At 39.5% G+C, this 57,671-nt stretch carries 45 protein-coding genes and 9 pseudogenes (1 of these 54 running past the window's edge); 24 read left to right on the top strand and 30 right to left on the bottom strand.

Features of this window, described 5'->3' with window-relative positions:
* Positions 1–332 carry the end of an archaetidylserine decarboxylase gene (gene asd, locus ACU5DF_RS22555; RefSeq protein ID WP_446714304.1) on the top strand. It extends 532 nt beyond the left edge of the window, so only the last 332 of its 864 coding nucleotides appear in the window; its start codon lies off the left edge, out of view; its stop codon occupies positions 330–332.
* A 61-nt stretch (positions 333–393) separates the two neighbouring features.
* Here asd and epmA read toward each other — a convergent pair whose 3' ends face one another.
* Entirely contained in the window at positions 394–1,368 is a 975-nt protein-coding gene (gene epmA / locus ACU5DF_RS22550) for an elongation factor P--(R)-beta-lysine ligase (RefSeq protein ID WP_446713665.1), read from the bottom strand.
* Between the two features lie 407 nt (positions 1,369–1,775).
* On the opposite strand from epmA, the gene frdA reads away from it, so the two are divergent.
* Genes frdA through frdD form a run of 4 tightly spaced genes read left to right on the top strand, consistent with a single transcriptional unit; the run spans position 1,776 to position 5,090 of the window.
* The gene (gene frdA / locus ACU5DF_RS22545) at positions 1,776–3,587 is read left to right on the top strand and encodes a fumarate reductase (quinol) flavoprotein subunit (RefSeq protein WP_045101071.1); all 1,812 of its coding nucleotides are present in this window, start codon (positions 1,776–1,778) and stop codon (positions 3,585–3,587) included.
* Positions 3,587–4,330, top strand: a complete 744-nt coding sequence (locus tag ACU5DF_RS22540; RefSeq protein ID WP_045101070.1) for a succinate dehydrogenase/fumarate reductase iron-sulfur subunit — start codon at positions 3,587–3,589, stop codon at positions 4,328–4,330. Before frdA ends, ACU5DF_RS22540 begins: the two co-directional genes overlap by 1 nt.
* A 2-nt stretch (positions 4,331–4,332) precedes the next feature.
* On the top strand, positions 4,333–4,716 hold the full coding sequence (gene frdC, locus ACU5DF_RS22535) for a fumarate reductase subunit FrdC (RefSeq protein WP_446714303.1): 384 nt from the start codon (positions 4,333–4,335) through the stop codon (positions 4,714–4,716).
* 11 nt (positions 4,717–4,727) lie between these two features.
* Positions 4,728–5,090 (top strand): fumarate reductase subunit FrdD, encoded by a 363-nt coding sequence (gene frdD, locus ACU5DF_RS22530; protein ID WP_446714302.1) that lies wholly within the window; start codon positions 4,728–4,730, stop codon positions 5,088–5,090.
* Positions 5,091–5,222: 132 nt separating this feature from the next.
* On the opposite strand, the gene efp is transcribed toward frdD, so the two are convergent.
* A complete protein-coding gene (efp, locus tag ACU5DF_RS22525) occupies positions 5,223–5,789 on the bottom strand; it encodes an elongation factor P (protein WP_045101067.1) in 567 nt (188 codons plus the stop codon).
* A 32-nt stretch (positions 5,790–5,821) separates the two neighbouring features.
* Between efp and epmB the strand changes: the two are divergent.
* Positions 5,822–6,845 (top strand): annotated as a pseudogene (gene epmB, locus ACU5DF_RS22520) (EF-P beta-lysylation protein EpmB).
* 107 nt (positions 6,846–6,952) lie between these two features.
* Here the strand turns inward: epmB and pfkA are convergent.
* The 3 genes from pfkA to ACU5DF_RS22505 all read right to left on the bottom strand — a co-directional run bounded on the left by pfkA (position 6,953) and on the right by ACU5DF_RS22505 (position 9,690).
* Positions 6,953–7,915 carry a 6-phosphofructokinase gene (pfkA, locus tag ACU5DF_RS22515; protein ID WP_122033786.1) on the bottom strand — a complete coding sequence of 321 codons (963 nt, stop codon included), beginning with the start codon at positions 7,913–7,915 and terminating at the stop codon, positions 6,953–6,955.
* Positions 7,916–8,132: 217 nt separating this feature from the next.
* Positions 8,133–9,038: a CDF family cation-efflux transporter FieF gene (gene fieF / locus ACU5DF_RS22510; protein WP_446713667.1), complete on the bottom strand. Its 906-nt coding sequence runs from the start codon at positions 9,036–9,038 to the stop codon at positions 8,133–8,135.
* Between the two features lie 160 nt (positions 9,039–9,198).
* A complete protein-coding gene (locus tag ACU5DF_RS22505; protein WP_045101063.1) occupies positions 9,199–9,690 on the bottom strand; it encodes a CpxP family protein in 492 nt (163 codons plus the stop codon).
* A gap of 197 nt (positions 9,691–9,887) precedes the next feature.
* On the opposite strand from ACU5DF_RS22505, the gene ACU5DF_RS22500 reads away from it, so the two are divergent.
* From ACU5DF_RS22500 to ACU5DF_RS22490, 3 genes are all read left to right on the top strand, one after another.
* Positions 9,888–10,574, top strand: a complete 687-nt coding sequence (locus ACU5DF_RS22500) for a response regulator (RefSeq protein ID WP_446713668.1) — start codon at positions 9,888–9,890, stop codon at positions 10,572–10,574.
* 3 nt (positions 10,575–10,577) lie between these two features.
* Entirely contained in the window at positions 10,578–11,969 is a 1,392-nt protein-coding gene (gene cpxA / locus ACU5DF_RS22495) for an envelope stress sensor histidine kinase CpxA (protein ID WP_446713669.1), read from the top strand.
* A gap of 117 nt (positions 11,970–12,086) precedes the next feature.
* Positions 12,087–12,566: a tRNA (cytidine(34)-2'-O)-methyltransferase gene (locus ACU5DF_RS22490; RefSeq protein WP_045101060.1), complete on the top strand. Its 480-nt coding sequence runs from the start codon at positions 12,087–12,089 to the stop codon at positions 12,564–12,566.
* Between the two features lie 100 nt (positions 12,567–12,666).
* Here ACU5DF_RS22490 and cysE read toward each other — a convergent pair whose 3' ends face one another.
* The 4 genes from cysE to ACU5DF_RS22470 form a co-directional block, all read right to left on the bottom strand.
* Positions 12,667–13,488, bottom strand: a complete 822-nt coding sequence (cysE, locus tag ACU5DF_RS22485) for a serine O-acetyltransferase (protein ID WP_045101059.1) — start codon at positions 13,486–13,488, stop codon at positions 12,667–12,669.
* Positions 13,489–13,506: 18 nt separating this feature from the next.
* Positions 13,507–14,538, bottom strand: a complete 1,032-nt coding sequence (gene gpsA / locus ACU5DF_RS22480; protein WP_446713670.1) for an NAD(P)H-dependent glycerol-3-phosphate dehydrogenase — start codon at positions 14,536–14,538, stop codon at positions 13,507–13,509.
* 163 nt (positions 14,539–14,701) lie between these two features.
* Positions 14,702–15,181 (bottom strand): protein-export chaperone SecB, encoded by a 480-nt coding sequence (gene secB / locus ACU5DF_RS22475; RefSeq protein ID WP_446713671.1) that lies wholly within the window; start codon positions 15,179–15,181, stop codon positions 14,702–14,704.
* Positions 15,182–15,310: 129 nt separating this feature from the next.
* Positions 15,311–15,763, bottom strand: coding sequence for a rhodanese-like domain-containing protein (locus ACU5DF_RS22470; RefSeq protein ID WP_446713672.1), 453 nt, complete (start codon positions 15,761–15,763; stop codon positions 15,311–15,313).
* Positions 15,764–15,984: 221 nt separating this feature from the next.
* Between ACU5DF_RS22470 and ACU5DF_RS22465 the strand changes: the two are divergent.
* Positions 15,985–17,130: pseudogene (locus ACU5DF_RS22465) on the top strand (murein hydrolase activator EnvC family protein).
* Positions 17,131–17,230: 100 nt separating this feature from the next.
* Here the strand turns inward: ACU5DF_RS22465 and ACU5DF_RS22460 are convergent.
* Positions 17,231–17,764, bottom strand: coding sequence for an FxsA family protein (locus tag ACU5DF_RS22460; protein ID WP_446713674.1), 534 nt, complete (start codon positions 17,762–17,764; stop codon positions 17,231–17,233).
* A 433-nt stretch (positions 17,765–18,197) separates the two neighbouring features.
* Between ACU5DF_RS22460 and aspA the strand changes: the two genes are divergently transcribed.
* The gene (gene aspA / locus ACU5DF_RS22455) at positions 18,198–19,646 is read left to right on the top strand and encodes an aspartate ammonia-lyase (RefSeq protein WP_045101053.1); all 1,449 of its coding nucleotides are present in this window, start codon (positions 18,198–18,200) and stop codon (positions 19,644–19,646) included.
* A 364-nt stretch (positions 19,647–20,010) separates the two neighbouring features.
* A complete protein-coding gene (locus ACU5DF_RS22450) occupies positions 20,011–21,312 on the top strand; it encodes an anaerobic C4-dicarboxylate transporter (RefSeq protein WP_446714301.1) in 1,302 nt (433 codons plus the stop codon).
* A gap of 66 nt (positions 21,313–21,378) precedes the next feature.
* Here ACU5DF_RS22450 and ACU5DF_RS22445 read toward each other — a convergent pair whose 3' ends face one another.
* Positions 21,379–21,804 carry a universal stress protein gene (locus tag ACU5DF_RS22445; RefSeq protein ID WP_446713675.1) on the bottom strand — a complete coding sequence of 142 codons (426 nt, stop codon included), beginning with the start codon at positions 21,802–21,804 and terminating at the stop codon, positions 21,379–21,381.
* Positions 21,805–22,017: 213 nt separating this feature from the next.
* On the opposite strand from ACU5DF_RS22445, the gene ACU5DF_RS22440 reads away from it, so the two are divergent.
* Both ACU5DF_RS22440 and nagB read left to right on the top strand, forming a co-directional pair.
* Positions 22,018–23,871, top strand: a complete 1,854-nt coding sequence (locus tag ACU5DF_RS22440; protein ID WP_446714300.1) for a protein-disulfide reductase DsbD — start codon at positions 22,018–22,020, stop codon at positions 23,869–23,871.
* A gap of 105 nt (positions 23,872–23,976) precedes the next feature.
* A pseudogene (gene nagB, locus ACU5DF_RS22435) lies at positions 23,977–24,778 on the top strand (glucosamine-6-phosphate deaminase).
* Between the two features lie 214 nt (positions 24,779–24,992).
* On the opposite strand, the pseudogene ACU5DF_RS22430 reads toward nagB, so the two are convergent.
* The 9 genes and pseudogenes from ACU5DF_RS22430 to ACU5DF_RS22390 all read right to left on the bottom strand — a co-directional run.
* Positions 24,993–25,085: pseudogene (locus tag ACU5DF_RS22430) on the bottom strand (IS6 family transposase); the annotation flags it as partial.
* Between the two features lie 112 nt (positions 25,086–25,197).
* Positions 25,198–26,181, bottom strand: a complete 984-nt coding sequence (locus ACU5DF_RS22425) for a hypothetical protein (RefSeq protein WP_446713677.1) — start codon at positions 26,179–26,181, stop codon at positions 25,198–25,200.
* A gap of 328 nt (positions 26,182–26,509) precedes the next feature.
* Positions 26,510–27,239, bottom strand: a pseudogene (locus ACU5DF_RS22420) (ISAs1 family transposase); the annotation flags it as partial.
* A 151-nt stretch (positions 27,240–27,390) separates the two neighbouring features.
* Positions 27,391–28,701, bottom strand: coding sequence for a group II intron reverse transcriptase/maturase (gene ltrA, locus ACU5DF_RS22415; RefSeq protein ID WP_446713678.1), 1,311 nt, complete (start codon positions 28,699–28,701; stop codon positions 27,391–27,393).
* Positions 28,702–29,218: 517 nt separating this feature from the next.
* Positions 29,219–29,647, bottom strand: a pseudogene (locus tag ACU5DF_RS22410) (IS6 family transposase); the annotation flags it as partial.
* Between the two features lie 180 nt (positions 29,648–29,827).
* Complete coding sequence (gene arsJ / locus ACU5DF_RS22405) at positions 29,828–31,039, bottom strand: organoarsenical effux MFS transporter ArsJ (RefSeq protein ID WP_446713679.1); 1,212 nt, start codon at positions 31,037–31,039, stop codon at positions 29,828–29,830.
* Between the two features lie 68 nt (positions 31,040–31,107).
* The gene (locus tag ACU5DF_RS22400) at positions 31,108–31,605 is read right to left on the bottom strand and encodes a cyclin-dependent kinase inhibitor 3 family protein (RefSeq protein WP_446713680.1); all 498 of its coding nucleotides are present in this window, start codon (positions 31,603–31,605) and stop codon (positions 31,108–31,110) included.
* Positions 31,606–31,634: 29 nt separating this feature from the next.
* Positions 31,635–32,636 carry an ArsJ-associated glyceraldehyde-3-phosphate dehydrogenase gene (locus ACU5DF_RS22395; protein WP_446713681.1) on the bottom strand — a complete coding sequence of 334 codons (1,002 nt, stop codon included), beginning with the start codon at positions 32,634–32,636 and terminating at the stop codon, positions 31,635–31,637.
* Between the two features lie 23 nt (positions 32,637–32,659).
* Positions 32,660–32,989, bottom strand: a complete 330-nt coding sequence (locus ACU5DF_RS22390) for a metalloregulator ArsR/SmtB family transcription factor (protein ID WP_446713682.1) — start codon at positions 32,987–32,989, stop codon at positions 32,660–32,662.
* Positions 32,990–33,255: 266 nt separating this feature from the next.
* On the opposite strand from ACU5DF_RS22390, the gene ACU5DF_RS22385 reads away from it, so the two are divergent.
* Positions 33,256–33,837 carry a GAF domain-containing protein gene (locus ACU5DF_RS22385; RefSeq protein WP_446714299.1) on the top strand — a complete coding sequence of 194 codons (582 nt, stop codon included), beginning with the start codon at positions 33,256–33,258 and terminating at the stop codon, positions 33,835–33,837.
* An 84-nt stretch (positions 33,838–33,921) separates the two neighbouring features.
* Here the strand turns inward: ACU5DF_RS22385 and glmS are convergent, their stop codons facing one another.
* A complete protein-coding gene (gene glmS, locus ACU5DF_RS22380) occupies positions 33,922–35,754 on the bottom strand; it encodes a glutamine--fructose-6-phosphate transaminase (isomerizing) (RefSeq protein WP_446713684.1) in 1,833 nt (610 codons plus the stop codon).
* Between the two features lie 120 nt (positions 35,755–35,874).
* Positions 35,875–36,639 (bottom strand): DeoR/GlpR family DNA-binding transcription regulator, encoded by a 765-nt coding sequence (locus ACU5DF_RS22375; RefSeq protein ID WP_045101040.1) that lies wholly within the window; start codon positions 36,637–36,639, stop codon positions 35,875–35,877.
* A 226-nt stretch (positions 36,640–36,865) separates the two neighbouring features.
* On the opposite strand from ACU5DF_RS22375, the gene ACU5DF_RS22370 reads away from it, so the two are divergent.
* From ACU5DF_RS22370 to ACU5DF_RS22355, 4 genes are all read left to right on the top strand, one after another.
* A complete protein-coding gene (locus ACU5DF_RS22370; RefSeq protein ID WP_045101039.1) occupies positions 36,866–37,495 on the top strand; it encodes a response regulator in 630 nt (209 codons plus the stop codon).
* 89 nt (positions 37,496–37,584) lie between these two features.
* Entirely contained in the window at positions 37,585–38,208 is a 624-nt protein-coding gene (locus ACU5DF_RS22365; protein ID WP_045101038.1) for a MarC family protein, read from the top strand.
* Positions 38,209–38,403: 195 nt separating this feature from the next.
* Positions 38,404–38,670 (top strand): DUF4212 domain-containing protein, encoded by a 267-nt coding sequence (locus tag ACU5DF_RS22360; protein ID WP_045101037.1) that lies wholly within the window; start codon positions 38,404–38,406, stop codon positions 38,668–38,670.
* 10 nt (positions 38,671–38,680) lie between these two features.
* Positions 38,681–40,384: a sodium:solute symporter family protein gene (locus tag ACU5DF_RS22355; protein WP_446713685.1), complete on the top strand. Its 1,704-nt coding sequence runs from the start codon at positions 38,681–38,683 to the stop codon at positions 40,382–40,384.
* 161 nt (positions 40,385–40,545) lie between these two features.
* On the opposite strand, the gene ACU5DF_RS22350 is transcribed toward ACU5DF_RS22355, so the two are convergent.
* Positions 40,546–44,382, bottom strand: a complete 3,837-nt coding sequence (locus ACU5DF_RS22350) for a DEAD/DEAH box helicase (RefSeq protein ID WP_446713686.1) — start codon at positions 44,380–44,382, stop codon at positions 40,546–40,548.
* A 203-nt stretch (positions 44,383–44,585) separates the two neighbouring features.
* On the opposite strand from ACU5DF_RS22350, the gene wecA reads away from it, so the two are divergent.
* Positions 44,586–45,638, top strand: a complete 1,053-nt coding sequence (gene wecA / locus ACU5DF_RS22345; RefSeq protein ID WP_446713687.1) for a UDP-N-acetylglucosamine--undecaprenyl-phosphate N-acetylglucosaminephosphotransferase — start codon at positions 44,586–44,588, stop codon at positions 45,636–45,638.
* Between the two features lie 66 nt (positions 45,639–45,704).
* Here the strand turns inward: wecA and ACU5DF_RS22340 are convergent.
* Positions 45,705–46,593, bottom strand: a pseudogene (locus ACU5DF_RS22340) (elongation factor 1-alpha C-terminal domain-related protein); the annotation flags it as partial.
* Between ACU5DF_RS22340 and ACU5DF_RS22335 the strand changes: the two are divergent.
* A pseudogene (locus tag ACU5DF_RS22335) lies at positions 46,582–46,698 on the top strand (uridine phosphorylase); the annotation flags it as partial. The pseudogenes ACU5DF_RS22340 and ACU5DF_RS22335 overlap by 12 nt on opposite strands.
* Positions 46,699–47,029: 331 nt before the next feature.
* Here ACU5DF_RS22335 and ACU5DF_RS22330 read toward each other — a convergent pair.
* Entirely contained in the window at positions 47,030–48,181 is a 1,152-nt protein-coding gene (locus tag ACU5DF_RS22330) for a DUF1887 family protein (protein ID WP_045102292.1), read from the bottom strand.
* Positions 48,182–48,424: 243 nt separating this feature from the next.
* Between ACU5DF_RS22330 and ACU5DF_RS22325 the strand changes: the two genes are divergently transcribed.
* Positions 48,425–48,898, top strand: coding sequence for a DUF2947 domain-containing protein (locus tag ACU5DF_RS22325; protein WP_045102291.1), 474 nt, complete (start codon positions 48,425–48,427; stop codon positions 48,896–48,898).
* Positions 48,899–48,972: 74 nt separating this feature from the next.
* Here the strand turns inward: ACU5DF_RS22325 and ACU5DF_RS22320 are convergent, their stop codons facing one another.
* From ACU5DF_RS22320 to ACU5DF_RS22305, 4 genes and pseudogenes are all read right to left on the bottom strand, one after another.
* Entirely contained in the window at positions 48,973–49,275 is a 303-nt protein-coding gene (locus ACU5DF_RS22320) for a hypothetical protein (protein ID WP_045102290.1), read from the bottom strand.
* Positions 49,276–49,404: 129 nt separating this feature from the next.
* Positions 49,405–52,222 (bottom strand): annotated as a pseudogene (locus tag ACU5DF_RS22315) (Hsp70 family protein).
* Between the two features lie 134 nt (positions 52,223–52,356).
* On the bottom strand, positions 52,357–54,177 hold the full coding sequence (locus tag ACU5DF_RS22310) for an Hsp70 family protein (RefSeq protein ID WP_446712782.1): 1,821 nt from the start codon (positions 54,175–54,177) through the stop codon (positions 52,357–52,359).
* Entirely contained in the window at positions 54,177–54,809 is a 633-nt protein-coding gene (locus ACU5DF_RS22305) for a DUF2760 domain-containing protein (RefSeq protein ID WP_045102287.1), read from the bottom strand. The genes ACU5DF_RS22310 and ACU5DF_RS22305 overlap by 1 nt, the downstream gene beginning before the upstream one ends.
* 247 nt (positions 54,810–55,056) lie before the next feature.
* Here ACU5DF_RS22305 and ACU5DF_RS22300 point away from each other — a divergent pair, with 247 nt between their 5' ends.
* Positions 55,057–56,574, top strand: a complete 1,518-nt coding sequence (locus ACU5DF_RS22300; protein WP_446712783.1) for a sensor domain-containing diguanylate cyclase — start codon at positions 55,057–55,059, stop codon at positions 56,572–56,574.
* Between the two features lie 91 nt (positions 56,575–56,665).
* Positions 56,666–57,196, top strand: a complete 531-nt coding sequence (locus tag ACU5DF_RS22295; protein WP_045102285.1) for a 3'-5' exonuclease — start codon at positions 56,666–56,668, stop codon at positions 57,194–57,196.
* 284 nt (positions 57,197–57,480) lie between these two features.
* Here ACU5DF_RS22295 and ACU5DF_RS22290 read toward each other — a convergent pair.
* The coding region (locus ACU5DF_RS22290) for a hypothetical protein (protein WP_446714298.1) at positions 57,481–57,671 on the bottom strand (191 nt) is incomplete at its 5' end.

Raw genomic sequence — 57,671 nt, 5'->3', positions numbered from 1 at the left:
TATTCGCTCGTAATGAACGTGTTGTCTGTATTTTTGATACTGAATTTGGCCCAATGGCTCAAGTTCTTGTTGGTGCAACTATCGTTGGTAGTATTGAAACTACATGGGCTGATACGGTGACTCCACCTACTGGCCCTGCGGTTAAAACGTGGCATTACCCACTTTCTGGCGATGATATGATTTGCTTTAAGAAAGGCGAAGAAATGGGTCGTTTTAAATTAGGCTCAACCGTTATTAACCTATTTGCACCAAACTCAGTGAAGTTTGATGCCTCAATGGAAAACGGAGCTCCAACTCGAATGGGTACTCCATTTGCTCATATCGCAAAATAATTAATTCCATTAAGAAATCATTAAATAGCGAACCTTGTGTTCGCTATTTTTTTAGTTATTGCTAAGCTCTATCAAAAGGAAAAGCCATAACTTGATCGATGTGCTTTTCTCCCATTGCCAACATGATCAAACGGTCAATACCGAGAGCAACGCCCGCACAATCAGGAAAACCAGCTTCTAATGCCGCAATCAAATGATAATCGATAGGCTGTTCAATTAAGCCCATTGACTTACGTTTCGCATTGTCTTCTTCAAAACGGGCAAGTTGTTCCTTGGCATTATCTAACTCATGAAAGCCGTTCGCTAGCTCAATACCTTTAAAGTACACCTCAAAACGCTCAGCTACTCGCGAGTCCGTCGGATTAATCTTAGCAAGAGCTGCTTGAGACGCTGGAAAATCATAAACAAAAGCAGGAACGTCTAAACCAATCTTCTCTTCTACACCCATACTGAATAACAATTGCAGTAATGTATCTCTATCTTCTTCGATGTCCGCTATATCTGATAGCCCCAACGGAGCTGCAACCGCTCTTAATTCATCCATAGAAGCCTCTAATGGACAAATACCAAGCACCTTAATAAACGCGTCTTGATATGTCATTCTCTCGGAATCACCACACTGTAGCACTAGTATCAGCAGTTCATTCATTTCATCCATCAATTGATGATGATCGAAGCTTGGTCGATACCATTCCAACATCGTAAATTCAGGGTTATGAAAACGCCCTGCTTCTTCATTACGAAATGCCTTATTAATTTGGTAAATCGCACCACTTCCAGCCGCCAATAATCGCTTCATATGAAACTCGGGACTGGTCATAAAATACAAATGAGCACCATCAGCATAACCCGGTCCAACAAAATCCGTTTGGAAAGTATGAAGATGCACGTCCGTCACAGTCGCATGACTCATCGCTGGTGTATCTACTTCCATCACTTTTCGCTCAGAAAAAAACAAACGAATCGAAGCAAGAATATCAGCGCGTTGCTGTAATTGTTCAATTGATGCGCTAGGCATCCAATATTGACTAGTCATAATTTTACACATTAGAAAAACTTATCCAAAATAATACCTGATAACCCATTTTAAGGTTACCTATTTTTTAACTTCAAAAATACCCTTAACCATCAAAGGGATACAGGTCCGATAAGAATCATTATCATATATAAAGCAACAACTTACATACAAATAGTAGAGAATATTAACAGCTTTAACTAGTTGATAGAGATCACACTATCCGCAATAAACTGCCCCATTAGTGGTACTTGCTCTACAAAACTTTATCCATATCAATTTTTATTACAAAAGCTCACATAGAATAGGTAACAGAATTTTTCAGTTACTATTTGCTCTTTTTTGTCATATGAGCAGGCTAGATTCTCATAATTAGTCACAATCAAGTGATTAGTTTAATTTTTTATCTTTTATCCCGGAGGATAACTGTGAAAACTATAACCACAGATATCGCAGTAATCGGCGCGGGCGGTGCAGGCCTACGTACAGCCATTGCAGCTGCAGAAGCTAACCCAGAGCTAGAAATTGCTCTGATTTCAAAAGTATACCCAATGCGTTCACATACAGTGGCTGCAGAAGGTGGTTCCGCTGCCGTGACCAAGGAAGAAGATACACTAGACAATCACTTCAACGATACTGTTGGCGGTGGTGATTGGCTGTGTGAACAGGATGTTGTTGAATACTTTGTAAAAAATGCATACCGCGAGATGACTCAACTAGAACAATGGGGTTGTCCTTGGAGCCGTAAAGAAAATGGCGAAGTGAATGTTCGCCGTTTTGGTGGTATGAAAGTTGAACGTACGTGGTTTGCTGCCGATAAAACGGGCTTCCACATGCTTCATACTCTATTCCAAACTTCAATGAAGTACCCTCAAATCAATCGTTACGACGAGTATTTTGTTGTTGATATTTTAGTTGAAGATGGTCAAGTTCAAGGTCTGATTGCTATTCATATGGCTGAAGGCGAACTTATCTGTATTAAAGCAAAATCAGTTGTACTTGCAACGGGTGGCGCAGGTCGTGTTTACCACTGTAATACCAATGGCGGTATCGTTACTGGTGATGGTATGGCAATGGCATTCCGTCACGGTGTACCTCTGCGTGATATGGAATTCGTACAATATCACCCAACAGGTTTACCAGGTACTGGCATCTTGATGACTGAAGGTTGTCGTGGTGAAGGCGGTATCATGGTAAATAAAAATGGTTACCGTTACCTACAAGATTACGGTATGGGTCCAGAAACTCCTATCGGTGAGCCAAAGAACAAATACATGGAACTAGGTCCTCGTGACAAAGTTTCTCAAGCGTTCTGGCATGAGCAGCAAAAAGGCAACACTATCAAGCACCCTCTTGGTGATGTAGTGCATTTGGATCTTCGTCACCTAGGTGAAGAGTACCTAAATGAGCGTCTACCGTTTATCTGTGAGCTATCAAAAGCCTACGTTAACGTTGACCCTGCAAAAGAGCCAATTCCAATTCGTCCTACTGTTCACTACACCATGGGTGGTATTGAAACGGATAAGAACAACGAAACAAACATCAAAGGTCTATTTGCTGTTGGTGAATGTTCTTCTGTTGGTCTTCACGGTGCAAACCGTCTAGGTTCAAACTCACTTGCTGAGTTAGTTGTATTTGGTCGCCTTGCAGGTGAAAAAGCCGCTGAACGTGCCGCTGAATTCACAGTTTGGAATGACAACGCTATCCAAACACAGATTGAAGAAGTTCAAGGTCGTATTGATGCACTACTAGCTCAAGAAGGCGATGAAAACTGGGCTGACATCCGTACTGAAATGGGTCACTCAATGGAAGCTGGCTGTGGTATTTACCGTAAAGAGCACGAGATGCAAGATACGGTTGATAAACTGGCTGAGCTGAAAAAGCGCTACAAAAACATCAGCATCAAAGACAAAGGTAAAGTGTTCAACACAGACCTATTGTACGCTATCGAAATTGGTTACGGTCTTGAAGTAGCTGAAACAATGGCTCATTCTGCAATTCTGCGTAAAGAGTCTCGTGGTGCACACCAACGTCTAGATGAAGGTTGTACTGAACGTGATGATGTGAACTTCCTAAAACACTCATTAGCGTACTACAACAAAGATGCAGCACCGACGATTAAATACAGCGATGTAACCATCACTAAATCTCAACCAAAAGCTCGCCTATATGGTGAAGCGGCAGAAAAAGCAGCAGCGGCAGAAGCTGAAGCGGCGAAAAACGCAGAGGAGAAAGCATAATGACAGCTGGCAATAGAGTCCAAAAAGTAAACATTATGCGTTACGACCCAATGGTAGATGAGAAACCTTATCTACAAGCATTTGACGTACCTTGTGATGATACAACCTCTGTACTTGATGCAATTGGTTACATCAAAGATAACCTAGACAAAAACCTATCTTACCGTTGGTCTTGTCGTATGGCGATCTGTGGTTCTTGTGGCATGATGGTAAACAACGTACCAAAGCTTGCATGTAAAGCATTCTTACGTGATTACCCAAATGGCTTAACACTGGAACCATTAGCGAACTTCCCTATCGAGAAAGATTTGATTGTTGATATGACGCCGTTCATCGAGCGTTTAGAAGCAATCAAACCTTACATTCTTGGTAACGATCGCACTCCAGAGCAAGGCCCTAACACCCAAACTCCAGAGCAAATGGCTAAATACAAACAGTTCGCTGGTTGTATCAACTGTGGCCTATGTTACGCAGCCTGTCCTCAATTCGGCTTAAACCCTGAATTTATCGGTCCTGCAGCACTGACTCTTGCACACCGTTACAACCTTGATAGCCGTGATAATGGTTCTGCTGAACGTATGAAGCTTATCAATGGCGACAATGGCGCATGGGGCTGTACGTTTGTTGGTTACTGTTCTGAAGTATGTCCAAAACACGTTGACCCTGCAGCAGCAGTTAACCAAGGTAAGATCGCATCGTCTCAAGACTTTGTTATCGCAATGCTTAAACCTCAGGAGGCATAAGGATGAGCAACCGTAAACCTTACGTTCGCGAAATGACACGTACTTGGTGGAAAGATCACCCTTTCTACCGTTTTTACATGGTTCGTGAAGCGACAATTTTACCGCTAATTTTCTTTACTACTTGCTTACTTGTTGGTTTAGGTAGTTTAGTAAAAGGTCCTTTAGCTTGGGCTTCTTGGCTAGATTTCATGGCAAACCCTATTGTGGTTGCTTTGAACATTGTTGCTTTAGCGGGTAGCTTATTCCATGCTCAAACTTTCTTTAGCATGATGCCGCAAGTAATGCCTATTCGTATCAGTGGTAAAACACTGGATAAAAAAGTAGTTGTACTTGCACAGTGGGCTGCTGTTGCAGCAATTACATTACTTGTACTGGTTATCGTTTAAGGAGAGTCATTGTGGTAAATCGTAATCCAAAGCGTTCTGACGAACCTGTATGGTGGGGCTTATTCGGTGCTGGTGGCACTTGGTTTGCAATGCTAACACCAGTAACGATCTTAGTTCTTGGTATCTTAGTTCCACTAGGTGTGATTGGTGCTGAATCAATGAATTACCTACGTGTTGCTGGCTTTGTTACTAGCATCATTGGTGCGTTATTTGTTATCGGTTCTATCTCTATGCCAATGTGGCATGCGATGCACCGCCTACATCACGGCATGCACGACCTAAAATTCCACATCGGAACAGCTGGTAAAATTGCTTGTTACACAACAGCAGCAATCTTTACTGCTCTTTCTGTTGTATTCATCTTTATGATCTAATCTAAAGCTGAAGCAATAAAAAAGGTTGGCTATGATGCCAACCTTTTTTATATCTACAATATAAATAACCTAATAAAAAAGGCCACCGAAGTGACCTTTTCTTTGACGTGTAAATATCAATAATAATTGATATTACTTAACACGACCTACGTATTCACCCGTACGAGTGTCTACTTTCACTACTTCACCGATAGCGATAAATAGTGGAACACGAACAACAGCGCCTGTTGCTAATGTTGCTGGTTTACCACCAGTACCTTGAGTATCACCTTTCAGACCTGGGTCTGTTTCAGTCACTTCAATCTCAACAAAGTTTGGCGGTGTCACTGTAATTGGATTATCATTCCAAAGAGTCACTGTACAAGTGTTGTTTTCTATTAACCATTTAGCCGTGTCACCAACCGATTTAACATCAGCAGCGATTTGCTCAAAGCTTACGCTGTTCATGAAATGGAAGAATTCGCCATCATTGTACAAGTAGTCAAGTTCTACATCGACAACATCAGCAAGCTCAAAGCTTTCACCTGATTTAAATGTTTTTTCTAGTGTTTTACCAGAAAGCAATTTGCGAAGTTTTACACGGTTGAATGCTTGGCCTTTACCAGGTTTAACATATTCATTGTCGATAATTGAGCATGGCTCGTTATCAAACATAAATTTCAAACCGCCTTTGAATTCATTGGTACTTACTGACGCCATGATTTCCTCTTAACATCGTTGAGTTATAAATAATGTCACACATAATAACCCGAAATGACGCTCCTGTTGAGCAAAACTGGCTCAAAGAGATCTCAAATGCGACCTCAGATCCTCATCAACTGCTTTCAACTCTAGGGATTGATAGCTCTCCGTGGGAGAAAGGATTAGAAGCGAAAAAGTTATTTGCGTTACGTGTGCCGACAAGTTTTGTCGATCGAATGGAGTTTGGCAACCCTTTTGATCCTTTATTACGTCAAGTATTGCCTTTAGATCAAGAATTCGAAGTACATGACGGATATTCGAACGATCCTCTCGATGAGCAAGACAACGAACAGCCTGGATTACTGCATAAATACAAAAACCGTGTTTTGCTAATATTGAAAGGAGGCTGCGCTGTAAATTGTCGTTATTGTTTCCGTCGTCACTTCCCCTATCAAGACAACAAAGGCAGTAAATCGGTTTGGCAAAAATCCATTGATTATATTGCTGAGCATCCAGAACTGAATGAAGTGATTCTTTCTGGGGGTGATCCATTAATGGCAAAAGATCACGAAATTGAATGGTTAATAAAACAAATTGAAGCCATTTCACATATTAAACGGCTACGTATTCATTCTCGTCTACCTGTCGTAATACCCAAGCGTATTACTAATACATTATGCAATTTATTTGCAAAGACAAGACTTCAGGTAATTTTGGTTACTCATATTAACCATGCAAATGAAATTAATTCTGAGCTAACAAATAAAATGATCCTGTTAAAACAGTCAAACGTCACTCTATTAAATCAAAGTGTATTACTTAAAGACGTCAATGATACAACAAAGGCTCTCACTGATTTAAGTGAGGCATTGTTCGATGCAGGTATTCTGCCTTATTACCCTTCATGTGTTAGATAAGGTGCAAGGGGCGGCTCATTTCTTTGTCTCTGATAAAGAAGCAAAGCGATTAATGGGAGAGTTAATTGAAAACGTTTCAGGCTATCTAGTGCCTACTTTAGCGCGAGAGGTGGGAGGAAGAAAAAGCAAAACCCCACTCGACCTCTATTTAGAATAAAGAAGTGATACCAATTTATAAATGAGTTAAAACACATCATTTTTCAAACATAAAAAAACCGAAGCCTAAACTTCGGTTTTCTTTTATAGCATTAACCTTATTCTAAATTAGAATAACTCTTCCGCTACTTTATAAAGTTCTAGCTTCTCAGGACGACGCATGTTTTCGATTGCATCGATGATATCGTGGTGAACAAGTTGTTCATTTTGGATACCAACACAACGACCACCATGGCCCTCAACAAGCAATTTAACACCGTAGTTACCCATACGAGAGGCTAAGATACGGTCAAATGCACCAGGTTGACCACCACGCTGAATGTGACCCAGAACTGTCGCACGAGTCTCACGACCTGTTTCAGCTTCGATCTCTTTTGCTAATGCGTTTGTATCTGTCATTAACTCAGTAATCGCGATAATTGCGTGTTTCTTACCTTTCGCAATACCATCTTGAATATTCTGAATCAGTGCTTCTTTGTTTAAGCCAGTCTCTGGAGTAATTACGTACTCACAGCCACCTGCAATTGCAGCCATTAATGTTAGATCACCACAGTGGCGGCCCATAACTTCTACAATTGAGATTCGTTGGTGAGAAGACGATGTATCACGTAAACGGTCAATTGCATCAATAACTGTGTTTAATGCCGTTAAGTAACCGATAGTGTAATCAGTACCTGCGATATCATTATCGATCGTACCTGGAAGACCGATACATGGGTAACCCATTTCAGTTAGCTTCTTAGCGCCCATGTAAGAACCGTCACCACCGATAACGATTAACGCATCGATGTCGTGTTTCTTAAGGTTTTCAATCGCTTTTTCACGAACAGCAACTTCTTTAAATTCAGGAAAACGAGCTGAACCTAAGAATGTGCCACCGCGGTTGATCATATCAGATACGCTATGGCGCTCTAACTTCTCGATACGATCTTCAACAAGACCTAAGTAGCCATCATGAATACCAAATACTTCTAGGCCTTCGGTTAATGCTGTACGAACAACACCACGAACTGCCGCATTCATACCTGGCGCATCGCCACCACTTGTTAAAACACCAATCTTCTTGACCATGGTTACCCTCTAATATGGTTGGGAATTTCAATTTCAATTTCTAATACAGCAAGCAGACTCCCTAATCTTCTCACCATTAATAATCTGTAATTTTTTTTCTTATGTAAGAGTATTACCATTTTACTGAAAAAGTTCGTTGATTCACATCAGAATCAATCACGACTATTTCATTTTTCTGTTACGAAAAAACAATAATTGCTAATAATACTACTAATTCTTACTGGTACTGAGTTTGCTCTCTGTCTGAGTCTAGCACAACTGAAAGCGGGTCTTGATGAATAATAATATCAGAATGTGGGAAAACTGTTAAAAGTTCATCTTCTACTTTGTCAGCAATTCGATGCGCTTCAACCAATGGCATTTGATCTGGCAGCTCTAAATGCAACTGAATAAATCGTGTAGGTCCAGCAAGACGAGTTCGTAAATCATGTATCCCTTGCACTCCATCTACTCGACAACAGGCTTCTCTAATCTGCTCTAACTCTTCTTTTGGTAGCTGCCTATCTAATAATAATTGAATTGCTTCGTAGGCCATCTTAAAGGCACTAATTAAAATATAAACGCCAATGACTAAAGCAAAAATAGCATCTGCTTGATGCCATCCATACCAGCTTAACGCAAGTGCTAACATAATAGCGGCATTCATAAATAGATCGGTTTTATAATGTAATGAGTCTGCGGCAATCGCTTGGCTTCCGGTTTGTTTAACCACCAATTGCTGAAACATAACAAGGCCAAAGGTGAGAACAATGGCAAACCCACTGACATAAACGCCCAGTTCAGGTGCAACTACATCTTGAGGACGAAAGAAACGTTCAACACCATTCAATAATAAGAAACAAGCCGATCCCGAAATAAACATCGCCTGAGCTAAAGCAGCTAAAGATTCAGCTTTACCATGCCCAAAACTGTGCTCTTCATCGGCAGGTTGCAAAGCATAACGAACAACCAATAAATTAGTAATCGACGCGCCCATATCAAGTAAAGAATCAACCAATGAAGCCAGTAAGCTTACCGAGCCGGTTACCCACCATGTTCCTAATTTGAATAACATTAAAATTGTCGCAACAATGGTTGCAAGCCATGCAGCAGTGGTAACTAAAGAGGCATATCGTTGAGTCATTTCTTTTCCATTCACCTAAAAATCAACTCTTAGTATAAAGCCTTAATCCAATGACCGTTATTCCATTTATTAATATATTTACAACAAAAAAATCATGAACAAAAAAACGGGCCTTTATTTTTCATAAAGACCCGCTTTAATTTATTAAACTTTTTGAAGATTATTTAGCGCAATCTGCAATGTATTTATCTTGGTTCGCTTTAAACTCTACTTTTTGCTCAGGCGTTAGGATATTCATCATTTCATGACGTTTTTTCATCATCTCAACACGACGATCAATTTGACGCTCTGACATTTTTTCAGCTAAATCACGCACTGCTTGCTCATCAAAGTTGTCAGCTAACATTAAGTTTTGCATTGCTTCATGATCCGCTTTCATTTCAGCAGTTGGTTGACGTTTTTGGCCTTTTTTAGCTTTATGCTCCGCTTTACGAGCATCACGCATTTCATCAAACTTATCTTCTTGAGCATCCGTTAAATCAAGAGCTTTGAATGCTTTTTTATTAGCCTTCATCATACACTTGCCGCCTTCCATGCCTTCACCACGCATGCCACCATGATGATCCTTACCACCCGCAGCAAATACCGATGCTGACGCTAAAGAAAGAGGAAGGATTACTGCGCCTAAAACCATTTTTTTCATCATGTTCATTGTGTTATCTCCGTTACAGAAAATTCATTTTTCATCAAGAGCAGCTCGTTGCTGCTTGGTATGCCATAAGAATAGCCCAACCAAAGTAAATGAGTGTATTTTGAGCGTAAAGCAACGTAAAGGTCATTTTCAAGGTTGGTATTCACCGAGGTATTTGGCGATACTGTAGTTATAGAATATTACGTAGGTAAAAAATAATGGCAAAGATTTTATTAGTTGATGATGATGTTGAACTAACGTCATTACTCAAAGACATTTTAAGTTTAGAAGGTTATAACGTTGTAGAAGCTAGCAATGGGCTTGAGGGTTTAGCAGCGGTAACCGATGATCTAGACCTTATCCTTCTTGATATCATGATGCCAAAAATGAATGGTATGGATATGCTACGAAAACTGCGTGAAACCAATGAAATCCCAGTCTTAATGCTGACAGCAAAAGGGGAAGAGATTGATCGAGTGATTGGTTTAGAACTTGGCGCAGATGATTATTTACCAAAACCATTCAGTGATAGAGAATTACTAGCTCGTATTCGTGCCATCTTACGCCGAACACAAACTAAAGCTAAAGAAAGTAATAGTAGCAATAGCATTAACTATCAGGGAATTGAAATATTTATCGGCAAACAAGAAGCCTATAGCCATGGTGAATTATTAGATTTAACTGGTACAGAATTTGGCCTACTGTCGCAATTTATTCAAAAACCAGGAGAGATCATTTCAAAAGAAGAGCTAAGTCTAGAAGTATTAGGTAAACGTCTTGCTCCTTTTGATCGTGCGATTGATATGCACGTATCTAACCTGCGTAAAAAATTACCTCCATTATCAGAAGGGAAACCACGTATCAAAACCTTACGTGGCCGCGGCTATTTATTTGTAGAGGAATAAGCCTTGTTTACCAAGAAAATAAAATTCCCTCTGGTTTCAAGCCTGTATGGTCGTATCTTTGCTATCTTTTGGTTCACCCTTTTATTGGTGCTTATTGGGGTCGTTATTGGCCCCAATTTTGATCCACGATCGCGTCATAACATTGCGACAGAACATCTAAATAAAATGACAGAAGTTGCTGCTTACATCACAGGAAAATACTCAGAGCGAGAAGGGTTAAAAACAACACTAAAAGAGATCAGCCATAAAGCTCATGATCATGATGAAAATCTAGCTCTCTTTTTTACAACCCCTACCGGTGAGATCCTAGATAAGCCTAGAGAATTGCGAGGACGAAAAAAAGCACTACTCAATTTTTTAACTCTGTCAGATGACCCAGAGCTGCCACAACAAAAACTTTATGGACGAACCATGATGGCTGGCCCTTTCGATATCATCATCGCTCAAGAAAAAGTCTATATGTATGTCGGAAGGTACTGGAAAAAACCACCACCATTTATTCTTCGTATTTTAGATAAACCAATACAACTTCTCTTAGTCACCATGTTGGTTAGTACCCCATTTTTACTTTGGCTTGCTTGGGCATTAAGTCAGCCAGCTAGACGACTACAAAAAGCAGCTGAACGGGTTGCTAGAGGCCAATTTGAAAAAGATGAAGCACTAGAGAAAGGACCAAGAGAGTTCAGAAAAACAGGCCAAAGCTTCAATCAAATGGTTGGGTCTCTAAACACCATGATTTCAGGACAACAAAGATTACTTTCCGATATTTCACATGAATTGCGTTCACCTCTGACACGCTTAAGAATGGCAACCGCACTGGCGACTCGTAAGCAAGGAGAAAGTGCCGAATTATCTCGTATTGATATGGAAGCAGATCGCCTTGAACAGATGATATCTGAGTTATTAGAACTATCACGGATCCAAGTGAACAGCCATCAAGAGCGAGAGAAAACTGACGCCTATTCACTATGGTTTGATATTTTAGAAGACGCCAAATTTGAGGCTGAACACATGAATAAGGTACTTACCTATTCAGGCTTAATTGAAACCCCTATTTTTGGTAATCCTAATCTACTAATGAGCGCCGTAGAAAATGTGATTCGAAATGCCATTAAATACGGCAATGACATTATTACGGTTAATCTAGAGCAGACGTCCAATCACTTTATTATTCATGTCGATGACAACGGCGAAGGTGTTCCTGAAGATGAATTAAAAGATATTTTCAAACCTTTCTATCGTGTTTCTACCGCTCGAGACAGAAGCAGTGGCGGAACGGGGTTGGGGCTTGCGATTACAGAAAGTGCGATACAGCAACACAGCGGAACCATCATTGCGAGCAAAAGTCCTCTTGGTGGATTACGTATGACAATTACTTTACCTATCGAACAATAATAACCTCTGACAACCTGGCTAATCTCAACCTAAGCCAGGTTGTTGTGAGTACGCCCTACCCCGACACCAATCAATTAGATATACTGCGTTTAATTTCCTTTTATTCAAGAGTTCATTATGTTTGAGATTGCGCTGTACGAGCCTGAAATTGCCCCAAACACAGGTAACATTATTCGACTGTCTGCTAATTGCGGTGCTAACCTGCATTTAATTGAACCATTAGGCTTTGATTTAGAAGAGAAAAAACTACGTCGCGCGGGTTTAGACTATCATGATCTAACTCATGTAAAGCGCCACAAGAACTATGCAGCTTTTCTTGAATATTTAGAAAATAACAGTGATTTAGAGCACCGTATTTTTGCTTGCACCACTAAAACCACAGGCCATCACACCACCCCAAGCTATCAAAAAGGGGATGTATTATTATTTGGTCCAGAAACTCGTGGGTTACCTGCTGATTTGATTGATGGCTTACCAATGGAGCAACGTGTTCGTATTCCTATGATGCCAGACAGCCGCAGTTTAAATCTGTCTAACTCCGTTGCTATTATTGTATTTGAAGCATGGCGTCAGATGGGGTTTGAAGGCGGGTTATAACTTCTCGTTTTTCATCGTCCAAATACAAAAATAGCCACTATAAAGTGGCTATTTTTATTAATAAAAAACAAGTAATAAAATGGATTAACTGGATCTAATATTAAATTCCATCACCAGAGATAAACGTCTGGGATTTTCCATTGAATTGCTGGTCCATATCGAAAGACGGTTTTTCTGTACTTGGTCTACCTACAATCTTAGCCGGAACACCTGCAACAGTTGTATGAGGAGGAACTGCTTGAAGCACAACAGAACAAGAGCCAATTTTCGCTCCCTCTCCCACTTCAATGTTACCTAAAATTTTTGCCCCTGCACCAATCATAACCCCTTCACGGATCTTAGGATGACGATCGCCACACTCTTTGCCAGTACCACCAAGAGTAACGTCTTGCAAAATAGAAACATCATTTTCCACAACCGCAGTCTCACCAATGACAATACCTGTAGCATGGTCAAACATGATCCCTTTACCAATTGTCGCAGCAGGGTGAACATCTACCTGACAAGCCACTGAAATCTCATTTTGCAAATAAGTAGCAAGCGCAACACGACCCTGTTTCCACAGCCAATTAGACACTCGGTAACCTTGCAGAGCATGGTAGCCTTTCAGGTACAATAATGGCATTGAATACATAGCCACCGCAGGATCTCGTGTTACCGTCGCACAAATATCACATGCCGCAGCATCGGTAATACTTGGATCTGAAGCAAATGCTTCTTCAACCACTTCACGCACAGCCATAGCAGGCATTGAAGCTGTTGCTAACTTGTTTGCTAGAATATAACTTAACGCTGCCGCTAAATTTTCATGTTTAATAATGGTGGCATGATAAAAGCTTGCAAGCATGGGTTCTTGCTCTGATTGCTCACGCGCTTCCTGAACAATTTTTTCCCAGACTTTATGTTTCTTACACTCATTCATTTTCATACCATCCTTGAATTACGATTCTGACTTTTTATCTCGCGCTAATAAATCTTGCGCTGCCATTCTTGCATCTTTTCCTTGATACAATACTTGATAAATTTGTTCAACTATAGGCATTTCTACACCCATACGCTCTGCAAGTAAAAAGACTTCTTTAGTATTTCTATAGCCTTCAACCACTTGACCAATTTCTTCTTGTGCACTATTAACATCGCCGCCCTGACCTAACGCCAAACCAAAACGACGGTTACGTGATTGGTTATCGGTACAAGTTAATACTAGATCACCTAAACCAGCCATGCCCATAAAGGTTTCAGCTTCTGCACCTAATGCAACACCTAGACGTGTCATTTCAGCCAAACCGCGTGTAATTAACGCCGTACGAGCATTAGCACCAAAGCCAATACCATCAGACATACCCGCGCCAATAGCGATAACATTTTTCACCGCACCACCAAGTTGCATGCCAGTAAAATCATTATTTGCATATACTCGGAACGTCTTTGAACAGTGAATCTTCTCTTGAAGATCTTTTACAAATTGCTGATCAGGTGACGCGACAGCAATTGCTGTTGGCATACCAGAAGCAAGTTCTTTAGCAAAAGTAGGTCCAGAAAGTACAGCCAATGAATGAGATTCACCCAAAGCTTCAACTGCCACTTCTTTTAATAAACGACCTGTTTCAGGCTCTAACCCTTTTGTCGCCCAACACACACGAGAATCTTCACGTAAAAATGCTTTTACATTACTTAGAACTAAACCAAATACATGGCTTGGAACTACTACCAACAAATCACGGCTTGCTTGTACTGCTTTTTCAAGATCAGTCGCCATGATCAGTGACGGTGGAAAAGGTACACCAGGTAAAAACTCTTCGTTCGCACGATCGGCCTCTAAGCGAGCCATGTGTTTTTCTTCATGTCCCCATAAAATCACTTTTGCGCCATTACGAGCAAGAGATATTGCCAGAGAAGTTCCATATGAACCCGCGCCAAGTACGGTCATTGATACATCAGAATAATCTGTTTGTGTTGTCATTATGGTCATCCAAATAAGTATTGAGAATACAAGGAGTGATAAAAGAAAAATGCACCTATTATCACGATATAAGATTCATATAAATATAGAACGTATATCAGATAAAAAGTGCATTTATTCTCTACAAGTTAATCAATAGCGCTAAGTTAATTAAAACTTAAGCTATCAATTATTAAGCTTCAGCTGGTGCTTCTGCGTTTTCTTGAGCTTGGTTTTGTAGGTAGTTCATAAACAATGCATCAAAGTTAACTGGTGCAAGGTTCAATTGTGGGAACGTACCTTTAACCACTAGGCTAGAGATTGTTTCACGAGCGTATGGGAAAAGAATGTTCGGGCAGAATGCGCCTAGGCAATGTGCTAGTTGAGCTTCTTCCATTTTACCAGCAGTAAAGATACCGCCTTGCTGAACTTCACAAAGGAAAGCGGTTTCTTCTTCGTTTTTAACAGTAACTGTTAAACGTAGAATAACTTCGTAAACGCCTTCACCTAATTCACGGCTTTGAGTATCAAGGTCCAGCTTAACATCTGGGTTCCACTCTTTTTGAAACATAGTTGGAGAGTTAGGCGCTTCAAAAGAAACATCTTTTAGAAAGATACGTTGAATTGCGAAGTTTTGTTGTTCTTGTTGTTCTTGTTGTGCAGCTTCAGCCATGAGAAAGTCCTTTAATGTATAATAAATATAGAAGCAGAATAACGATGTCTTATTACTCTGCATGTGTGATATCTAAAAAATGAGCCAGATATCACATCAAAATGAATCAGTTGCTTAGGAAATGGGCAATTACTTTTTGTTTTTTGCCGACTTCGCTTTTACTAACGGTAAGTTAGCTTCATTCCAAGAGATCAAACCGTTCTTAAGAAGTTTAACTTGCTCAAAGCCAGCTTTATGCAAATCGTTAGCAGCAGCTTGAGCCGTTTGACCTGTTTTACATACAACAATAATTGGGGTTGTTTTTGAGTTTTCAAGACCAGCTAAGTTACCTGCTTTAATATCGCTTGGTAAAATGTGACGAGCATCCGTAATGTGACCTGATTTGAACTCATCTTTAGAGCGAACATCTATAACGATCGCTTCTTCACGATTCATTAGGGTTGTTGCTTGTGCAGGATCAATCTCTTGATAGCCTGATGTTTTTTGCTTTACTACGTTTTGAATTAACGCAACAACAATACCAACCCAAACAACGGCTAAAATCATATTATTGGTTACAAAATCGATGATTGACGTTTCCATATTCTTTATCTCTAATGTGTAGATAAGCTGATGCATTCTAGCGATTCAGTTACCATTGGCTCTAAAATTAAGGCGAAAGTATACCCTAGGGTTTGTTTCGAGACTAGCAAGGATAAAAAAACTAACCAATCCAGCGAAAATGCTGTGATATTGGTTTTACAATTGAGAGCAAACACAAACTCTGCCTAGTCAGAAGGGACTCTATCTGAAATAATGCAGCGATGAACATATCTCGATTACATCTCTCTTTTTCTTATCGTCAATTCTGCCTGACAGCGGCAGTATGCTTGACGCTTTTTCTTCCTACACAAAGTCATGCTAATGACGCAGAACTTAAGGGAATGAAACAAGAAATATCTCGTCAAAGTTCAGTTTTAATAAAGCAAAAAAAAGCGCTTTCTAATCTGCAAACTGATCTAAGGCAACATGAAACTTCTATTGCTAATGCTTCAAAAAAAGCACGTACGGCAGAAAAAGAGCTTACAACATTAAAAAAATCGATTACCGCTTTAAAGCAACAGCAATCAGAGCTTAATCAACAAAAGATTGGGCAGACTGAAGTATTAAAAGAGCTATTAGTTAACTATTATCTGATCCATCACAATAGTCCGTTATCTAATGTCCTTAGTGGCGAAGAAGCTACTCAAATAGATCGCATGACACAATATGCACAACGCCTTTCAGAGACTCGTGTTGCTGCAATATCTCAATTAGAATTTACGAACATGCAGTTGAAAGAGAAAGAAGCAGCTCTTCTTAAGCAACAACAGCGTCAAAGCCAGGTGATAAGTCAATACAAGAAAGATAAACGTCACTTACAAACAGCGCAAAATAAACGTAAGAAAACAGTTTCAAGCATTAAAAAACGTATTTCAAATGAAAACAGCTATTTAAGTGAACTGCAACAAAACGAAAAACGTTGAAAAACAGCCATTTCAAAAGCTAAGATAAAAAATAATGTACCTATGGATGGGCTTAAACGTCAAAAAGGCCGCTTACCTTGGCCTGTGAATAATGCCAAAACCCTACACAGCTTTGGCACTAAACAAACAGGACAATTAACTTGGAAAGGCATGGTGCTTGCCAGTGACTATGGAACCCCAGTTAAAGCTGTTTATTCAGGTAAAATAGTATTTGCTGATTGGTTACGTGGCTATGGATTAATGGTCTTAATTGATCATGGTAAAGGTGATATGACCTTATATGGCTACAATCAAAGCTTAATGAAAAAAGAAGGGGACAAAGTACGCGCAGGTGAAACAATTGCAGTGGTTGGTGACAGTGGTGGTCAAGACAGATCTTCGCTATATTTCGAAATACGCCGTAACAGTAAAGCGCAAAATCCTCGTTCTTGGTTAAAACGTTAGGGCTTAATTAATCAGTAAATTCAGACAGTAAAAAAGCCGCGTTCTCAATTCATATAGAAGGAGAGCGCGGCTTTTTTAATTCAATTTATATATCGGGTGATTATTTTAGGGTTTTATTCGGATCGTCTTCTTTACGCTGAAACTCGCCTTCAAATACATCGCCTTGCTGGTCATTGTGGTTTGTCTGATCAAATGGGTTGCCTTGATTAAAAGGCCTGTTTTGGTCAAATCCACCACCGAAACCTGCATGGAATCCACCTTGTGATGCTCCCATGCCATTAACTTTTACACGACTCATTAATTGTTTTGCTAAATATGCTCTTGGTGCCGGTAATAATACAAGCATACCCAGAGCATCTGTCATAAAGCCTGGCGTTAATAATAGTACGCCAGAAACGGCTAACATTACGCCTTCTACGATTTGCTGTGCTGGTAATTCACCCTGTTGCAATTTTGATTGAACAGACATTAACGTTTGAATACCTTGGCTACGCACCAATGATGCACCAACAAATGCAGTGACCAATACCAATGCTATGGTGGGCCACATTCCTAACATTCCACCGACTTGCACAAACAGCGCAATTTCAATGATAGGAACAAAAATAAACATCACTAATAAAATAGGAAACACAACACACCTCAATTGGATTTAATACGATCTTTCGCTTTCTTGCTTCGTGTCAGTGTAGCAGGCATTAATCACAAGCCACATTTTCTCTCTCTATTATGTTAGATGCGGCACATCCGTCCATTTTTCAAGAAAGAACTCTGTAAAAGAGTGTAAACAGACACTCAAATTATTAACGCCATACGCAAGTTATATAACGTATAAAGTCAAGATATTAACAACTGGTGAGAGCGCTATCTCAATTTGATATAATTTGCAAAAATGAGCACCAAAAGGTGATCAAGTTAACATTTTTACCACTAAAGAGGTGTATGATGACCTCAAAACAAGGCATCAGGTACGATATTGATCACCTTCTGACGAACGGACTCTACTCGCAGATATGGTCACTTGGACAAAATCCAATAATTAAAATATAGAACCTTAAAGGCTTACTATGACTCAGATGCTTGATTTAGAAAAAACAAATACCGCTACTCGTATTGAAGAAGATTTGCTAGGTGAACGTCACGTTCCTTCTGAAGCTTACTACGGTATTCACACCCTTCGCGCTATGGAAAACTTCAACATTTCAAATGTAACTATTTCAGATGTTCCTGAGTTTGTTCGTGGCATGATCTACACTAAGAAAGCAGCCGCTTTAGCTAACAAAGAATTAGGTGCTATTCCTTCACAAGTTGGTGAGTACATCATCAAAGCATGTGATTTAATTCTTGAAACTGGCAAGTGTATGGATCAATTCCCATCAGACGTTTTCCAAGGCGGCGCTGGTACTTCAGTTAACATGAATGCTAACGAAGTAATTGCTAACGTTGCTCTTGAATTAATGGGCAAAGAAAAAGGCGAATACGACATCGTTAACCCTAACGATCACGTAAACCGCTCTCAATCAACTAACTGTGCTTACCCAACGGGCTTCCGTATTGCGGTATACAACAGCATCACTAAACTGATTGAAGCGATTGAATACCTGAAAGGTGCTTTCGATCTTAAAGATCAAGAATTCCGTAATGTTCTGAAGATGGGTCGTACTCAACTTCAAGATGCAGTTCCTATGACTGTTGGTCAAGAATTCCACGCATGGGGCGTTTTACTTCAGGAAGAAGTGAAAAACCTTAACTACACAGCGCAACTTCTTCTAGAAGTAAACATTGGTGCTACTGCAATCGGTACAGGCTTAAACGCTGCAACTGGTTACCAAGAAGCAGCCGTTCGCCACCTAGCAGCAGTAACTGGCCTAGAGTGTGTAGCAGCTGAAGATTTAATCGAAGCAACGTCTGACTGTGGCGCTTACGTAATGATCCACAGTTCACTAAAACGTACAGCAGTTAAACTGTCTAAGATCTGTAATGATTTACGTCTTCTTTCTTCTGGTCCTCGCGCCGGTCTAAATGAATTGAACCTTCCTGAGCTTCAAGCAGGTTCTTCAATCATGCCAGCAAAAGTAAACCCAGTAATCCCAGAAGTTGTAAACCAAGTATGTTTCAAAGTAATTGGTAACGACACAACAGTAACTTTCGCTGCTGAAGCGGGTCAACTGCAATTAAACGTAATGGAACCTGTAATTGGTCAAGCTCTATTCGAATCTATCGAAATCTTGAAAAATGCATGTGTGAACCTACGTGACAAATGTATCGACGGTATCACGGTAAACAAAGAAGTATGTGAAGCTCACGTATTTAACTCTATCGGTATCGTTACTTACCTAAACCCATTCATTGGCCACCACGAAGGTGACATTGTAGGTAAGATTTGTGCTGAAACAGGTAAAAACGTTCGTGAAGTTGTTCTAGAGCGCGGTCTTCTAACTGAAGAACAACTAGATGATATTTTCTCTGTTGAAAACCTAATGCACCCAGAATACAAAGCAAAGCGTTACGATTAATCGATAACATCTAAGAATGGCGAGCTCACTGAAGCTCGCTTTTTTTACCTCTTAATTACCTTACTGACAAAACACACAAAGTTATCATTCACCTTTTCATTTGGTCATCTTTGCCCTATTAGTAATGACAAATTTAGTAATGACAAATGTAGTAGTGGAAATTTGAATAATTATTTTAAAAAATCATACCAATAAAATTAATTAACTGGTCTATTTATTACGTAAAAACCACTTACAGCCAAAATAAGAATTATTATAAGCAATTGTTCTACAGTGCTAATTTTTCAATTTGACTATTAAGTGATTTCATCAGTAATAAGGAACAGGTAATGACTAGAATTGGTATTAAACTGGAGTAAACTTTATGATTGCTGTACAGCTTCTTGTCGTCTTACTGTTCATCTATTTAGGTGCACGTATTGGCGGTATTGGTATCGGATTTGCGGGTGGTGCGGGCGTTCTTGTCCTTACCATGATTTTAGGTCTTGATGCGGGTTCTATCCCTATCGACGTTATTTTGATCATCATGTCTGTGATCACGGCTATTGCAGCAATGCAAGTGGCTGGTGGTATGGATTGGTTAGTTGATCTAGCAGAAAAATTCTTACGTAAAAATCCAAAACACATTACTTTCTACGCACCTATCGTGACTTATTTCATGACAATGCTAGCAGGTACTGGTCACACTGCATTTTCTACACTTCCTGTTATTGCAGAAGTTGCTAAAGAACAAGGTGTTCGTCCATCTCGCCCACTTTCTATTGCCGTTGTTGCTTCTCAAATTGCAATCACAGCATCTCCTATTTCAGCGGCGGTTGTATTCTTCTCAGGTATTCTTGAGCCACTTGGTGTCGATTATTTAACACTATTAGCAGTATGTATCCCATCAACATTCCTAGCATGTATGGTTGGCGCATTCGTTGCTAACTTCCTAGGCTGTGAGCTAAAAGATGATCCTGTTTATCAAGAGCGTCTTGAGAAAGGCCTAATCAAAATGAATGGCGCAGGTAAGCGTGAAATTTTACCTACAGCGAAAGCATCTGTTTATATCTTCTGTGTTGCTATCGTCGCTGTTGTCGCTTATGCAACGATGATCAGTGGCAGTGTTGGCCTTATTGAAAACCCAACCATTGGTCGTAACGAAGCTATCATGGCACTAATGCTAACAGCCGCTGCTGCTATTGTTACTTTCACTAAGATTGATGCCTCTAAGATTGCTAATGCAGCAACCTTCAAATCAGGCATGAGTGCTTGTGTTTGTGTTCTTGGTGTTGCATGGCTTGGTGATACGTTTGTCTCTTCTCACATTGGTGAAATCAAAGAGTTTTCTGCAGAGATCCTTGCACAATACCCGTGGATGCTAGCTGTTGTTTTATTCTTTGCATCAATGCTGCTTTATTCTCAAGGTGCAACAACAACAGCACTAATGCCAGCAGCTCTTGCGATTGGTGTTGCTCCAATCACTGCTGTTGCTTCGTTTGCCGCAGTAAGTGCACTGTTTGTTCTTCCTACTTACCCTACGCTTCTTGCGGCGGTAGAAATGGATGACACAGGCTCAACACGTATTGGTAATTTAGTATTTAACCACCCATTCTTTATTCCTGGTGTTGCAACAATTTCAACTTCTGTTGCTCTAGGTTTTGTATTTGGCGGTATTATTCTTTAATTACGAAAATACATGAATACCCTTCAATGGCAGCTAATTTAGCTGCCATTTTTTATATCAGGCTTTTTATGATGTAAGCGGAACCACCAAAATATCAATCGGAGAGTGCTGAATTAACGGACGAGAATAAGAAATAATATTACTTAAAAAATCATGATGATGACCGCATACAATTAACTCAATTCCATTTTCAGCAACGACCATACTAACCTTGTTACTCAAATCGCCTGTCCCTACCCAAAAACTCTCAATAGGGAAGTCAGTGTACTGCTGAAATTCAGTCAACCATGTATTTGACGGTTCATTTAATGGTTTTCGTTCAGGCTCCGATTTTATGTCGACTAGTTCAGGATAAATTTCACCATGCGTTCCATCTACATGAATAAAAGAGACTTTTGCATTAATCAATTCAGCAATAGAGACAGCTCTATCAATCAATATATAGCTCTCTTTTGAAAGATCCAATGCGACAAGAATATGTTTGTACTTCATCACTATGTCCTTTTTATTTATAAATAAAATAAGCATAGTTTTAGTCATGAAAAAATAGTGTCGCAGAGATCTCGAAATGGTCATAAATCAAAAAAACTTCCTAATTGAATGAAAGAGAAATGAGCAGATCATTAAGGCAATTGATACTATACTTGCCGAACTCTTGACCATTTCGATAGTCATACTCGTATCTATTTTTATAAAGACTTTCACATGACGAATTTACTCCGATTTCGAACAGCCCTTTTATCACTCTTTATTCTGTTCACCACTTTTGCACCACAAGCATTGGCGGCATTTGATTTAACTAAATTACAGAACCCACAAAGCTCTTCCTTTGTCACCGTGGATGAAGCGTTTCCCTTTAATTTTATGCAACAGGGGGATCGTGTTTATTTAGATTGGCAAGTAAAGCCTGATTACTATTTATATCAACAGCGTATCTCTGTCTCTGCTAATGGGGCTGAAATTGCTGATTTAGTCATGGAGCAAGGCACACCTCATAACGATGAGTTTTTTGGTGACGTGAATATCTACACAAAACCATTAACCATTACGGTTCCATTAATATCTGTTAATGATAATTCAGAATTAACGGTTCGTTACCAAGGCTGTGCCAAAGCCGGATTCTGTTATCCACCAGAGATCCGTAAAGTTCCTTTATCAGCACTCACTGCTCCAAGTTCGTATCAAGATGAAGCTGCAAATACTCATCTCGTTGCCAAAAGTGATACCGCGCCAGTTAGCGTAGAAAAAAATACAGCATCAGCACCAGAGCAAAAAGCCGTATCTCAAACCCAACAACAAGAGCTAGCAGATAACCTAGGTGATGCGTGGTGGACGCCCTTCTTATTCTTAGCGTTAGGTATTGGCCTTGCCTTCACTCCTTGCGTGTTACCTATGTATCCAATTCTTACAGGCATTGTTCTAGGTGGTGGAAAACTCTCTCACGGTAAGGCGTTTAAACTCTCTTTTGTTTACGTACAAGGCATGGCGTTAACTTATACTCTGCTTGGGTTAGTGGTTGCTTCGGCAGGTATGCAATTTCAAGCCGCACTACAACATCCTTATGTGTTAATTGGTTTGAGCATCATGTTTGTTCTGCTCGCACTGTCTATGTTTGGTGCGTATACCATCCAGCTGCCAAGCAGTTTACAAACTAAATTAAATGACATCAGTAACCAACAAAAAGGCGGAAACCTAGGTGGTGTTTTTGCGATGGGGGCTATCTCAGGTTTAGTCTGCTCACCATGTACTACAGCACCATTGTCAGGCGCGCTGCTTTACGTAGCAAAAAGTGGTGACTTGCTAACAGGTGCTATTGCTTTATATGCCTTAGCGATTGGTATGGGGATCCCATTAATTTTAGCGGCAGTATTTGGTAATAAATTACTACCAAAAGCAGGCGTATGGATGACTCATGTAAAAACGCTATTTGGTTTCATTCTGCTCGCAGTTCCAGTGTTCTTACTAGAACGCATTCTGCCTCATAGCATCACACCATTTATTTGGTCTGCTCTTGGGGTTGCTGCATTTGGTTGGTTATACCATGTCAAAGCAACCATGCCTCAATCATGGAAAACCAGTGTTGCAGGGATCATCGCGATCTTAGGTATTGTTGGTTCAGCAATTCCTGTAATTGATGCTATTTCAGGGAAAACCAATACAGAAATAAGCGCTAATACTCAGACTATTTCATTTAAGAAGATAAGCACCATTAATGACTTAAATCGTGAACTTGAGGCAGCAAAATCACAAGGGAAACCTGTGATGCTCGATTTTTATGCCGATTGGTGTGTTGCGTGTAAAGAGTTTGAAAAGTACACCTTTCATAATGAATCAGTAGAGCCTTTATTGACTGAGTTTGTTTTACTGCAAGCTGATGTAACTAAAAACAGCCCAGAAGATATTGAATTACTTAAACAACTTAAAGTACTAGGTTTACCAACCATCGATTTTTGGAATGCTGAAGGAAACTATTTATCTGACGCACGCTTAACTGGATTCATGAAAGCAGAACCTTTTATCAACCATTTAAGTACAAACGTGATCAATGTTGAAGAATAATGTTTCTTTATTGAGCAAAATCATTGGTGATACGCGAAAACTTATTTTATAATGCGAATTAATGATTTTTGATTCTACGACTTACGTTTTTTTTGAGGTATACAAATGAGATTAATCCCGCTAAATCGCGCAGAACAAGTTGGCGCATGGTCAGCACAACACATTGTTAACCGTATTAATGCATTCAACCCAACAGCAGATCGTCCATTTGTTCTTGGTCTACCAACTGGCGGTACTCCACTAAACACGTATAAGAAACTTATCGAGCTTCATAAAGCTGGCGAAGTAAGCTTTAAAGAACGTAGTAACATTCAACATGGATGAATACATTGGCCTAGACGCTGATCACCCAGAATCTTACCGTACTTTCATGCATGAGAACTTCTTCAACCACATCGATATTCAAGCTGAAAACATCAACCTATTAGATGGTAATGCAGCAGATAACGAAGCAGAATGTCAACGTTACGAAGACAAAATCAAGTCTTACGGCCGCATCAACCTATTTATGGGTGGCGTGGGCAACGACGGTCACATCGCATTCAACGAACCTGCGTCTTCTCTAGCATCTCGTACTCGTATCAAAACACTAACTGAAGATACTCGTATTGCTAACTCTCGCTTCTTTGGTGGCGACATGGAACTTGTTCCTAAGTACTCACTAACTATCGGTGTTGGTACTCTGCTTGATTCTGAAGAGATCATGATCCTAATTACAGGCCACAACAAAGGTCTTGCACTGCAAGCAGCTGTTGAAGGTTCTGTAAACCACATGTGGACTGTATCTGCACTTCAACTTCACCCTAAATCAGTAATCGTGTGTGATGAGCCATCAACACAAGAGCTGAAAGTGAAGACAGTGAAATACTTCCAACAGCTTGAAGCTAAAAACATGGAAAACTTTTAATTTAAAGTGAGCATTCACTTAAATTTAGTTTAAAAAAAACCACCGATTAAACGGTAATGCCGTTCACTTAAGGTTATTTTGTTTGTTTTATGTACAAAATAAAATATCCCAGAAAGCAAAGAACCTAGCTATAGCTAGGTTCTTTAATTATCAAAAGCCTTTATCTATAAAGATTTCACGCTTAAGTAAATGGCATTACCACGCTCTAGCTATATTCTTCAATCTCACAATAACTGAGCTTATAAGCGAGGTAATATCGAACGGTTTCAAGAATGACTTCAGGAGGGAAATGACAGCCTTTAAATATAGGAGCGAGTACTTACTCGTTGGAAATAAGTTGAATTCTACCCGAAACGCTCAAATTTTGCGACAGAACAGGTTTAGGTCAGTCACGCACTCTTCTGACGTGAATTAAGCCGCTACTGTTCAGATAAGGAATCATTGAGATTCCTTACCTTCAAATTTAGTTTAATATCTTCCGGATTAATTTTCTTTGCTTTATTTAAAAGCTTATAACCCATCTCTATATCAGTGGATGAAATTAAGCTAGCAATTTCTTGTAGAACGAGTGGTGATTTACAGTCAGCTAGCATACGCGATAAGAATAAATAGAAAAATGACGTCCCAGTAAGCCCTTGATAGGCATGTAAATACTCTTTATTTAGTATGGTAATGTCAATTTCTTTAATGTGGTTTTCTAAATGGTGTATTTTATTAGTTCTAACGTGAGATAATATCTCTTGTAATTCACAGGTCTTAATGAATTGATTTAGTGATTCATAATATTCAGCTGGTGGAATATCTAATAAAGACAATGAATGTATTTCAAATCCTTTATGCCTATTTCTTTTTATAAATTCACCTTCAGGGTTTCCTCCGAATAATGTTGATATATATTCTCGTTCAGATCTCATCATTCTGTGGAGAATATAGTGCTCAAAACATTCTTTATGTGGCTGAGAAGAAATAATTTTATTTTTCTTTCTTGCTTTAAAGTTTCGCCCTCCAGCATCAATATGAACTTTGTGTTGTTCAGAACCAACACTAGGAACATGACAACCCATGATTACATCAGATCTATTAAAAAACTGTTTAGTTATCATTGACTTGACAAGCAAGCTGTAAACGAAGTTTACATTGTTAAATGGCGGACAATAAGCTTCTTGCTCTCCACCTTGACACAACCAATTGAACGAAATTATATCGTAATTGATTTTATCGTATTTGTTTAATAACGAATGAATGCTAGTAAAATCTTTAGAGAACCAAAATTCATCAACATCTAAATACATTAAATGTGATGCATTGTGTTCATTGAGTGCTTTTTGGGAGAGGTAAGAATAAGTAAGTTGTTGAATTATAGGGTTTTTATCTTTTGTTACTTTATCAATCCAGTCAACCACTTCAAAGGAAACATTTTGATATTGTTCCGTTATTTTAGTTAGAACTTTTAAAGAATCATCAGTAGTACTGATTAATCCCTATAATGATATTGTCAAAGCCCATATACAAATGATGGTGAATCCACTCATGTAAATAGCAAGCTTCATCTTTTGCTACAGCAATTAATGTTACTTGGTGGTCTTCTTTATTTATTTTTGTATTGTGCATTTAATTAGTACTTATAAATTAAAGTGTTATATGGAAATCGTGAAGTATATAGTGGAAAAATATACTATTTTGGAATTAGTGTATAGTCTTATTGGGTAATTTACGGGGGTTCTGTCACGGCTAGCGCATTTTAATCCCCGATTCTAGCAGGGTTGAGCGATAATCATCATCTAGTCCTGCCATTTTCTTTTTACGCGTCATACTCGCTGACTTAGTTTTATCTTGCTTGAATAGAGTCATCACTATTTTTCTTAGCATATTAAAAACTATGGGACCTTTCCCTTTTCGGATACGCGATTCATCTTCTCTAAATGTCATATCTAATGTCCAGTGCATACTCTCAACTTGCCAGTGTGAACGGACACTATGAAGAGCTTGCTTTGCACCAAGTACTAAAGAACTGATGTACCATCGAGTTTCTTTTGTTACCTTTCCAACGATATTTTGTTGCTAACCACTGCGTGTCGATTAATAATCGTTGGCTACATCGACTTTCTATACGACTATGATTGAAGTCATTATCGATAAATTCATCGTAATTATTTTTATTAAAACCTTCCCGTTGACACTTATGCCACCATGCTTCTAGCTCAGCTTGAAGCCCTGAATGGTTTCCTTTTAGTTCTAATACATAATCAGCATTTTGATGAATAACCTGCTTAGCAATTTCTTTTTGGCAACCCATCGCATCAAGCGTGATAATGGTATTCTCAATATCAAGCATACTGAGAAGTTCTGGTATCGCCGTTATTTCATTACTCTTGTCATCAACCTCAACTTGTCCTAAGACAAGTTGATCCTCGTAGCTCCATACACTCACAACATGTAATGCATTTTTTCGCTCTTTCGTTGCAACATCGTCCACATTTCCTTTCCATGTAAACTCGCCGTCGCTCCCTCCCATGATTTCCAACCAAGGGCCTTGCCGCGTTTTTTGTTTCAGCCAACGGTGGCTTTGCTCCACTAATCGAGTAGGAGGAGGCCTCGCGGCCTCCGTCCTCTCACACCACCGTACAAGCGTGGGTCGCATACGGCGGTTCCGAATACATTTTTAGTACCTTATACCCATCAAGTAATGAGTATAATCCCATCTCTCTCAGTTTTACGTTTGGAAGAGCATGATTCACTTGAGGTGTTCTTGAGAGTCTCCACCAACCTTTATCTGACATCGCTAATTTCCAAGCATTTCGCTCGCTTACACCTTCTTGGCGTAACCACATCGCTATGCTGTATCTTCGCTTTCTCTGTTTCAGGCGGTAGCTCCGAAGTCGGCGTCTTATCCAACTGTCTAGAGTTCCCATTACACTCGGTTTTAAAGCCAGTTTAAAGTAGTATTGCCATCCTCTAAGGTATTGAGTTAATTCTTTTATTATTGCCTTTAACTCTCTTCCTCGATTTCGTTTTGTTATCTCTCTGACCCGCTTTTTCATTCTTGCTTTCGCCTCTTTTGATAGACGGATCTGACCTGAATAACTAAAACTGTGACTTAGATAACTGCGCTCCGTTATTCTTGTCGCCGCACTTTTCTCTCGGTTGACCTTGAGTTTCAGCTTATGCTCTAAGAATACTGTGATCGAGTCTTTGACTCGTTCCGCCGCTTCCTGACTACTCACGTAGATTTGACAATCGTCTGCATATCGACAGAACTTATGCCCTCTACGTTCTAACTCTTTATCTAGCTCATCTAATACTATATTGGATAACAAAGGTGACAGAGGACCACCTTGTGGAGTTCCTCTTTGTCTGCGCTCTATTATCCCATTTCGCATCAGTCCACTTTGTAAATATGACCTAATTAACTTCAAGACTCGTTTATCTTCAATGTCTTGTGCTAAACGATGCATCAGTCTATCGTGATTAACGGTATCGAAATACTTTTCTAAATCTATATCTACAACGTATCCTCTTCCTTCTCTGATGTATTGACTCGCTGTCGCTAAGGCATTGTGAGCGCTACGCATTGGCCTAAAACCAAAACTACTCTTTGAGAATTTTGGATCATAAACTTCGGTTAACACTATCGTGATAGCCTGTTGGACTATTCGATCTAGAACCGTTGGTATTCCCAACTGTCTTACACCACCTTTAGCTTTCGGGATCTCAACACCCAAGACTGGTTGAGGTTGATAACTACCTTCTAATAAGGATTGACGCAGTTGTTGTCCACTATTACCTTGTTTCAGTTTATCAATGGTCGCTTCGATGTTGAGTCTATCAACTCCCGCACACCCTTTATTACTCTTCACTCGGCGTAATGCTGCGTTCAAATTAGTTGGAGCGCTAATGCGCTCTAGTAGTTGAGAGGTATTCACCAAGACTCGCCTTTCTTTCTACGCCAGATACGTTTGTTACGCTTTGTCACCGTCAGTGCTACTTGCGGTTTTACCAACTGGGACAGAGTGATGGATTTCATCGTTGCTGTTACTCCACGTATTTGAGTGTTTAGCGGCTGCTTCTTGATATATTCGGTTCAGGCCTTCCTTTAAACTGTACTGGTTTAAAGTACTATGCCGTCGGCTGACTTCTTAACTTCCGTCGAGTGACATCACTGCCGCTCTAGTCTCTTTGAGACAAAGGCTAAGATCTCCCGAGGTAAGACGCTGTTCTTTCCCATGGTCATGCCTGATTTACTGCGACACACTTCTCGTCGAAACATAGGGTTATTCTATCTATAGCTAGGTTACCCAAGTTGTCACAGCCTACTATCAGATTTCTGTTCGTCACCACCATGTTTTGCCATTTGCTTCCTTCAGATTTCACCTCACGGTGAACACCCTTGCATAGGCTAACGGTTCTCGTTCGACTGAGCCCGTAGAGGACTTTCACCTCCTAGAACAACGCCATGCTCGGCGCACTATTATTCAGATATTTGATGTCCAATATTTCTATTAGAGAGAGCATAAAGACACCACTCAGCCAGAGCTAAACATTCATCGAGTCAAGAGCCGCATAGTTGCTTTTACTCCCATCAATGACCACTTTTTCAGGCAACCCATTTTGGGAGATGGCTTTATTGAAAAAGGCTTTAGCCGCCGCTTCATCACGTTTAGGTGTTAGGTAATAATCGATAACATCACTAAGCTTATCAACAGCTCGATAATAGTAGACCCACTTACCTTTGACTTTGATATAGATTTCATCCATTCGCCATGAGCCTGATAGCGCTTTCTTTCTGCGTCTCAGGTTATGCTCTAATATTGGGGTGTATTTGATAACCCAACGGTTGATGGTGGCATGGTCAATATTAACCCCACGCTCTAGCTAATACCGTTCACTTAAGTTTGTTTTACATACAAAATAAAATATCCCAGAAAGCAAAGAACCCAGCTATAGCTAGGTTCTTTAATTATCAAAAACCTTATCTATAAGAATTTCAGGCTTAAGTGAATGGCATTACCAATTAAACAGTGGTTTTTTATATATGAAGTTTATTTGAGCTTAGGCTTTTATTCTCTTTGGCAACTTTATCGATATCAAAGTAGTTAGTACCAAGAAACCAAACGATACCCACAAGCATGCTGCAAACCCGACAATTTGAAATACCAATCCAGATAAAACAGTACCGATTAAACGCCCCATTGCGTTAGCCATATAATAAAAACCAACATCCATCGACACTCCATCGCCTTTGGCATAACTGACAATCAGGTACGAATGCAGCGAAGAATTAATCGCAAATACCGCACCAAAAATCAGCAAACCAATCACAATCGTATATTCAGCCTGCCACTCTATCTGAATGAGATAAGCGATAATTCCTGTCACGACAGTAAGTGCTATAACCCACACTAACGCCGATTTACCATCTGGCACATGACCTTTCGCTTTGCCTGTAATTTTCGGCGCGAAGACTTGCACAAATCCATAGGCAATAACCCATAACGCTAAGAAACCACCAACAAGAGAATGATCCCAACCAAACACACTGCCTAAATAAATCGGCAATGCCACCACAAACCAAACATCTCTTGCACCGAATAAAAATAAACGTGCAGCTGATAGCGTATTGATCTGCTCTGATTTTGAAAACAGCTGAGTAAATTTAGGTTTGGATTTAGCTTTGCCCATATCACCATCAAGCAAAAAAACACTACAAAGAAAAACAATAAAAAGAACCGTAGCCATTGCAGTAACCGCCAGCTGAAAACCAATGGTTGTTAGTAGCAAACCACCTAAAAAGAACCCTGCCCCTTTAAGTGCATTTTTAGACCCAGTAAGAATCGCAATCCACTTATAGAGCGCTCCCTCTTGATCGCTAGGAACTAAGGTTTTTATTGCACTTTTGGCACTCATTTTATTCAGATCTTTGGCGATCCCTGAAAAAGCTTGCGCTGCCATCACCCATGGGATCGTTAACCAAGAGCTCGGTAATGCCAACATTAACAACGCAAATACCTGCATTATTAAACCAACATTCATGGTTTTATTTAGCCCCAATCGAGCCCCTAACCACCCTCCGAGTAAATTCGTTACCACACCAAAAAATTCATAAAACAAAAAGAGAGAAGCTATCGCTAAGGTGCCGTAACCTAAATCATGAAAATAGAGTACAACCAGCATACGCAACGCACCATCAGTAATGGTGAAGTTCCAGTAATTGAAGGTCACCAACATGTACTGGCGTACACTATGGCTTAATTGAGAAAACATAAAATTCATCCGTTCAAATAAAAAAGCCCCAGAAGATAATCACTTTCTGAGGCCTTATCTACAATTGATTATTTACTAGCAAGCGCATCAATGTATTCAATTTGCACAGGTTTTGTGAAAGCACCTGGACGTAGCGCTTGAACCTGCTGCTTAATCACATCTAAATCCCAGCCTAAATCCAATAGTAAATGTCCTGCAAGTAACCCTGTACGACCAGAACCGCCCATACAATGCATTGCTACTTTGCCATTATTTTCTAACACTTGTTGCAGTTCAGGCGTTGCTGATTTCCATTGTGCTGCAAACTCATCACCCGGTGCACAATCGTCTTCAATTGGCAAATAAAACCATTTCATACCTAGACGTTGCACTTCTTCACCAAGAGAGCCTACGCCTTTTTCTGCTAACTCATCTTGGTTTAATGCGGTTACTACCGCTTCTACACCTTGTGCTTTTAATTGCTCTAGAGAAGCAACTAAATCAACACCTTTTGTTCCCGGACAAGGCGTTAAAATCAATGCGCTATTAGTTCCTGTTACTGGTAATTCCCAAATAGGATGTGTCATTTTAAATTCCTTAAATCACGCCAATAATATTAAGCCAAACCAACATTTCTAACTAATTCCGCAGTACGGGTTGCGTAACCCATTTCGTTATCATACCAAGCATAAATTTTTACCATTCGCTTACCAACAAGCATGGTAGATAAGGCATCAACAATAGTTGAACGTTGGTCACCTTTATAATCAATCGAGACTAATGGACGCTCTTCGTAACCTAAAATACCTTTTAGATCACCATAAGCCGCATCCTTTAGTAGCTGATTTACTTCTTCAACGGTGGTGTCTCTTTTTACTTCAAAAATAATGTCAGTAAGAGAGGCATTCGCCAAAGGAACACGTACCGCATGACCATCGATTTTATTTTTAAGCTCAGGAAAGATTTCTACAATCGCCTTAGCAGAACCCGTTGTTGTTGGGATCAAACTCATACCACAAGCACGAGCACGACGAAGATCTTTATGCGGCGCATCTAAAATGGTTTGCGTATTGGTCAAATCATGAATAGTGGTAAATGCCGCATTTTCGATACCTAACTCTTTATTGATAACTTTAACAATTGGAGCAAGGCAGTTAGTAGTACAAGACGCAGCCGTTACGATTTGATGCACAGCTGGATCAAAAATATCGTCATTCACACCAACAACAATATTCGCAACGCCCTCTTCTTTAACCGGAGCAGACACAACAACACGCTTAACGCCCTGCGCTAAATATTTATCTAAAAATGAACGAGAACGATGGACACCTGTCGCTTCAATTACGACATCACAACCAGACCAATCAACCGCATCAATTTCTTTTTCTTGCGTGGTTTTAAGCTTTTGGTCACCGATGATCATAGTACTGCCATCGGTAGTCACTTCATGGTTCCAACGCCCTTGAATTGAATCAAACTCAAGTAAATGCGCTAATGTATGGGCATCACCCGCTACATCATTAATCTGTACAAATTCCAGTTCAGGCCAATCGAATGCCGCTCTTAATGCCAAACGTCCAATACGGCCAAAACCGTTAATTCCTACTTTAATTGTCATCGTTTTCTTTTCCCTAAATGAAGTTAGCAACACGCTTTCATTGCGTTTAATTTATCGGTGTCTTTTTTGTATTGAGCCTGCAAACAATTGGATTGCTTCAAGCCCAAAATAATTTTGTTTAACCAACCTGGTAATTCGGTACTGATTTGGTAATACACCCACTGACCTTCACGCGTATCAACCAACACTCCTGATTGGCGCAGTAGTGCTAAATGACGAGAGATCTTCGGCTGGCTTTCATCTAATGCTTCTGTCAGTTGATTTACACATAAACGGCTTTCACGAGCGATAAGCAACAAACAGCGCATGCGCGTTTCATCTGAAAGCAATTTAAAAAATTGATGAGGTAACATAAAAAGCCTTAAATATGGATATATGCATTTCCATATATATTAAACTGAGAGATAGAAAGATCAAGACCAAAAGACAACCTGTCACAAAAGATTCATACTGAGTGATTTTTCTTATTTCACAAAACTAAATTCAAATAAAAACACTAATTTAATTTATACTCATAAGATAGTGAGATAAATAGTATGGAGAACGAAATGATGGAATTAAACAAATTTGCTTATCACAATTTAATGAGGCTCTTATTGACCTTAATAAATGGCAAGAATTGGTTGATCTCATTACTGACATTTTTGACGCTGATAGCAGCACTATCGTTAAATTTAATGATCAAACTTTCAGTGTTTTCGTCACCAGTTGCAATGAAAATAACTTCCTCTCATTAAATGATGAATGGTCTTACGAAAGCCAAAGTTTTTGCCGTGCTATTGTCGACAATAAACAGCAGTTATATATCCCAAACGCACTGGAGAGCGAACAATGGAAAAACTCGCCTCCTGTTGTAAAAGGTCCTGTTCGCTCTTACTGTGGTGTTCCTATTTTCTGGCCAGGTAATGACCTTGTATTTGGCACTATCTGTGCTATCGACACAGCCCCAACCAATTATAAATCTAGCCTCACCAAGCTTTTAACCCAGCTATCTAGGTTAATCACTGCTGATCTTCAAATGGCTTATGACATGGAAATACACCGACAAATGTCGATAACTAATTCAATGACTGGATTATTAAACCGACGAGGACTAGAGGTATTAGCCGAGCAGAAACTTCAAGAAGCGAAAAGAAAGCAGTGCTCAATTGGTAATGCCGTTCACTTAAGGGTGAACGGCATTACTCCTAAAGACCAATAATTAAATAAAAATGGCGATACCCATAATGAATATCGCCATTCTAATTCGGTTTATACCAATGTAATCAATTCAACTAAGTAAACTCTACTCAACCGTTACCGCTTTTGCCAAGTTACGCGGCTGATCGACATCTGTCCCTTTAATTAAAGCAACATGGTAGGCCAATAACTGCATTGGGATGGTGTAATAAATTGGGGCAGTAATATCACTCACATGCGGCATGGTGATAATCTTCATGCTTTCGTCCGCTTCAAAGCCTGCTTGTTCATCAGCAAACACATACAGTAAACCACCACGAGCACGTACTTCTTCTACATTTGATTTTAGTTTTTCTAATAGATCGTTGGTTGGTGCAACCACAACCACTGGCATATCGGCATCAATTAACGCTAAAGGACCGTGTTTTAGTTCACCTGCCGCATACGCTTCAGCATGAATATAAGAAATTTCTTTCAGCTTTAAAGAGGCCTCAACCGCGATTGGATAAAACTCACCACGACCTAAAAACAGCGTGTGTTGCTTGTCTGCAAAGTCAGGTGCTAAGGCTTCAATTTCTTTATCAAACGACAGTGCTTTTTCAATTTCATTTGGCAGTGCATGCAAGGCTTCAACAATCTCTTTTTCTTTCTCTTTTGAGATACGATTTTGTTGTTTACCTAGAGCTGTCACTAACATCAATAATGCTGCAAGTTGTGTGGTGAAGGCTTTCGTTGATGCCACACCTATCTCTGTTCCTGCACGAGTCATGAAGGCAAAATCAGACTCACGAACCAATGATGAACCCGCTACGTTACATACCGTCATTGCCCCCATGTAACCACGCTCTTTTGCAAGACGAAGGGCAGCTAACGTATCAGCCGTTTCACCAGATTGAGATAAGGTAATTAACAAGCTGTTTGGACGAGTAACAAATTTACGGTAACGGAACTCAGAAGCAATCTCGACATCACAGCTCACGCCTGCTAATGATTCAAACCAATAACGAGCCGTCATACCTGCATTATAAGAAGTACCACACGCAATGATTTGCACGTGTTCTACTTTGTTTAGGATCTCAACCGCATTAACACCAATACTTTCAGTGACAACAGAGTCGTTGGTAATACGGCCTTCCATTGTGTTGATTAGTGCTTTAGGTTGTTCGAACACTTCTTTCTGCATGAAGTGACGGTATTGCCCTTTGTCACCGGCATCATGTTCTGCGTTTGATTCTGTTACTTCACGCTCAACTTGCTCGCCACGCGCATCAAATACACGAACATCACGACGCGTAATTTCAGCCACATCCCCTTCTTCAAGGTACATAAAGCGACGAGTTACATTTAATAACGCCAGTTGATCTGATGCTAAAAAGTTTTCACCGACACCACGACCAATCACAATTGGGCTACCAGAACGAGCAACAACTAAACGCTCAGGATCACGACGATCCATTGCTACTGTGCCATACGCGCCATCAAGTTGAGTCGCTGTTTTTTGTACCGCTTCAATTAATGAATTAGAAGTACGTAATTCCCACTCGACTAAATGAGCGATAACTTCAGTATCGGTTTGAGATTCAAATACATAGCCACGTTCTTTTAATAGCGTACGTAGTGATTCGTGGTTTTCAATAATGCCATTGTGAACAATAGTAATATCGCCAGAGACATGAGGATGCGCATTAATTTCAGAAGGTTCACCATGGGTTGCCCAACGAGTATGGGCAATACCAGTACCACCGACTACGTGTGACTCTTCCACCGCATTCGCTAGTTCTTTTACTTTACCCAAACGACGTAAGCGTGTGTAGTTACCATCAGCATCAACCACGGCAACACCCGCTGAATCGTAGCCGCGATATTCTAAACGGCGTAACCCTTCCACTAAAATTTCAGCAACGTCTCTTTGTGCAACAGCACCTACGATTCCACACATGGCAGTACTCCATTATTATATTTTTAAATTCAGTTATACCAATCATTCTAATGCGATTGGTCTAGATAATGAGCTGGCAACAAAAAGCCCATTATTAATATTCTTTATTGAGGAATTAAATCACTGAGCTCTAATGACTCGTACGTTATGTGATTCAATTTTTTTCTGATGTTCTTCGCTTAAATCATTATTGGTGATCAGTACATCAATGCTATCCCATGGCAATTCAACGTTAGGGATTTTTCGGCCAATTTTTTCTGACTCCACCATTAAAATCACTTCACGAGCCACTTCAGACATCACGCGACTTAAACCCACTAATTCATTAAATGTGGTTGTTCCGCGTTCCAAATCAATCCCATCAGCACCAATGAACAGCTGATCAAAATCATAGGATCGTAATACGGATTCTGCCACTTGGCCTTGAAATGAGTCAGAATGACTGTCCCATGTTCCACCTGTCATTAATAACGTTGGCTCATTTTCAATCTCTTGCAATGCGTTGGCGACTGGCAATGAATTTGTCATCACTACTAAGCCATTTCGTTTCGATAATTGATTAATTAATGCCGCTGTTGTGCTGCCACTATCAATAATGATCCGGTTATGATCTTTAATCAGTTCAACCGCTGAAATGGCCAGAGGTAACTTTCGATTCGAAACTTCTTCACTGGTATCTTCTTGAATAATATTCGAAGGCATTAATACCGCCCCACCATATTTACGCATTAGTAAGCCATTCTTCTCTAACTCTGTTAGATCCTTACGAATAGTCACTTCTGAGATATCAAAGAGTTCGGAAAGCTCTTCAACAGTAATTTCACCCTTCTCTATTAATAAAGATAGGATCATATGACGGCGTTGTTTGGTGTTTCTCTTCGACATAAAAAACTCAATAAGTTTCGATTTGAAAGAAGTTTAGTTTCGTTTCGTTTAATTGTCTAGAGCTGGAAATTAATTCGTTTTAAATAATAAGATCTCGGGATCAGTTCTGTTTTATCGAAAACAAGAAGTGAGTTAGAGAGGCAGCGCAGACTTTAGCGTCTAAAAATTGCTCAGGAGGACGTAAGGTGTTAATTTTATTTTATAACTTATGAGGAATATTGTAGCCATGGACGACAACTACACCATTATTATCGCGGATGATCATCCCTTATTTCGCAATGCACTTTTTCAATCCATTCATATGGCACTTAGTGGCGCAAACCTACTCGAAGCCGACTCTCTTGATGCGTTACTTACTGTATTAGAAAAAGAGCCCGATCCAGATTTACTGCTATTGGATTTAAAAATGCCCGGCAGTAACGGCATGTCAGGATTAATTCATTTACGATCCCAATATCCTGATTTACCGATTGTGGTGGTCTCAGCCAGTGAAGAAGCTAGCATTGTCTCTCAAGTAAAAAGTCATGGCGCATTCGGCTTTATTCCTAAATCAAGCGACATGAAATCTCTTATTTCTGCCCTCAATCAAATTTTGGATGGTGACTCTTATTTCCCAGAAGGCTCAATTAAGAACTCAGCCGCGTGCGATGATCTCGCAACTAAAATAACCAGTCTTACTCCTCAGCAATATAAAGTGCTTGGTATGCTGTCTGATGGCTTGCTCAATAAACAAATCGCTTATGATTTAGAAGTATCAGAAGCCACGATAAAAGCACATATGACTGCAATATTTAGGAAACTAGGTGTTAAGAATCGTACTCAAGCGGTTATTTTGCTACAACAAACAGAAAGTTAACCTTGATATAACACTCTAGCCGTTAAAATAAGTTAGGTTACCTACTCATATTTTAATCCCTCTGCGTAACCTAACCTCTGGGAGAGCCCATGATAAGTATCCTCATTACTCAATTCGTTGTTCTTTGGGCAGTTATCGATCCTATCGGATCAGTGCCTGTCTATCTTTCACAAACCCAACATCTAACCGCTAAGCAACGTAAAGTAGTGGCTCTTAAAGCTGTTGCAATTGCGACTTCTGTACTGCTATTTTTTCTTATTATTGGCCAACTTCTCTTAGAAGCAATGCAAATTCCTCTACCTGCCTTTCAAGTTGCCGGTGGATTAGTACTATTAATTTTTGCGCTAACAATGATTTTTGGTGAAAGCAAGCCAGATCAAGAGCAGAAAATGAGTGAAGATATTAGCCACTCTGATCTGGCTGATTTAGCCGTTTATCCTTTAGCTATTCCATCAATAGCTTCGCCTGGCGCAATGATGGCCATCGTTATGCTAACGGATAACTCTCGCTATTCTTTTATAGATCAATCAATTACTGCCGCGGTAATGATTGTAGTTTTGGTCATTACCTTATGTTTATTACTTGGTGCAACCTTTATTCATAAAATCATTGGCAACGTTGGTGCTGCAATAATTAGTCGCGTAATGGGATTGATTTTAGCAGCGGTGGCAGTAAATAATCTTCTTATGGGTATTAAAGATTTCTACTTTTAATGATTTATAACGCCTTAGACCTTGGTATTAATTAACATAAACTCAACATAATAAATTTCCTACATACCTCACATAAAACGCTCATATTTTGGGCGTTTTTCTTTATCTGCTCGACTAAAGTTGCACTGTTTTCTTACTCACTCACTGCTAATCTCTTTTTGGTTACATTCTATTAACATCAAAAAGGAGCCGGCTATGGCGTTCGAAACAAAAGAACAAGCACAAGCCTATTGGAAGGAAAATCTAGGAATAATGGGAGGGCTACTCTTCGTCTGGTTCGCCGTCTCATTTGGCGCAGGCATTTTATTTGTAGATGCTCTGGATACGATTCAAATTGGTGGCTTTAAATTAGGCTTCTGGTTTGCACAACAAGGTTCAATTTATACCTTTGTTGCCCTGATCTTTATCTATGTGGCTCGCATGAACGCACTAGATAAAAAATACAACGTACAAGAAGACTAGAGGAATTAGCATGGATATCCAAACTTGGACGTTTATATTAGTAGGTATCACTTTCAGCCTTTATATCGGTATTGCGATATGGGCTCGCGCTGGATCAACCAGTGAATTCTATGTTGCAGGTGGTGGGGTTCACCCAATAGCCAACGGCATGGCAACCGCCGCTGACTGGATGTCGGCTGCGTCATTTATTTCAATGGCGGGTATCATTTCCTTTGTTGGTTATGATGGCGCTGTATATCTAATGGGTTGGACTGGCGGCTATGTATTATTAGCACTTTGTCTTGCCCCTTACCTGCGTAAATTTGGTAAGTTCACTGTGCCCGACTTTATCGGTGAGCGTTACTACTCACGCACTGCTCGTATGGTTGCTGTATTCTGTGCCATCTTTGTCTCTTTCACTTATGTGGCAGGGCAAATGCGTGGGGTTGGTGTTGTGTTCTCTCGATTCCTAGAAGTTGACATTAACATCGGCATCATCATTGGTATGGGGATCGTATTTTTCTATGCGGTATTAGGCGGCATGAAAGGCATCACTTATACGCAGGTAGCTCAATTCTGTGTTCTCATTTTCGCCTTCCTTGTTCCTGCTGTTTTCACCTCAATCATGATGACGGGTAATGTATTCCCTCAAGTTGGTATGGGCTCTACAGTTACCGGTTCAGAGGTATACCTACTGGATAAACTCGATGGCTTGACTACTGAGCTAGGGTTTACACCTTATACCGACGGCTCTAAGAGCATGGTTGACGTATTCTTTATCTGTGCTGCACTAATGGTAGGTACTGCGGGTCTTCCTCATGTAATTATTCGTTTTTTCACTGTACCTCGTGTTAAAGATGCACGTATCTCTGCAGGTTGGGCGTTACTGTTTATTTCATTCTTATACACAACAGCTCCTGCGGTTGCCGCGTTTGCTCGTGTAAATATGATTGAAACCATTAATGGAACCGATAACCAAGGTGTTGCAGCTGCGGATGCTCCGAGTTGGTATAAAAACTGGGAAGACACGGGTCTAGTTGGTTGGGAAGATAAAAATGGCGATGGTAAAATGTTCTACTCTGGTGATGAGCGTAATGAAATGGACATCAACCGAGATATTATCGTTCTAGCATCACCTGAACTAGCAAACTTACCAAACTGGGTTGTTGCCTTGTTGGCTGCCGGTGGCTTAGCTGCTGCATTATCAACGGCTGCAGGCTTATTACTGGTAATCTCGACTTCTATCTCTCATGATTTACTGAAAAAAGGCTTTAAGCCAAACATGACTGATAAACAAGAACTACTCGCTGCCCGCCTTGCAGCCATCGTAGCCATCATTGGGGCTGGTTATTTAGGGATAAATCCACCAGGCTTTGTTGCAGAGGTGGTTGCCTTCTCGTTCGGCTTGGCTGCGGCCTCTTTCTTCCCTGCTATTATCTTAGGTATTTTCTATAAGAAGATGAATAAGGAAGGCGCGATTGCAGGTATGGTCGCTGGGGTTACCTTTACTACGGCTTACATCGTTTACTTTAAGTTCATTAATCCTGCTGCAAGCACACCTGACAACTGGTGGTTTGGTATCAGCCCAGAAGGGATCGGTACGCTAGGTATGTGTGTGAACTTCATAGTGTCGATTGTAGTAAATAAAGTAACCGCAGAAGTACCAAAAGATGTTCAAGATCTAGTTGAGTCTATTCGTTATCCTAAAGGGGCAGGTGAAGCTCACGATCATTAATACTTAAAGCAGCATCAAGTTAACTATTCACTCGATTCAACCATCATCAAAATAAACCCTCCCCTTATTAAGGGGAGGGAACAGTATTATAGATCGCTTTACCTACAACGATCACCCCTGAACCCTTTAAGCGCAGCGCCTGAAACCTGTATTTCAAGCTCTTACCCCTCCAACAACCCTAACAGCTGCTGTGGGTCTAACGTCTTACTGCTCGAACTTGCCGACAACACTTGATCAGCCAGATCACGCTTATCATGATGCAAAGCGATGATCTTCTCTTCAATGGTATTATTAGTCACTAAACGATAAACCGTTACAGGCTTTTGTTGACCCATTCTATAGGCACGGTCACTGGCTTGATCTTCCACCGCAGGGTTCCACCAAGGATCAATGTGAATCACCGTATCAGCTTCCGTCAAGTTCAACCCTGTACCGCCGGCTTTTAAACTGATCAAAAACACTGAATTAGTGCCATCTTTAAACGCATCAATTGCCGCCTGACGCTTTTTAGTACTCAATTTTCCATCAAGATAACTGAACGAAATATTCGACTCTGTTAACTGCGCTGAAAAGCGTTGCAAAACTCCAACAAATTGACTGAACACCAATACCTTATGATCACCATCTAATGCTTCTTCTATCAAACTCTGTGCTTCAGCTAACTTGGTGCTTGTTTCCTCTTTCATCGAATCAAAAACCAAACTCGGATCACAACAGATCTGACGCAATTTGGTTAGTGCCGCAAACACCTCAACCACACCACGGCTTGATTCACTCTTTAAATTAGCTAAAGACTCTTTTCTTACCGCTTCATAAGCCGTACGTTCTTTATTTGATAACTCAACATGATGAACCACTTCTGTTTTTGCAGGTAACTCTGTTAATACTTCCGCTTTGGTACGACGCATAATAAATGGGCTCACCAAGGCTTTTAATCTCAACATATCTTGCTGTTGCTTCGCAGCTTGTGAGTATTTAGAACGGAACGATTTAAGATCACCAAGCAAACCAGGGTTTAAGAAAGAAAACAGGCTCCACAACTCAACTAAATGGTTTTCAACAGGCGTTCCCGATAAAGCAAAACGGTGCGCAGCTTGTAATCCAAACACCACTTTTGAACGCTTCGCTTGTGGGTTTTTAATCTGCTGAGCTTCATCAAGCACCGCACAATTCCACTCAATATCATTTAATGCTTCAGCTAAACGCGTCACTAAACCATAACTAAGAACCACCACATCACTTGGGCCAGCCGCTTTAATTGCCGCTAAACGATCATCACACGCTTCTAAATCAATCATCACTAAATTAGGTGTAAAACGTTCTGCTTCTTGTTGCCAATTGGTCAATACCGATTTAGGGCACACCACCAAACTTGGGCCTTGCTCACGGTAATGACTCAATAAGGTTAACCCTTGTAGCGTCTTACCTAAACCCATGTCATCAGCAAGACAAGCACCAAAACCATGTTGTGATAAATGCGCCGCCCACAGCACACTCTCTGTTTGATAATCTCGTAATGGCAGTAACAAATCAGCATCTAACTCTGGTTTTACCCGCCATTCATTAACTAATTGATCCCACGCGTCATCACTGTTGGCCGACATCGACTCGACCAATTTTTGCAACGGATACGCCATGCGTTGATCAACCAAATGATCGTCATTAACCAAGCTATCCAATAAACTCAATTGGCGACGTAACTGCTCAGAAATTAATACCGTTAATGACGAATTATCAGAACTCACGAAACCAGTACGGTGATGCGCTAATAATTGACGAAGATCCATCTCTAAATCGCCATCAATATTGACTCGACCATCAACCTCAAACCAATTCTGCTTTTGATTGATCGACATTGAAAAATTATCAACCCCAATCACCTTTACTTGCTGACTGTCCGCTTTCCAATGCAAAGCCGCACTTAAATCACCATCAATTTGAGTAATAAACTCTAATGCTGATTCACCTTTAATTTGCCAAGTAAACTCTTTGCTTTTTTCTAAACCTAGCTCTTTAACTAACAATTTGGCTTGACGCTTTTCACTAGCAAGATCACGTTGATACCAAATGCCATTAAAACCACTTTCCCACTCAGCTCCTTTACCAGGAGGCCAACTCACGCTGTTATCTTGCGAACCATATTCAATGGCGACATCCAACGACAGTCCATTCCAAGCTAGCCACAGTTGAGGCTCAGTAACACATTCACCTCGTTTGACCGTCCCTTGCTGTTCATCAGTATCAAACCAATGTACGTTATCACCCAAAACAGAAATTAACTCTGCCGTTTGAGTAGCAGGAAAATGCGGATCACGATCTCTTAACTCTTCCAAAAACTCGGTTAACTGCTCAGGCGCATCAATAAAGCGAAACACACTGCCATCAGATTTATACAACCAAGGCTGAGCACAAGTACGCTCGGAATAATAAGGGTATACCTCAAATGCCAACTCTTCACCGACTGAGTGCCACACTAATAGAGGCGTATCTCGATAAAAAGAGACTTGTTCACCATTATGATCATAAAGATTATCAGCATCACACAAGGCATGAGCAACCGGCTTAGTCACTTTTGAGCCACCACCCCATATCATACCGTCATAAGAGGCAGCAGAAAGAATTGCCGTATCACTTGGGCTCAACAGCTCTTTATGTTTATAACCAAACTTATCTAAAGCGACTTTTCGTCCCTGACTCCAACCACGCTTATTCTTAACCTGTATTTTGGCATCAACCTTCATTGCTAACGGCTCAAGTTGCCAAATTAACCGTTCTTTACTTGCAACTTGAGTATTTAATACACCATCAATACGCGTTAGCCACTGCTGCCAAGGAGAAGCGACATGAATTAATGGGGTTTCTTGATCAACCAATCTTGCTAACGCATTCTTGGCTACCTGCGCCAACGCAAAGTTCTCAGTAGACTCAAGTAATGTAGTCACCACTTGATTCTTAGCCAATGTCATTAAGCCAATCCATACATCGGTATTATCACGTAAACGATAAGCTATAATCGACTCAATCAACATTCGCCCCCATGCGATTTGGCCTTGTTTATTTCCTAACGTTTGCTTAGTTACTAAAGAAGCCAACCAACGATCAGGATTTTCAAAGTGTTGAATTAATACCTCATCACTCGCAGTAATAAAGTCAATCGATTGTTGCCAATAGGTCGCAGACAAGGGCGGCATATGATGAAGCGCCATCGTTAAATTCTCTTTTACTTTAGGTAATAAAGAAGGGTCGAGAACACTAACTAAAGCCAAGTCACATAAATGAGTAAAAGAGAGCTTTGATGATTCTAAAGGACGAAATTGGTTTCGATGAGTAAGGTAAGCACTATCAAAGTGAGGTGAATCAAATAGGTGATTACTTTTTATCTTGTTCGCAAAGCACCATTTATCAAATGAAAAATTCACATCAAATTGATTGAGATGCCAATCACCGAGTACCTCTAAAGCCACTTCAAACTCATCTTTATTGGGGCGTTCCATCATCAAGCAATACCAGTTACTCATCATGATTTGAGCAAACATGGTTTCCCACATATAGCCATTTAAATGCCAGCTACTTGAGTCTGAACACAAACTCAAAGATTGTTCGGTTAATTCTGAAAATAAAGTCAGTAACTTGCTTGAAGTAACAAACCAATCATGCCCTAGTAAGAAAGCAAATAGACCAGCATAAGGAGCCTTATCGGTGCCTGCATTAGCCCTCATCAAACTGTCTATACTCTCACTATCAACATGAGCGACAGCAATCAACCCTTTAGCAAATCCTTGAGGTGTGAAAACTATTTTACTCCCCTCTTTCTGCAATAATTTCTGTTCAATTAACTCATCTAAAGCCTGAACAACTTCATTTTCATCCAATGGCGATAGCTGCACAGCGGTTTTTTTTACGTTAGCTAGTGTATTTGATTCACAGCTCAAAACAGAAAAGATCACCATATGTTCAAATGATGTTTGTTGTGCAAAAAGTATTGGGGGAAGCGACATGGGTAAACTCACAAAATAGCCTAAGACCTTGGGAGAATAGCAGAAGGAGTGGCGCAAAAGAAAAGTAATTGACTATTTGTTTACATAATGAAATGGATTTACGCTCCTTCTAATAAACAATCAATGATATAATTATCCGCTTGCTTGAAGGGTCTTCATTGATACCTTTCTCCTTTTATTTAACGCTAACGCTGTAATTTATTATGCTATTAGATTTAAATTTTGTATTCATTTCCTCTTTAGCGTATCTCTTTATCTTACGCAAAGCTGCCCGTAAAATTGGCTTAGTTGATAAACCTAATGAGCGAAAACGGCATATAGGTCAAATTCCACTTATTGGAGGAATTTCCACCTGCTTGATAATCGTTCAATACTTGTATAATAATCCAACTTTATTGCCCCATTCTGAACTTTATATTTTTTGTATTTGTGCTCTCACTTTCATCGGTGCTATTGATGATAAATATGATATCAGCTTTAAATTTAGATTCTTAATCCAGACAATTATATCTATCTTAATGATGTACTTTACTGATACAAATCTAGAATCATTAGGTAATATGTTTGGTTTTGGAAATGTTACATTAGGACATTCTGGCTATATTATTACTGTTTTTGCCGTCATTGGCGCTATTAATGCCTTTAATATGGTAGATGGAATGGATGGCTTACTTGGGGGATTATCTAGTGTTACCTTTGGGAGTTTAGGTTTTATACTGGCATCTCATGGAGAGCAGTCATTAGCTTATTTTTGTCTTATCCTTTGTATCGCAACACTACCGTATATTTTATTTAACCTGGGGGCTTTTGGAAAAAAAAGAAAAGTGTTCATGGGGGATGCTGGCAGCATGTTAATCGGTTTTACCGTGATCTGGTTATTATTGTTATCAAGCCAAAATAACAGTCAACCACCATTACGTCCAGTAACTGCACTGTGGTTAATTGCAATCCCTTTAATGGATATGACGGCAGTAATGATTCGCCGTATAAAACAAAGAAAATCGCCTTTTAAACCTGATAAAGAACATTTACACCATATTTGCCAGCACCTAGGATTAAGCTCTTCAGCTTCATTATTTCTAATTTGTACTAGTGCTTTATTATGCGCAACGTTTGGTATTTGGGCTGAGTCTGTTGAAATATCAGAAAGCATAATGTTCTATTCATTCATCTTATTATTTGGTATTTACTATCTTTGTTTAGCTTATATTTGGCGACTAACTAGTTATATTAAGAAACTTATCGCTAAATTTTAAACACAAAAAAGCTCGCTGATATAGCGAGCTTTTTTTTGGTTCATAGTAATCTAAGTAGTGGTTTATTTAGATCTCACCACAACCCCATTCAGGAAAATGTTTACGAACATATGCATTCAATTCTTTTTCAGCAGAAGAATAAGTTCGAGAAACTAGATCCGAAGACGCTTCGCTTCGAAGAGCAGAAACCATGCCTGCACCAACAGTAACATTCGTGTGACGGTCAATAACAACAAACGCCCCTGTTTGAGGAAGGTTTTGGTATTCATCAATCGCTACTTTATCAGTTAAACTAATTGCAGCTAATGCGATTTCATTTAGCTCTAAAGAATCATACTTCTCGATGTGCTGCTCAAGTGTATTCACATCAATTTTATGTTCAAGTTGTGAAATTTTGCCCGCGCAAGATTTAGTTGCAAACTTAAAAGTATATTCTTTCTGTGTACGTAATGGGTTTTCATCCATCCACACAATATGAGCATCAAACTCACTCGTTGTCGATGGTTCATGGCCTTTATGCACTAGCATATCCACCGCGAGAAACATCAATTTCATCTTCAAGGGTAATAGTAATTGCTTGCCCTGGTTGAGCGGAATCCAACTCACCATCAAAAGTATAAATAGATTTCACTGTTGATGATTTACCAGAAGGAATGGCTGTCACTTCGTCGCCGACTTGAACAAGACCTGAGGCTAATGTACCGCAGAAACCACGGAAATCTAGATTTGGACGATTCACATATTGAACAGGGAAACGCATGTGCTCAAGATTTTTATCTTGATCAACTTTTACCGTTTCAAGCAGTTTCATTAGTGTTGCACCTGGATACCAATCCATCGCTTCACTTGGGTTCACTACGTTATCACCATTCAAGGCTGAAATAGGTACAAAACGAATATCATCAATATTAAAGCTTTTCGCCATTTCACGGTAATCAGCTTTATTGCGGGTGTAATTATCAACCGTACACAAAAAGAGACTCCAGATCACGCAACACTAAAAGAAACAGAAGCACGTTCAATTAAAGTTGTAATTGAAGCTGCTCGTAATCTTCTATAATAGAATAGTATAAACAGATATAAAAATGGCGCTGGTTCGTAATGAATCAGCGCCATTTTTGTTTAAATAAGTCTATAATACCAATTCCAGTAATTCTCTAGTCATTATTACTGGTTAAATCACATAATAGCTTCGTTAAAAATTATTTAAGTAGAATAACTACTTATCAGAATTTTTGCCTTGCTCTTAAGTGGTTTTCCTGCGTAATAAATAGACCATTTAATTAATGGCAATGGTATAAATAATGAACAATAAAAAGGCCAAATTAATGGCCTCTATCTCTTGTTAGATCAATTTCAGTATTTATCGATTATTGTAATTCGGGTGATGATTAATGACCACCAGCCGCTAAGAACCAATTTAAAAGATGCTTTTTAAGTTCACCTAACTCATCAGGACCAATAATCGCGAGCCCTAAATCTTGTGCTCGCATAATGTCATTATTACGTAAAGGGCGGAAGCTAACCAACATAGCTCGTGCTTGTAAACCACCGAGAAGATCACGTAATGACTCTAATTTATAAAGAGTATCATCGCCATCATCTCTCATACCTTTGGTCTTACATTCAATGATATGCAGCTTGTTGTTGACGATGCTGACCACATCAAGCTCGTTACGAACGTCTTTATCACCAATTTCGCGATGTACTTGAACATTCAATGAGTGATCTTGAAGCGTAGGTAAATATTGCTGAATATCAACAACGGTATTGTGAACCAGAATCTCTAACCATTCGCCGTTAGCTAAGCGTCGCGCTTCTTCGCAGTCAAAAGTTAAGGTGCCGTTTTCATAGGTAGCCAAACCAGTTTCAACTAAGTCAGTTAGCAGCATATTCAGTTCTTTGTAGCTTTGCTGTTTTTCAGTAACTTCAACATCTAAGCGTTGTTCTTTACGACATGTTGTTGCCAAGTAATTAAGTGTAGCAAGGCCCGGGCCTAACTCTAATGCGTTACTTGCCCAGCGCTGGCAGAGCTCACGTAATCGCTTATCAATATTTTCAGGTAGCTCTGTTTCGGAGAACTCACAACGAGCACCAAAAATGGCAAGGTAGTCACTTAGTTTAATATTATCTGCAACGTGTTTTTGCTTGCGACCATCTGGATATAACCAACACAATTTATCGCTGAACGGTTCGACAACAAAAATTGGCCAATGATATGAACGAAACACTTCATAGGCAGAAAGGAGGCGATGTCGAAGGCCGCAGCTTGCATTTAATTTGATATCACTAAAGTGAAGTTTCATTTCAGAAGCAAGTGCTTGTAAAGACTCTTTAATTAAATGCGTATCTACAATATTCGGGATTTCATAAAAATCTGAAGAAATACCTTTATATTTGAGGATCTTTTCCAAACGATGAAACATATCCTTTTGAGTGTCATCGCCAATAAAAATCATGTGCTCACCTTTTACGGAGAGATCAAGAAGGGGAGTGATAAGACGGACGGGGTCTTGATCTAATATGCCAACATGAGTGATCATGAAATAATCCTTGTAATGATAATTACACATAAGTGTTGCTCAAGGCATGTGTAACCAAATAATTATAATTTTAAGAGAATATTAATCCAATACCTACTTACAGAATTGGTATGGTTTTTCTATTCGATACTATTGTAATGAGGGGCTTAATGAGAAAAATCAACCCATTGTTAAATATTCTTATTTGGGCTTAATAAAAAAAGACGATAGAATGGAATCAAATGCCTTAAATACAGAAGAATTATGAGTTATTTACCTTTAGATGAATACAATCGCAAATGGATTTTTACTCATCAATCTATGCCAGTTGATGATGAAGTATTACCATTAATTAAGCCATTCACTCAGGCAAAGTCTGCTCAGGTTTGGAATGATTTTATCAGTGCGAATAGTCCAACGGCTGATCATTTTGGTTCAAAAGAATGGCCAATGAAAAAAAGTTCATGGAGTAATGAAATTGATTGGCAACATCGTTGGGATAGTGACAACGAATCATTACCAGAAGAAGTGTTAGAGTTCATTGATTGGGCTGATGAAGTCACCATCTACTTTTGTTATGAAAAATACAATGTAATTGAAACTTCTTGGGGAACATTTAAGAAGACGTGGAAAAACTTCTTATTTTATGATGATTTACCAATTTTAATAGGTAAGAAGAAATCACAAGCCTTATGGTTTAATTCTAAAGGTAAAGTGAAGTTAGGTTCAAGAAGTTAACTTTAGATAGATAAAATAACAAAAGGCTCATTGTCATTGACGATGAGCCTTTTTTGAATCATGAGTGGTAGTCTTTAAGAAGTGGCTCTTGAAATTACATACTCGGGAGCATGTATTTCGAGATAATGAGAAAAGCTATCCAGTTCTATTTTTAAATCTTCAGTGCTTGCTCTATTTAAATGGATGATAAAACGTTGAAACTCATTGATATCCAATATCTGTTTGTTGTACATAATCCATTCAATAACTAGCTCTTGAGGGGCAGGGATTAACTCACTGAACCTTTTGGCTGCATTGCGTAACTCTTGAGTGCCGAAGCGAGACCAACCAACAAAATAAAGTAACACCATAGTCGCTAAAATAACGATATGGATCATTAGAATTACCTTTAAATTGTGATGAATTCAGTATACCGAATTCATCATCTTTTTGAAGAGAATTTTTGTTAGTTTGCGTAGCTTTGACAAAAATGAGACAAAACGACTCATTTTTGTCATGTATCTACACTAATTTATTAAACGTAACCCTGCAGGTAAGGCGTCACCAAACAAGCGCTTAGAGTCTGCTTCTGTTAATGCTTGTTGGTTAGAGACGAGTTCAATCCAGCTTTGTGGTGATCGGCTCTTTTTCAGTTTATCAATGATACTCTCACGCAACTCGCCAGAAACATCTAAAGTTCTATCACCAGTAAGGCGTGCCATCATTACGGCGGCAAAACCGGCCATTGGTTGTATTTTCCAATCTTGCTCTAATAGTGTTGGTAACCATTGAGCCACTTGGGTTGCTGGTATCAAATTATGCTGACTTCCATAGAAAGGAGAACGAGAGCAAATACGACCTAAAGCCCACCAATGCACTTGAGGTTGATTTCCACTTTTAGCATGACCTAACACCCACGTTGAGATCAGAGTTTTGTCTTCGACATCTAAATGCTCTAAAGCGGCCGCTAAACGTACCATTGCTTCATAGCTTTTATTTGTCGCATCTTCTAGAGTCTTAGGGTTACGTAAAGAGCCTGGGTGTAAATACTTGGCAATATCAGCCAAAATAGTCTCTTGTTGCTCTTGGCTTAAACCACCAGAGATACGACGCCAGAATGTCCACCAATCATTCCAAGATTGCTTTGATTCAAATTGAATACCTTGTTGATAGGTTTCCCATGCTTGGCTAATTTTCCATTCGTCAGCAGGGTAGCCAAAACCAGGACGTAGTGCAAAACCAGTCATTTTTAACCAATTCTGTTCATGTTTTTCTGAACGACGGCGACGTTTTTTACTGTCTAATAATGCAGTAGCTAATTCACGAGAGGTAATTAAATCCCATGATTCACGTTTACCTATCAGTTTCTCTATGTTTTTAGAAAAAGCTTTAATGGCATTAGGATTTTGTTTACTGCCGCCATAAGCTTCTTTAATATTTTCTATCGCATTAGGAAGGCGAGGAGGTAAACTGATTTGGTCAGCTAAGTTCGTACTTTTATTCGATGCTTGGTTACGCACTTCAAATTCAACTAACCAACGCTGTGAATCGTCTTCAACGGAAACACATTCAATTTTAATTGTACCTACTTCGGTGAATTGACAAGCTAACGTGACTTCTACGCGATCTTTTTGGTTTGCATGTAACTCTTCTTTAGCTTTACTCGATTCAAGTGTAACGACATAAGGCGGTAAGCTAACAAAGCTTGGATCTGCTAATTCAGTGATCATACCTGAGGTAGCAAGTTGGTCTTTTGTCGTTGAGAGTAGGTTGAATCGAACTGGTTCGCCTAATGTTAAAGAAAAACGACGGCTTGTCATGCGGATCTCTTCACCTTCGTCACTGCCTTTTGCTAATAAACATAGACCTTGCGGCTGTTTATTTTTTTCTTCTAATTGTAGATAGAATGAACGAGCAGAGCCTCCACCAATTTTAAGCTGTGCACCATGACGAGCTTTACCATAAGCGACAGCACCGTAAGCAACCGCTAAATCAGGATGAGGGTTTGATAGTAAGGTTACGGTGTCACCTTTCCAGCAATTCATTAACTTAAGTGAGCGATCAGCCAGAAGCGGGCTATTAAATACCCCGCCATTTAATAATAAGCCAACAGGTATCGCACGATCATTATGATCCGCAAGATCAAGTTGATCCCAACCTAATGCTTTGGTAGAAACTTCTTTATGATTGTCTAAAAATTGAGCTAAGTGCTTGCTGATAGCAGGATCAGAAGCATAAGGAAGACCAAATTCAACGACGGCGGTTTGACGTTGATTAGGACGCTCATCAAAATCGGTTAGAGGTAAAAAACCTTCTAATGCAATTTCATGTACTTCTTGTTTGGTTAATTCAACTTTACGACTGCTACCGAGTAATTTAGAACCAGAACCAAGTAATGTAATATGACCAGAGTCAGGTGAATTAGCAGATAATAAACGCTCTTTGGTTTTACGAGTTTGTTGAATTAGCTTAGTTAATGCAGCAGCGGTCATTTTTTTTCCGCTATTTAAGCGTTGTTCTGCTAAATGTGCTAACGCTAAATCAATGTTGTCACCACCAAGCATTAAGTGATCACCTACACCGATACGATCAAGTGATAATTCATCTTTATCAAAACGTGCTTGGATTAAACTTAGATCGGTAGTACCACCGCCAACATCGCACACCACCATTAGTGGTACGTTTTTGAGAATGTCTTTTGCTGTATCTTGATGATGGTGATACCAGTCGTAACAAACCGCTTGTGGCTCTTCTAATAGAATAATTTTATCAAGACCAGCCAGTTTTGCTGCTTGAATAGTAAATGAGCGAGCACTTTCATCAAATGAAGCAGGAACCGTAACAACGACCTCTTGCAGTTCCATTGGAGCATCTGGATGGTGGTAATTCCAAGACTGACGAACGTGGTTCAAATAACTTGCACTAGCAACAATAGGGGAGACTTTTTCAACATCTTCTGCTCCAGCCCAAGGTAGAATATCTGAAGTGCGGTCGACTTTAGTGTGAGATAACCAGCTCTTAGCACTGACGACTTGACGGCCTTCGACTTTTGAGCCTAATTCACGCGCCCATTCGCCAATGATTGCATTCTTTATCTCGCCATCAATCGCTTTTACATTCCAAGGTAGAGTTAAATCGTTATCGCTGATCTGGCTTTGAGACGCATGGTAGCGAAACGAAGGGAGTAGAGGTTTACGAGCGACTTCACCCGGCCCAATTAATTGGTCAATATTGAAGATCTCAATTGGGCTAGTTTCAATACCAAGAGAGACATCAGTATAAGCCACAACAGTTGTGAGTAGTACCGAGATCGATACCAATTAAATAACGATTAGAATAACTCATAAAAACTCCAATGAAGCTGCAATAAAAAAGAAGGCGGCAGCGATAAAATGTAGGGGCATATAATAAAAGAGTTCAGCCCCTATAACGGTGACTGAACTCTTAAAGAAGCATATTAATGAAGATTAATAACTAAATTATGCTTCACGAACATCGAACTCTACATGCCATTTCTCACCGCTATCGGCAGCAATGGCTTCAAGATAAAGAGTACCAAGTTCAGTCACTTTAGAGGCTAAACGAACAGGAACTACTTCACCTGCAGAGCGACCGTCAGTAACAGGAAGCGTCACTTGAATTGCAGGAAGTTCTTCTAGCTCTTCTGGCATCCAGAAATCAAGGTGTGTACCCGCTTGATCATCACGACGAGTGGTAGAACCGTAGAACTTAAATTGTACAGGTTGGCCAATCACCAAACCAAATTGTTGACTAGGTACATCAGCATGAGAGCCTTCTTCCATACCAAATGGAGCAACACATAATGCTTCCATTGGTGGTTCCATTCCTGGAATCGCAGGCATAGAGCTTTCGATACCTACATAATAGCTTGATGCGATACCACCGCGGATACGAACGCCTTTACCTGTGCGAACAGAACCGTAGTAAGACGCGCCAGAAGCAACGGCTAGGTCAAGGTCTAACCCTTCAAGTAGTTTTGCATCTTCCGCTTCTGCATCAATTAACCAGTCATTAATAATACCTAGCAAACGCTCAGAAAGAAGATTTGATTTTAGAACACCACCGTTTAAAAGAATCGCAGTAGGTTTAATAAAATCAGATTCGTTTTGTTGGCCAAATACTTCGTCAGTCGCCGCTTGTTGACGAGTTAAGAAACTAGCTAGATGACGAGTTACCGCTGCATCTTGTGCATAAGGTAGACCCATTTGAGTCAGTGCGCCACGTGCAGATTGAACTGGATGCTCAGTAACAGGAACAACAGGGAAGAAACCTTCTACCAATGTTTGCTGAACTTCTTCTTGAGTTAATTCAGTTTGTAGTGTGCCACCTAACAATTTAGACCCACGGCTAGGAACCACAATAGGAACTGAGCGTAATTCAGAATCGTTTAGAAGGGCTTCTTTTGCATCACGACAAGCATGAGTCATCACCTGGATTTGCCAAGGTTGAAGTTGCTTACCTTCTTGCGCTAGCTTCATCTTTAAACGATAAGCCAGAGCCAAATCCATGTTGTCGCCGCCAAGAAGAATATGGTCACCTACCGCAACACGGTTTAGGCTCAAGTTTCCTTCTTCTTCAGTCACTGCAACTAATGATAAATCGGTAGTACCGCCACCAATATCAACCACTAAAATCACATCACCAACAGAAACTTGGTCACGCCATGAATCGCCGTTATTTTTAATCCAGCTATATACAGCAGCTTGTGGCTCTTCTAGTAACGTAAGGTTAAGGAAACCAAGATTATTTGCAGCTTCTGCTGTTAAGTCACGTGCCGCTGGATCAAATGATGCTGGTACCGTAATTGTAATGTCTTGTTCATTTAGAGGATGCTCAGGGTTTTGAGAATCCCATGCATTCTGAAGGTGTTCTAAATAACGTTTAGTCACTTCAAGAGGTGACGCTTTAATCACTTCTTCAGGACTATTTAATGGTAAAAATGCTTCTCGACGATTTACACCACCATGACATAACCAGCTTTTTGCACTTGCGATTAAACGAATAGGGGTTTTACTGCCAAGGTTACGAGCAATGTTACCCACAATCGCGTTTGGTTTTGTTGTCCAAGGAAGTGTGGTATCACCTTCTAATAGCTCCGCTTCATGTGCTTGATACATAAATGAAGGCAGCTGTGATTTTTCTTCAACTTGACCAGGAGCAGTTAGTTGAGGAATTGACATAACTTGAACACTTGCGTCTTCATTATGTAAATCAACATAAGAAAGCACACAGTGAGTTGTACCTAAATCGATACCAATGCTGAATTTAGCTTGTTCCATTACAGTTCTACCTCTGCTGGGGCAACGATTGTTGCGTCATAGCCATCTACTAACTTAGGAAGTTTAATTTCTGTCACTTTCCAACCACGATGGATTAGTGTGCCGTTAAATGGTGCTTCACCAATAACATTACCAGTTAAGCGAATTTCTGACGGATTAAAACCTGCAGGGATTGATAAACGAGATTCTTCTTCTTCAGTACGAACTGGTGCAAGTGTGAAGTATTCAGATAATACTTTTTGACCACCTTCATGAATAACACGAGCAGCTGCGCCCACTTCAGCATCAGCAAAGCCTTTAAGATCTTCTTGCATAAAGTCGATAAAACGAGCTTCTTTTTGTAGAAGAGAAAGTAACTGGAGAGCAGATTCAGGAGTAGAGGCTTTTACTTTTGGCTCTACCTCAATAATTTTTTCGATGATCTTTTCTACTTCAACCACTTTTTCGATTTCTACAATCTTCTCAACTGGTTTTTCAACGATTTTTTCTTTTTCAATTTCAACAATCTTTTCTACTTCAACCGTTTTTCCTTTTTTCATCGCAAAAAGCAATACGAATAAAGCAGAAGTACCGAATAGGACGATGTGACCTAAATCGAAGGTAGAAGGAATAGCATTTACGTCAAAATTCATAATTCATTCTCTATATTTTTGGGTGCAATGCACCAAACGTTTTTAACTAAATTGTGGTGAATTGTAGCATATTCAAGGGATAAGAGATAAAAAGAAGGCTAGAGAACCAAGATAACAGATACCGTTTGGCGCTATTTTGAACAAAATTAAATCAAATCAAGAAAATTTTACATTTATTATGGATTTGGTTTCGTTAACTTTTAATAACGATTAGAATTAAGACATATTAACTGCTTGAGGAAATAAGGTGTTTAAAAATAGTTATTTCCATGTGATTACAAGTTTTCTCTTGGCTCTTTTTTTAAGTTTGCTGTCGATGAGGTTTGTCTATCAATCTAATTTAGATAACAATCGCCATAATTTTTATAATGAAGTTGAACGACAATCAGTTTTACTTTCTCTATTAATAGAAAAAGATATCGATTTTATTGGTGCAGGAGCTAATTTTTATCAAGCAGGCTCAAAACAAGATTGGCAACAATTTCCTTTATTTGCTAATTCACTTATCTCAAGTTCGAAAAGTCTTATCTCATTACAATGGATGCAGAAAGTAGAAAAGCAAGATATTGAGCAATACGTAAAAAATGTTAAGACAATATTCCCTTCATTTTCTCTCTATACAGTCCCTAAAAATCAGCCTAAAACGTATGGTTATGTTATGAAGAATAATATGCCAATTTATGTTGCGACAGATATTTACCCAAGAGATAAGTTAAATATTCCATTACTTGGGTTCTATTCATCTCGTGAACGCTTTCAACTTGTCCTTGATGAATTTATGCAAACAGGTCGACCAAGCGTGTCTGATAAGATACGTTTACTACAAGACAGTTTAGAATCGAATGCTCCTAAAACAGGGATGTTAGTTTACCATCCAGTATTTTCTGCAGATAAAAAAAGTTTAAAAGGGGTAATGGTAGGTGTACTCCGTATTAATAGTTATTTTGAAAAATTAGTATCATCAACCTCATTAGGTGAATCTCTTGTGATCCGAATTGTTGATACCGGATTTGATGCTGAAGATGATCCTATTATGTATGAAAGTAAACGATGGGATGATTTTTCAGGGTTAACCTATATTAGCCGTATTAATATTGAAAATCGAATTTGGAAAATTGAATATAAAACCAATAATCAACTGGCAAAAAATCAGAGAGTAACGCTAGCTTGGATGTTTATAGGAGCATTAGCGATCTCAACATTAATTGCGTTATTGATCTTTATGGTAATGAGAGATAAAGGACAAATTGAAGAACAGTTAGCGATTAGGACTAAAGAATTACACTATTTGGCTATGCATGACGACTTAACTGGACTATTAAATCGCCGATCAGTAACGGACATATTTAATCAATACATAGAAAATAAAAAACCTTTTGGATTGATTTGTTTTGATGTCGATAATTTCAAACAGATTAATGATACGTATGGTCATCCTGAAGGCGATCAGGTTTTAAAGCATATTACGGCGATTACAATTCAGTTACTTGGAAGTGCATCTTCTATTGCTCGATTAGGTGGTGATGAATTTTCAATATTGCTCGAAGTAAAAAACAGAGAAGAGCTTAAACAAGTGGCAGAAGATGTTCACTTAGCGATAGCTCAATCACCAACGCTTCATTATGACATTGAGATAAAGCAAACGGTTAGTTTAGGTGCTGCTCTTTGGCGAGGAGAAAGTCGAGAGGACTTGATTAAGGCTTCTGATCAAGCATTGTATGAAAGTAAAATGAAAGGCAGAAACCAAGTTACTATATGTGAGTGATTTTTCAGCAAACAATTAGCGATAGTATCGCGCTATGCGCTTTGATTAGGTAGAATAACGCTCCCATTTTATTTGAGTAGCAAGGATCTCCATGAACTTTAATCGTATCGTCTGTTTTGATTTGGAAATGTGCTGTTGGAGTGTCGACGGCAAAGGAACAACAGGGGAGATCATTGAAGTAGGATTAGCTGAACTTGATTTGCAGGTTGGTGAAGTAGTTAGGCGCGCTCAATATTATGTAAAACCTGAAGAAGATGAAATTTCGCTCTTTTGTGTTGAGCTGACAGGAATTACTCCACGTAAGATTGAAAAGCAAGGTCGACCGTTAGAAGGTGTTTTAAAATCGATGATTAAAAACTTCGGAGGCACAAATAAAATTTATGCTGCTTGGGGTCACGATGAGCTGATTTTAAAAAAAGAATGTGAAGCAAAAGGTATTGAGTTTCCATTTGTTGAATTTATCAACTTAGCAACGTTATATCGCATTAAGTCACGGAAGAAAAATGATCGAATGGGTCAACGTAAAGCGATGGAAGAGTTAAATATTGAGTGGGAAGGAAGACAGCACTCAGGTTATGTTGATGCATATAACTTGGCACAATTAGCTTTAAAAATATTATAAGACTTATACTAATAAGAAACGAAAAATATAAAAAAGGAGCTAATTCAGCTCCTTTTTCTGTTTCTCGATTTAATTGAGATTATTTATTGTCGCGTTTATATAATTCAACAAATGCACGTTGATAAGCAGATGCGATTTTAGTTAGAATATTTTTAGCCATAGCGTCACCTTTATACTTTTTTTAATAAATATCTTGTCTCTATGGCGCGAATTATAGATATTTTAAAAAGTAATAACAGCGAGTAAAATTAATTTATTGCATTAGTTTTTCTAATGATTTATACCTATAATCGATAGGTTCTAATTAGCTCTTTTTGTTGTGAAGCAATGCCTGCGACCTCTATTGTTGATTCTACAAAAGCATGAAGCTGTAGTTCAATGTCATGGCCGTGTTGATTAATTTGGTTGATGTTATTACTGACTTCAGTGGCAGCTTGCGCTTGCTCTTCAGTTGCAATAGATACTTGTGAAATTC

The organism is Aliivibrio wodanis, from assembly GCF_052920805.1.
The sequence above is the reverse complement of the archived record's forward strand: the minus strand, read 5'-3'. Positions and strand labels throughout refer to the sequence as shown.

Bases quoted from the DNA above. Each gene is read 5' to 3' on its own strand.
- epmA (WP_446713665.1), bottom strand. From the start codon at position 1,368: ATGACTAGTCAATATTGGATGCCTAGCGCATCAATTGAACAATTACAG.
- ACU5DF_RS22540 (WP_045101070.1), top strand. From the start codon at position 3,587: ATGACAGCTGGCAATAGAGTCCAAAAAGTAAACATTATGCGTTACGAC.
- frdC (WP_446714303.1), top strand. From the start codon at position 4,333: ATGAGCAACCGTAAACCTTACGTTCGCGAAATGACACGTACTTGGTGG.
- efp (WP_045101067.1), bottom strand. From the start codon at position 5,789: ATGGCGTCAGTAAGTACCAATGAATTCAAAGGCGGTTTGAAATTTATG.
- pfkA (WP_122033786.1), bottom strand. From the start codon at position 7,915: ATGGTCAAGAAGATTGGTGTTTTAACAAGTGGTGGCGATGCGCCAGGT.
- fieF (WP_446713667.1), bottom strand. From the start codon at position 9,038: ATGACTCAACGATATGCCTCTTTAGTTACCACTGCTGCATGGCTTGCA.
- ACU5DF_RS22505 (WP_045101063.1), bottom strand. From the start codon at position 9,690: ATGAACATGATGAAAAAAATGGTTTTAGGCGCAGTAATCCTTCCTCTT.
- ACU5DF_RS22500 (WP_446713668.1), top strand. From the start codon at position 9,888: ATGGCAAAGATTTTATTAGTTGATGATGATGTTGAACTAACGTCATTA.
- ACU5DF_RS22490 (WP_045101060.1), top strand. From the start codon at position 12,087: ATGTTTGAGATTGCGCTGTACGAGCCTGAAATTGCCCCAAACACAGGT.
- cysE (WP_045101059.1), bottom strand. From the start codon at position 13,488: ATGAATGAGTGTAAGAAACATAAAGTCTGGGAAAAAATTGTTCAGGAA.
- gpsA (WP_446713670.1), bottom strand. From the start codon at position 14,538: ATGACCATAATGACAACACAAACAGATTATTCTGATGTATCAATGACC.
- secB (WP_446713671.1), bottom strand. From the start codon at position 15,181: ATGGCTGAAGCTGCACAACAAGAACAACAAGAACAACAAAACTTCGCA.
- ACU5DF_RS22470 (WP_446713672.1), bottom strand. From the start codon at position 15,763: ATGGAAACGTCAATCATCGATTTTGTAACCAATAATATGATTTTAGCC.
- aspA (WP_045101053.1), top strand. From the start codon at position 18,198: ATGACTCAGATGCTTGATTTAGAAAAAACAAATACCGCTACTCGTATT.
- ACU5DF_RS22450 (WP_446714301.1), top strand. From the start codon at position 20,011: ATGATTGCTGTACAGCTTCTTGTCGTCTTACTGTTCATCTATTTAGGT.
- ACU5DF_RS22445 (WP_446713675.1), bottom strand. From the start codon at position 21,804: ATGAAGTACAAACATATTCTTGTCGCATTGGATCTTTCAAAAGAGAGC.
- ACU5DF_RS22440 (WP_446714300.1), top strand. From the start codon at position 22,018: ATGACGAATTTACTCCGATTTCGAACAGCCCTTTTATCACTCTTTATT.
- arsJ (WP_446713679.1), bottom strand. From the start codon at position 31,039: ATGTTTTCTCAATTAAGCCATAGTGTACGCCAGTACATGTTGGTGACC.
- ACU5DF_RS22400 (WP_446713680.1), bottom strand. From the start codon at position 31,605: ATGACACATCCTATTTGGGAATTACCAGTAACAGGAACTAATAGCGCA.
- ACU5DF_RS22395 (WP_446713681.1), bottom strand. From the start codon at position 32,636: ATGACAATTAAAGTAGGAATTAACGGTTTTGGCCGTATTGGACGTTTG.
- ACU5DF_RS22390 (WP_446713682.1), bottom strand. From the start codon at position 32,989: ATGTTACCTCATCAATTTTTTAAATTGCTTTCAGATGAAACGCGCATG.
- glmS (WP_446713684.1), bottom strand. From the start codon at position 35,754: ATGTGTGGAATCGTAGGTGCTGTTGCACAAAGAGACGTTGCTGAAATT.
- ACU5DF_RS22375 (WP_045101040.1), bottom strand. From the start codon at position 36,639: ATGTCGAAGAGAAACACCAAACAACGCCGTCATATGATCCTATCTTTA.
- ACU5DF_RS22370 (WP_045101039.1), top strand. From the start codon at position 36,866: ATGGACGACAACTACACCATTATTATCGCGGATGATCATCCCTTATTT.
- ACU5DF_RS22365 (WP_045101038.1), top strand. From the start codon at position 37,585: ATGATAAGTATCCTCATTACTCAATTCGTTGTTCTTTGGGCAGTTATC.
- ACU5DF_RS22360 (WP_045101037.1), top strand. From the start codon at position 38,404: ATGGCGTTCGAAACAAAAGAACAAGCACAAGCCTATTGGAAGGAAAAT.
- ACU5DF_RS22355 (WP_446713685.1), top strand. From the start codon at position 38,681: ATGGATATCCAAACTTGGACGTTTATATTAGTAGGTATCACTTTCAGC.
- ACU5DF_RS22350 (WP_446713686.1), bottom strand. From the start codon at position 44,382: ATGTCGCTTCCCCCAATACTTTTTGCACAACAAACATCATTTGAACAT.
- wecA (WP_446713687.1), top strand. From the start codon at position 44,586: ATGCTATTAGATTTAAATTTTGTATTCATTTCCTCTTTAGCGTATCTC.
- ACU5DF_RS22330 (WP_045102292.1), bottom strand. From the start codon at position 48,181: ATGATCACTCATGTTGGCATATTAGATCAAGACCCCGTCCGTCTTATC.
- ACU5DF_RS22325 (WP_045102291.1), top strand. From the start codon at position 48,425: ATGAGTTATTTACCTTTAGATGAATACAATCGCAAATGGATTTTTACT.
- ACU5DF_RS22320 (WP_045102290.1), bottom strand. From the start codon at position 49,275: ATGATCCATATCGTTATTTTAGCGACTATGGTGTTACTTTATTTTGTT.
- ACU5DF_RS22310 (WP_446712782.1), bottom strand. From the start codon at position 54,177: ATGGAACAAGCTAAATTCAGCATTGGTATCGATTTAGGTACAACTCAC.
- ACU5DF_RS22305 (WP_045102287.1), bottom strand. From the start codon at position 54,809: ATGAATTTTGACGTAAATGCTATTCCTTCTACCTTCGATTTAGGTCAC.
- ACU5DF_RS22295 (WP_045102285.1), top strand. From the start codon at position 56,666: ATGAACTTTAATCGTATCGTCTGTTTTGATTTGGAAATGTGCTGTTGG.